Origin of the sequence: Mesorhizobium sp. M9A.F.Ca.ET.002.03.1.2, from assembly GCF_003952365.1 — a bacterium.
Lineage (GTDB): Bacteria > Pseudomonadota > Alphaproteobacteria > Rhizobiales > Rhizobiaceae > Mesorhizobium.
In genome coordinates this window covers 5,313,126-5,368,774 of record NZ_CP034443.1, presented here as the reverse complement: position 1 = coordinate 5,368,774, position 55,649 = coordinate 5,313,126, and the positions used below count along the sequence as shown (strand labels likewise).

Genomic DNA, 55,649 nt, shown 5'->3' with positions numbered 1-55,649 from the left:
TTCGAGGCACTGGGAGCGCTGGTCCGGCAATCGGGCCTGGCGGCGCTGATCGCCACCCACAATCACGAACTTGCCTCGCGCATGGACCGTCGCGTCACGCTGGCCGACGGCAAGGTGGTTCCGCTTTAGGCAGGTTCCGCAAAAGTGTCCCACGGTTTTGCGACAAGAACCTGCGACAAACAAAAGAATCTAAGCAGGTATTCGTGGGCCAGCCCACGAATACCTGCTTAGATGTATCGATATTCAGCTGGCCAGCGAATGGCAGGTTTCCTGCGCTTCTGGCCTTCGCCGGCCGAAGCACTCAGGAGCGGTTGTGGCAGTTCGGCTACGGCCGGGGTAGGCCGGTACTCACGGACCTAACGATACGCTCCGTTCCGTTCTCGCAACCCACCCCAGTCTGGTCGCCGCGCGCCCGTCTTCGACTCCGGCGCCCCACACGCAGCCAGCGCGGAAGCGGCGGAAATCCGCCGCTCAACCTTTCCTTAACCCTGCCGAGCTGATCGCCCGGAATTTCGCGGCACGCTCGGATTCCAGTCGTTGACATTCGAACAAAATTAGAACAAAATATGAACATACTGAAAACAGGAGAGAGTTATGACCGGTCTTGTTCAGGATGTCGTGTCACTGGTGTGCATGAGCACGTTTCTCATTTCCATGGCGATCTGGATCGGAGCGATGTGAGGCAGCGCTGAAGGACGCGGCTCAAACGCTGACGCCTCGTTCTTCACGGGGTGAGGGGTAGCGTCGGAGCTCGGTGCTTCGTCGCCTTTGCCGGCGGCCTTTTTTTGTCAGCCGGCCTTGCGGGCCGGTTCGACAAGCAAAGGTGCCGCGGGGCCGAAGACATCCTCGAAGGCGGATTTCAGCGCGAGGTCGAGGTCGGCCATCCCAAGGGGAAGGCCGAGATCGACGAGGCTGGTGACGCCGTGATCCTGCACGCCGCACGGCACGATGCCGCTGAAGTGGCTGAGATCCGGCTCGACATTGATGGCGATGCCGTGAAAGCTTACCCAGCGCCTCAGCCTGATGCCGATGGCGGCGATCTTGTCCTCGGCGAGCGATCCGTCGGCCAGGGCGGGGCGATCCGGCCGCACCACCCAGACGCCGACGCGGTCCTCGCGCCGTTCGCCGCGCACATTGAAAGCGGCGAGCGTGCCGATGATCCATTGTTCAAGTGCCGCGACGAAGGCGCGGACATCCTCGCGCCGCCGCTTCAGGTCGAGCATCACATAAGCGACCCGCTGGCCCGGCCCATGATAGGTGTATTCGCCGCCGCGTCCGGCCGCGAACACCGGGAAACGGTCCGGCTCGATCAGGTCCTCGATACGGGCGCTGGTGCCGGCCGTGTAAAGCGGCGGGTGCTCGACCAGCCAGACCATCTCGCCAGAGGCGCCGCTTCGGATCGCCTCGGCACGCGCCTCCATCACGGCAAGCGCATCCGGATAGGCGGTGAGGCCAGGTTCGATCCGCCATTCGACCGGCGCCGAACCGGGCAAGGGAAGGAACGACGTGGCGATCTGGCTGCGTTCTGTCATGGTGTGTCTCGTGTCACTTCACATATGGCGGCAATCGGCTGAAACGTCCAGTTCCGAGCGCGTTCCAACCCTTTGAATGGTTATGCCGAATCCGCGGGCAATTATTGCGCGACGCGCCCTTGTTTCGCCAGAAACGATTTGCTACACGCCGCGTGCCGGTTCGTTCCGGCTCCTACCACGTGCGGTCGTGGCGGAATTGGTAGACGCGCAGCGTTGAGGTCGCTGTGGGGCAACCCGTGGAAGTTCGAGTCTTCTCGACCGCACCAGTTTCGCGCCATAAGCGATTGATTTAATTCCATCGTTTCTTTCCGCCGGCAATTTCTCCGGAAGACTGCCGGACAAACTGGCGCACAGCGGTCGTCATCCAGCCACTCAAGGCGTCGCCTTCGTCACACGGTTTGTGAAAGCGAATGTCGAAATCTGAACGGGCCGCGCGTTGAGAGGCTGCTTTGGCCCCGCTAAGCATACGCCATGACGACGATGATCGAGGACATCGTCCGGCCGCTCGCGCTGACGGCCGGCCTTCTTGCCCGCTACTGGCCGCAACTCCTTCTCGTCGGCGCCATCGGGTACATCGCGCGCGACCTTCTGCTGGAGGCGGCGGTGACGGTGGGCCTTCAGCACCCGCTGGGCGGGATGCTCATGCTGTCGCTCGTGGTGCTGGCGAAGCTGCTGGTCGTGGTGACGATGTTCGCTGTGTTGCGGTCGGGCCTGCCTGCCCTGGCCGCGCTGCGGCGGGCGCCGACCAGCACGGCGAAGGGCGCGGGCTGGCTGAGGAGCGGGGATCATATGCTGGCGATCACGGCTGCGGTGATTCTGCCGTTCTTCGCCTACTACGCGGCGTGGGGCTTTCTCGGCGACACGGTGCGGGAGTATTCGCGGCTGGCGCTCGACCGCGTGGCATTCGGCGAGAAGCTGCAGATCTTCCAGCTCTTGCAGTCGCGCGGCCTGATCGCCTCGGTTGTCGCCTGCTGGGCGATCCGCTGGGCCGCCAAGCGTATGAACGACCGCTCGCAAGCGCCCTGGTGGCGTCTTGTGATCGTGGCGGCGGACGCAAGCTGGATATTCATCGGCCTCTACGCCCTCGACATCTGGAAGGACGACTTCATCAGGTGGCTCGGGGCGGGCTCGCTGCTGGAGGAACTGAGCATGGGCCTACAGTCGTTGTCGATGATGGCCCACGCGGCAGAAGGCTTCACCCCGGTCGAGTTCCGACAGCCGAGCGCCTTCGAGCAGGCGCAGAACCTCTTCTTTTACGCACTCCTGCCGATGATCTGGCTGGTCATGGCGGCGATCATCAACGGCTACGATCTGTCGCCCGCACCCGTGCCCGCACCCGCCGCGCCCTCGCGCGCTGCCACCTCGCGTGCTGGGACCTGGCGGAAATGGCTGCATGATTTCGCCGCCCATTTCCTTGGTAGTTACCGCGCGCGCTACCGGCCGGTCTGGACCTGCCTGACGCTGACGCTCAGCGCCGGACTTGCGACGCTCGTCACCTTCATCGTCGCCTATCGCGCGCTCAACTGGCTCGGCGCCTGGCTCTGGTACGGGGCGACGCGCACGCTCGGCCCCTACGATCTCTCCACCTGGCAGGTTGTTGTCGGCATCATGAGCGTGTTCATCGGCAGCCCGAGTGATCTCGATGGCGGCATCCTGCTCGACGCCGTGCGCATCGCCCTCCTGGCGGCGGTGCTCGAACACGCGGTGGCGACGCGAACGCGGCAGGACGGCCGGACGCAGGCTGTCTCTACCTGAAGAGCAGATAGGCGGGCAGGGCCCCGGAGAGGGATACGGAAAGCGCGAGGCTCTCCGCGCCTTCGGGAACGACGAAGCTCTCGGCCATCATGACCGTATCGCCAGGGCTGATCTTCTCGAACAGGCCGCAATGCGGTTTATCCGCGGCTGCCGGCTTGACCTTGCGCACCGCGCTCTCGGGCAGGAAGGCCGGCTCCCAGCGGCGGCCCCGATCGTCCGTCAGGGCGACCTGGCACCGATTTTCCGCAAGCTGCGGCGGATCGTCGACGGTCGCCTCGAATTCAGCGAGGACGATGGCCGTGTTGGGAAGGGACCCGGGGAGGCGGGCAAGCCCGGTCAGCCGCCAGTCCGCCCCGGCATAGCGCTGCAAGGCCCCGCTTTCGACGGTGATGGGATTGCGCATTTCGCGCAGCCGCTCCCGAATCGTATCCCCTGTGTGCACCAGGATCGCGACCGGCAGAACGACCGCCAGCGCCGCGATGCTGAACCAGTAGCGGCGGCGTTCGCCGGCATTCGCAGTGGTCGCCGTCATTCGGCCTCCAGCGTCCAGGGCTGGCTCCGGCTGCCCCGGCCGAGCGTGACGGCCGACCGGATGTCTTGCGCCCGCACGTCCGTCATCTCGATCCACGCTTCCTCCGCGAGCGGCGTCAGGGCGGAGCGGGCGATGAGCAGGGTGGCGCCGGAGAGCTGGCTTTCCGGGACCTCGAACGCCATCAGCATCGGCCTCGGGATGCCCGGCTCCAGCCGCTCCGATCCCAGCATGCCCGGCATGGCCGAGAAGAGCTGGCTGAGCGCATGGCGCACGCCGTTCGGGCCGAGCCATTTGGCGGATGTCAGGGAAAGGCTTTCCTGCTTGGCCGCGGCTGCGGCTTCGATGATCACCCAGACGCCGGAGGTGGTGTAGGTGCGGGTGCGGCCGAAGCTCGACGCCTTGATCTCCCGTGCCAGATGGACGTCGGCGACGCCGATGGCGAAGGCGCCGGTGTCCAGCCTTTCGCCCTGCCTGCCGGCCACGGGAACGGGCGAGATGATGTCGCTGTAGAGGGGCGTCGTACGCTGCATCCCGTAGAGCATCGCGGCGGCCAGCAGGACCGCCGCCAGCCGCTTGACGGAGCCGATCATCGCGCCGCCTCCGCTTTGGCCGGCGAAACGGACAGTTCGACGGCGGCAACCGGATCGCGGTCGAACCACCCGGAAGCGCCGTAGAGATTATCGCGGCGCTTGTAGATCTGACTTCCGATCAGAAGCCGCAGCGTGCGCGGCGGGGGGAGGGCGGGCGGCCATTCCCAGGCCGCAATCATCCGTTCCGGCACGCCGGGGTTGATGCCGCCCGCGACCCAGCCGTCCCGCGCCAGATAGACGACCGGGTCCGGCAGGTCCGGGATCGGCGGATCGATGGCGAGCAATCTCGCGAGGACGTTGCTGGTTTCCGCCGAGCGGTTGTCGGCGTCGAATTCGACCATCACGAAGGTCTTCGGCTCCAGCGGCTCGATGCCGGTTGGCGGGGTCGGGCCGGCCCGCGCCTCGCGAATGGTGACGATCCAGCGACCGGTGTCCACAGGCTCGCCGGCGGCAACGACGGCAACGCCCTCCGGGTTGGCCGCGTCGTAAACCGCCATCGCAAACGAGGCGGCCGCCGCCGCGGTGCCGCCAATGCCAGTGATGAGAATAGCCAACAGACGCTGCCGTACCGTCATCGCCTCTCGGTCGCCATGGTTCCTCCCCACGCACGATACGTCAGAAAGTACCGCGAATTAAAGCTTAGGAATTGGCGCCTCGTTCAAATTCCGTCACGTCGCCAAACACAGGCTTCGCGCATCGGCCCGCTCAACTGGAGCTCGTTCATGTAGTGGATGCAGGCCTTGGGGCGCGGAATCCGGGGAATGGCTTTGCTAAAGTGAGAATCCGGCTTTAACCTCCCGCAACGTATTTCCAGGTCGAGAACCCGGTTTGACCTGTCCAGGAGCGCCGCACAGAACGCCACAGGCAACGGAGCCATCTTCATGAGTGACAGCCAGGTAAGGACTGCGGGAGGGGACACCATTCGAAGCCTGCATGCCGACCTGCCAGTCAACGCCACGTTCCATATCTGGCTTAAGGCGACCAAGCCGGGCATCCAGGGCTCACTGTCTTTTTCCAATGTCCGTGGCAAGTTCGGCGAGGTGAGCGTTGCGAACGCCGAGGAATATGAATTCAGAATTTTTCACGTCTTCGGCGGTGGCAGTGTCGACCTGGATTACGACACGGATCAAACCTCGGTATCGGTTGCGTACTGGTTCGCATTGGCCGACGTGCTGGAGACCGGCATTACGGTTCTTCACACCAACCCGGGAAATGCCCCGCCGAACATCCCCGACAGCTATCATTTTCGTCCTCCGTTCGGCTGGATGAACGATCCAAACGGATTTGGCCGGTTTGGAGGGCGCCCGCATCTCTTTTATCAGCATTATTCGCATGGGCTTCGGTGGAACACGATGCATTGGGGGCACGCTGTATCTTCCGATTATTTGCGGTGGCGTCACATGCCGATCTTCCTGTTCCCATCGGAAGATCTTACCGCAAGGCCCGACAAACGGGGCGGGGCGTATTCCGGCTCAGCCATCCCGCTTGCCGATGGCCCGGGCATTCGCGTGTTTTTTACCGAGCAGGTACAGGACCGTATCCCGGAACAGCAAATTCAACTCACGGCCACCTCCAGCGACCTCATCATGGCGGGAAATGCGGACGTCATCCTGCCATACCGCCCACTCGACCAGGGATTGACGGCCGATTTTCGCGACCCGTACGTCTTCAGGGGGCCGGATGGCCTTTGGAAAATGCTGCTGGGCAGCCAGAGCGACGAAGGCGGCGTTGTCCTGCTTTACGAAACCCATGACCATACGGCCGCCACCGGCTGGACATATATCGGCAAGCTTCTGGTCGAGAAACACTATCGGACGACGGCGATCGAATGTCCCTGTTTGCTGCCGCTCGACGGGCCAGCGACCGATCCCGCGACGCGCTGGGTTCTCATTCTCGGGCTGATGAATAGCGAGGACCGACCCACCCGGCGCAAGAACCTGACAATGGCCATCGTCGGCTGGTTCGACGGCCGGACCTTTGCCAAGGAATTCGAACAGGAACTGGACTTCGGCACGGACAACTACGCCTTCCAGGCCTTCGTCGACGGTGACGCCATCGTCGGCATAGGGTGGCTTGCCAACTGGGCCGACACCGGACCGGCGATCGATTTCCCTACAGCCATGACATTGCCTCGAAATATCCACCTGTCCGCAGGCGAGTTGCATACCCCGCCCATCGGAGCTGCCGAGAGCCTGCGGAGCCATATTCTGGACCGAACACGCCTTGCGGCCGGGGAGCAGGTAACCTTTGTCAATGGCGCCGTCGAAATCCTGTTCGAGCTCGAAAAGCAGGGTGTCCATTTCCACCTGAAACTCCATCATCCAACCGTCCGCCTCGGTGTCATCGTTGACGACGAGGGACTTGCCATCTGTCATGGAGACGACGGCGCAGCGGAATCTCCTCACTACATCGCCAAGGGAGCCCGTCCAAAACGGCTGCGGATATTCCTCGATTACGGATCGATCGAGGTCTTCGCGGATCGCGGCCGTTGGGCCGGCACGAAGCGGATCAGCGGTTTTGAGCCGATACAATCAGCACGCCTCATTGCCGAAACGGGCGGCGTTCTGCATGCGACGGTATGGGCGCTCAAACCCTGACGAGGAGATCAGTACTTCCAGGTCAGGATCGGGCGTCCGCAAACACCGACCAATGAACGAGGCCTTCGACGACGCCAAGGGCAAACTGTTCCTTGGCGCTGTAAATCAGCGGGTTGTCCCGAGCCATGTCACGCAGTTCGGGAAGGGCATTGGCCACGACAATCCCACGCGCGCCCGGCAGGTCGAACATACTGCGATCGTTGTTGGTATCGCCGGCGACGACCACCTCATCCAGGCCGATGCCGAGTTCATTGCACAGCCAGGCCAGCGCCTGCCCCTTGTCTGCTGAACGCGGCAGGATGTCGAGATCGCGTCCGCTCGAATAGATCATCGTCACCGAGAGGCCGGCCTCGTCCAGAGCGCGCTCGATGCTGGCAAGGGCGTCCGGACTTGCGTCGTGCAGGTACCAACTCGATTTGAAGGCGTGTTGGTAGGTGTCGGGCTGCCGGACGGTGTCTTTGAGCGATCCGAGCACCGCATCGACCTTTTCAAGAGACCAGCCTTGCGAAAGCCTCTGGGTGAAGTGCTCCAGATGTGAGCTGTGCCGCGGACCGGCCAGCATCGTGCCGACACCGCCGATCACATAGTCCGGCGCTGGCAGGCCGACATCGTCGACGAAGTTCAAGATGTCGTCGGCCAGACGACCGCTGTTGTAGACGAGAACCGGTCGATGCTCGGGGTCGAGCGCTTCCCATTTGGAACGGAAACGTAACGTCGCCGGCGGATGACCTGCCAGGGTCCCGTCGAGATCGCTCGACAAAAGCGCGATCGGTCTCAATCGCCGTCGTTCCACGGCTCGTCCCAATCATGGTCGTCGACCGCCTTCAGCACCGGACGCCCTTCGACGAGGCTGACCAGCTGTTGCGCGATGCCTGTCCAGGTGAACAGGCTGCGCGCCTTGTGCGCACCCATGCGGCCCAGTCGGCCATAAAGGCGCGGGTGCTTCATAGGCTTGACGATCGTGATGCCGAGGTCTTCCTTGTCGAACGGATCGCCAAAAAGCGCGTGCCGGCCATAGCTGATCCCGCGATAGAGGCCACCATGGATCGTGACCACGGTGGGCGTTCCGCAGGCCATTGCCTCGATCGCGGTCATGCCGAACGGCTCGTAGCGGCTCGACAGGACGAACAAGTCCGCCGCCCGATAGGTGTCGGCCAGATCCTCGTCGGCAACATAACCCGAAAAGACGACACGATCCTGCAAGCCTAGCTGTTCAACCTGTTCCTTGAGCTGGTCGAGGATCTTCTGTTCATGCTCGTCCATGTTCTCGCCGCCGACAGCGAGCCTCAGGACGGCATCTGGCACACGCGGCGCCACTACGGAAAACGCATCGATCAGCAGGTCGTAGCCCTTGTTGGTGGCGAGCCGGCCGAGCGCCAGGATTGTTCGCCCCTCGAAGCCAAGCCGATGGCGGATCATCCGGCGCGAAGCCTCGCTGACCGGGAAAAACCGGTTGTCGTCGTAACCGGGCGGGATCATATGCACGCGGTCGCGCTCGAGACTGTAGTCCTCGACCAGCATATCCACCTGCTGCGGCGTCGTTGCAATCACCATGGCGCAGCTTCGATAGATAATCGTCTCGTGCTTTATGCGCTCGGTGAAGTTGAACTCGGCCTCGAATGTATCGGCCTTGTCCGGGTAGTCCGTCTTCATCTGGCGCTGCTTCCATATGCCGAGAGAATGCGGCGTATGGATGTGCGAGATATTAAGCGCTTCCGACAGTCGCTGCCCCGCCACGCCCGCATCCCAGTAGTGGCTGTTGATGAAGTCGTAGGAGAGGTTTTCCCTGCGAATCAGGCGCAGCGCGTTTTCACACCACTCGAGAAGGTGGCGGTGGAGATATTCCTTCGGAATAAAATCGGGTCCGCCACAGGCGACACGCAGGACACGAACGCCGTCCGCCACGTCATCGACGGCAGGCTGGTCTTCAAATCGCCGCGTCCAGACATCGACAGCATAACCCAATTGGGCCAGCTTCTTGGCAAGTTCCAGGACATAGACCACTTGTCCGCCCGTATCGGCCGCACCCAGTGGCGGGTTTGCTGCAACGTAGCCGTGGGTTGAAATGAGTGCAATTCTAGGTATCGCCGCATCCGAGTTGTCGTCCGGCATCTCTATCCTTCTCTTCGATTTGATCTTTGCACGTCCACGGTCGAGCATGCGCCAGTTCGGGTATATAGCGTTCCGATCTCCATCGGCAAACATTGAGGCACCCAATTTTTGCTGCCCCTGCTCCAACACACCATATGCTCTCGGTGCGGGCCGTCTTATGACGGCTGGACACTTGGTCCATTCGGCAGATCGACGGTAACGACGAGCCCGGTTGGCTGGTTGTCTTGCAATTCGATCTTGCCGCCGTGGCCCTGGATGATGTCCGCAACGATCGAGAGGCCCAGACCGAAGCCATGCTTCGACGCGATGCCGCGTGAGGTGTCCTCCTTGAAGAAGGGTTCGAAGACATCGGTGCGCGCCGCCACTGGAATCCCCGGCCCGTCGTCGCCGACCGCTATGCGCGCCACCGTGTCGGTCTGCGTCAATGCGACGGTGACATGGCTGGCGAATTTGACCCCGTTGTCGCAGAGATTGGTGATCGCACGCGCCAGCGCATTGGGCTTGCACCAGCCGAGAAGCCGGTCCGGTCCGGAGTACGAGACCGAAAACCCGACATCGGAGAATTCGGCGCAGACGGTTTGCAGCACGCTGGCAATGTCGGCGCGTTGCAACTTCTCCGTCGAGACGTCGTTGCGCAGGTAGGTCAAGGTCTCGTTGATCAGATCGTCGATGTGCTGAATATCGGACAGCATCGCGGTGCGGGTGACGTTGTCGTCCATGCGCTCGGTGCGAAGCCGCAGCCGCGTCAAAGGCGTGCGCAGATCGTGGCTGACACTGCGCAACATGCGAGTGCGGTTTTCGATCATCGCCCGGATACGTGTTCTCATCCGGTTCAATGCGCGCGCCAGGTCGACCATTTCGATGGAGCCGCGTTCGACGAAAAGCTCGTCGCCATTCTCAATCTCGGCCGAACCGACAGCCGTCGAGATGCGTTTCAATGGGTCCGTCACGGTCCATACCGCAAAGAGCCAGATCAAGGTGGGCAAGGCGATGAAAGCCATAAACTTGTAGAATAAGGAGCGGACGAGGTCTGATGTCAGTAAGGTATCGGGCACGCCGAAATGCGCCAGGATGGTCTGCTGATCCAGGCCGATGACAAACGCGGATTGACCATCGATGGTCAGCCATCGCCCCTCAATCGGCCTCTTCCCGAACCCGAGAAACCGTTCGATGTTTCGCCACTGCGTATAAGAATATGGAATACCGTCGATCTGTTCCTTCGAAAGTATCTTGAAATCCAGGCCCGCACGAGCTGTCGTTGCCAGAATCTCGTTACGAGCCTCCGCTGGTGCTTCGCGCAACAAGCCGGCAATCACGGTGGCTCGTATGACACTGTCGTCAATAGCGGGCAGGTCGATATTCCTCGTAAAACTTTCGATGACCGATCCGGTAGACATGATCATAATCACCGCGACGAAAATGATCGCCACGAGTTGTCCACGCACTGACTGCGGCAGGCTGCGGCGGATGAAATTCCTCATGCTTCCTCCACCGTCGCGGTGAAGATGTAGCCACCCAGCCGAACGGTTTTGAGAAGCACCGGATCGCGCGCATCCTTTTCGATCTTCTGGCGGATCCGGCTGACATGGACATCGACGCTTCGCTCGATCGGTCCGGCAAGCCCGGCATGGGTTACGCCGAGTAGTTCCTCGCGTGAGAGAACCCGGCCTGCATTGCGACAGAACGCAAGCAACAGGTCGAATTCATGCGTCGTGGTCGAAACACGCGCATTGCTCGGATCATGCAATTGCCGGCGTATGGGATCGAGGCACCAGCCGTTGAAGCGAAGCACCTTCGAGCGATCCCGCTCGTCGGGAGCATAGGCCGTGCGTCGCAGCAACGCCCGTATCCTGGCCGTCAACTCGCGCGCGCTGAACGGTTTCGTCATGTAGTCGTCAGCGCCGATCTCCAGTCCGAAGATACGGTCGATTTCTTCGCCAAGCGCGGTCAGCATCAGGATCGGAACGTTCGTTTGCGTGCGAAGACGGCGGCAGATGCTGTGGCCATTTTCACCGGGGAGCATGACATCGAGCACGATGAGATCGAATTTCTGGTTGCGAAGCGCGGCGTCCATCCGGACGCCGCTCTCGGCTATTTCCACGATCATGCTGTTTTCAGTGAGCGTCTCGCCCAGCATGCGCGCGATTTCGACATCGTCTTCGACAATGAGGATACGCCAAACTTGCCTTGTCGATTTGGACTCGGCGTTCAAATCGCTTTGATGTCGTGCGACGTTTGCCATTGCCTGGACTGGTACCTGTGTGGGCGGTCAGAACCGATATCCGACGAGAAGCATGCCTGAAGGCTGGATCTTGTCGATGACGATCGGACTGTCGGCCGCGTCACCCACGAGAACGCCGATTCCCGCTTCGCCGCGTACCATCCAGTTCTGGTTGAGCAGATATGTGGCGGAGATCGAAAAATCGGCGCGCTTCAACCCGGCGCCGGCATCGTAGCGGGCCAGCCCAGAGCGAGCCGATTGTTCCGGCGTGACGCCGAAATAGGCCTGCATGTGATTTTCGTCGGCGAAGACGGCGGAAGCGCTGGCGCTGATCATCAATGATTGGGACAGCGGCTGGCTGACCTCGATCCCGATCTCGCCCACCAGACCATCGCTGCCCCCGATGGTCTTGTCCACTTGCGCGAAGATTTCAGCTGGGCCGAAATTCACGGCGGCCTTCGCGCCGACGGTCGCGCCCATGCCGATGTCTCCCAGCCCGCGCAGGCGGTCGGCATCGTCTTCATCGCGGCCCATTTCATAACCAAGCCGCGCGCTGAATTCGAACCGGTCTTGTTTATAGATGGCGATGTTGGCGCCTGTCGGATCGATCGTCACCACGTCGAGAAATGTCGCCGTGACAAAGGGCATCGGCATGATCTTGAACTCGTCGCTGCCCTCGTACTTCGGAACGATGATCGCGCCGCCGCCCAAGACGACATGCCAGTCGGACAGTTTTTGTTCGAAACGCGCGAAACGAGAAGGTTCGGGCGGCGGCAGGGTGAAATCGTCTGAATTCACCGCAATGGCGTCGGCGGCAAGCGCTGCTCCCGGATGCGTTGAAAACAGGATGGCCATTGCTGCAAGAGAAGCCCTGCCAGCAAACATTCCAGAGTCCATTTTGGCGAACATGCGTGCTCCAGTATAGCGAGGCGATAAGCCCCCGATGCTTTCAACATTTCAGATGAAAGTGGCCGCATGCGTGAAATGATGTTAAGTTTTGTTGCGCAATCGTGGTTTCATCTTGGCGCCTCTACGAGAGAACGATGAGGGCAGATGATCGATCCGTTCCCGCTTCGGACGATCAAGAGTAAACGATCTGCCGTCCGGCAATCCAAATCGCATCAGCCTTCGCCTCCCTACAGGACAGGGCGCATTTTCGTCTGATATTTCCGCGCGTTGCGCCATGGGAGCAGCGGACTCCCAAGTCGGAATCATGCCGCCGCTCTATCTCTGTGCTTGGGCATCGGATTTTTGCCAAAACCGGTTTCCACTTTTGGGTCCGATGCTCTAGACCTGACGGGCACCTTTTCCGGAATTCTGATGGCGGGAGGCGCTGGTGGAAGGCCAGGACGAACAGACGACCGGCGCCAGGGCCGCTGAGGATAGCCACGCCGACATCTATGGCGAGGACGGCGCCATTCTGTCGTCGTTCCTTGCCCAGATCGGCGCGGCGATCGCCGATCGCGACACGCTGACGCTGAAGCGTGAAGTCGACGACCTGCATCAATCCGAACTCGGCGACCTGCTCGAGGCGCTTCATCCCGAACAGCGCCGCGCGCTGGTCGAACTGTTGGGCGCCGACTTCGACTTTTCCGCGCTGACCGAGGTCGACGAGGCGATCCGCCGCGACATCGTCGACAATCTGCCCAACGAGCAGATCGCCCAGGGGGTGCAGGACCTCGATTCCGACGACGCGGTCTACATTCTCGAGGATCTCGAAAAGGAAGACCAGGACGAGATCCTGTCGCAACTGCCGTTCACCGAGCGGATCAGGCTGCGCCGCTCGCTCGACTATCCCGAAGAGACCGCCGGCCGCCGCATGCAGACGGAGTTCGTCGCGGTGCCGCCGTTCTGGACGATCGGCCAGACCATCGACTACATGCGCGAGGACAACAATCTTCCCGACCGCTTCAGCCAGATTTTCGTCATCGATCCGAGCTTCAAGCTGCTCGGCGCCATCGACCTCGACCAGATCCTGCGCACCAAGCGCTCGGTCAAGGTCGAAGAGGTCATGCATGAGACAAGGCACGCCATTCCGGCCACGATGGACCAGGAAGAGGCGGCGCGCGAATTCGAGCAATACGACCTTCTCTCCGCCGCCGTCGTCGACGAGAACGAGCGGCTTGTCGGCGTGCTGACCATCGACGATGTGGTCGACGTCATCCAGCAGGAGGCAGAGGAAGATCTGCTGCGCATGGGCGGTGTCGGCGACGAAGAATTGTCGGACAGCATTTTCTCGACCTCGCGCTCGCGCGTTCCGTGGCTGCTGATCAATCTCGGGACGGCCTTCATCTCGGCCTCAGTGATCAGTATGTTCGGTGCGACGATCGAGGAAATGGTCGCACTTGCCGCACTGATGCCGATCGTTGCCTCGCTGGGCGGCAATGCCGGCACGCAGACGATGACAGTGACCGTGCGCGCGCTCGCCACACGTGACCTTGATATCTACAATGCCGGTCGCGTCATTCGCCGCGAGGTTGTGGTCGGCCTGCTGAACGGCATGGTCATTGCGACGATCCTCGGGCTGGTCGCCGGCTTGTGGTTTCACAATCCCGATCTCGGTTTCGTCATTGCCGCGGCCATGATCGTCAACATGCTGGCTGCGGCGCTCGGCGGCATTCTGATTCCGCTGTTCCTCGACAGGCTCGGCGCCGATCCGGCGATTTCGTCATCAATCTTCACGACGATGATTACCGACGTTATCGGTTTCCTCGCCTTCCTTAGCCTTGCCACCTGGTGGCTGCATCTGGGCGCGGGAACCTGACAAGGCGTTCAATTGACTTTTACGTAAGTTGCGTGCGAAGTTTCGGCGGAGAACTACCGGTCGATTCCGGCACGGGACGAGCCCCTTTTGTGAATGAAGGGCATCGCCGCATGACGGGCGATCGCGCCGCTTTCCGGGCATTTGGAGTGACGATGCGGGAATATTATTCGATCACCGAACTGACCCGCGAATTCGATGTTTCGACGCGGACGCTGCGCTTCTACGAGGACGAGGGGCTGGTGCAGCCGATACGACGCGGCCGCACGCGGCTGTTTCGCCCGTCGGACCGACATCTCATCCGCCAGATCATGCGGGGAAAACGGCTCGGCTTTTCGATCAACGAAATCCGTGAAATCATCCAGATGTACAAGGAGCCGCCCGGGGAGGTCGGTCAACTCAATCTGATGATCAAGCGCATCGAGGAAAAGCGCGAGGATCTGCGCCAGAAGCGCCGGGACCTCGAAGAGACCCTGGCCGAACTCGACCAGGCCGAGGAATCCTGCGTCGAGCGGCTGGTGGAGCTCGGCGTCAACACCTGACCGATCCCCGACGTCTCTTCGCCAGGCACTCTATCTCTTTATTTTGACGCAATTCCGGACGGAAAACCGTTCTAACTTTTCCTGGAATTGCTCTAAACCGGCGATCAATCAAATCATGTTTATCATTCTCGCTTGGCTGTTCGCTGCTGTGGTCGCTATCCACAATCTGGAGGAGGCCGTTTTTCTGCCTGCCTGGTCCGAGCGGGCAGGGCGTTGGCATCGTCCCGTTGGAGCCAAGGAATTCCGGTTCGCGGTGTTCGTACTCACTGTTCTTGCCGGCGTTGCCGCCTTGATCGCCACCGTGCAGGGACGGGAGAGTTTCGGCGCCTACGTCCTGACCGGTTATGCGCTGGCGATGCTGCTCAATGTGACCTTTCCGCATCTCCTCGTCACATTGGCCATGGGCCGCTATATGCCGGGCACCGCGACCGCTCTCGTCCTGAATCTGCCGGTTACCGCCGCCCTGCTGCATCAGGCGTTTCGCGAGGGCTATGTCTCGTCAGCGCGTTTCACCCTGGCGGGACCGGCCGTGGTCTTGGCTATCGTGCTATTGATCCCGACGCTGTTTTATGCCGGACGGAAACTGCTGCCGAATACGGGACGCGCGTCGGGGTAGGCTTCGGGCTGATTTCGCCGCCATCAGATCCAGCGCCGCACCCTTTTCGCATAGTCCCGGTATTTCTTGCCAAATTTCGCCGTCAGGACTTTTTCCTCGCCCTCGATCGCCATCTTCTGCGTTGCGAAGGCCGCGATAATCGCCAGCGGCAGGAACCATGGGATCCCCGAGACAAGGGCCACGCCGATCAGCAGCAGCGTGTTGGCCAGATATATCGGGTTGCGGCTGACGGCGAAGGGGCCTGATGTGACCAGATGGTTCGGCACGGCGTTTGGGTGGAGCGTCGTCTTTGCCCGGATCATGGTGCGGATCGCCGTGAACCAGAGTGCGACGACGCCGAGCAAGGCCACCCAGCCAGCCGCGAACAGGATGTCGCCCAAAAGGCCGCCGATCCATGGCAGCGGATAGAGCAGCCCAAGCGCGATGCTGACGGCGATGGCCACGAGGTAGATCAGCGGCGGCCACGGTATGAGCCCCGGTTTCGACTGCCCCGATTTCGGCTGCCCCGATTTCGGCTGATGGTCGGTCATTGTGCTCCTCCCTCCATCAAAGTGCTATCGGCTTTGGCAGTGCAGGCGCCGGCGAGTTCGCCGAGATGTGCCTTCCATTCCGCAGCCTGGTCGTTGCGGTAGAGCCGATCAAGCGCGGCCTCGCCTTCAAGCGTATCGAGCATGCACACACAATAGCTGGAGCAGAACTCCGTGTCGCGCGATTGCTCGCACGACATCTGGCAATCTTTCAGGAAGGTCACCTGCCTGGTTTCGACCGGCGCCGGCATGATTTGCGAAAACAGCCAGACCGAGGCGATCAGCACCGGCTGGTGGATCAGATAGAAGGCGAGGCTGTGCCGGCCGATAAAGACCAGCGGATTGGTCCAGCGGCCGGCCGTCAGGTTTGCCAGCCGCGTCAGCACGCCGGAGGCGGAGGCGAGCTTTGCCGCCGCCATGCCTGCAAGCACGGCGCCGAACCATGGCAACAGCGGGACATAGTCGTTGGAGCGCGGATTGGTTGCCGACAGGCCGACCCACCACAGGGCCGGATGGTCGAAGATCTCGGACCTGAGGTAGAGGGGTGCGATGATGACGAAAGCCGCAACAACAAGCGTCAGCAGCGCCGGCAGCCGCAGGAACGCCAGGCCGAGCAGGCTGGCCAGCGCGATCTCGTGCAGGATGCCGAAGAAGATGAAGCTGTCCGGGGTGGCAAGCCTTGTGGCGGCCGATATTGCGAGCGCCGACCCGGCGACCATCGCAAAACGTTTCCAGAAGCCGTTCCAGCGGATTTGTTTGCCATGGGCGAGGAACAGGCTGACGCCAACCAGGAACAGGAAAGTCGAGGCGATGCAGCGTGCGTAGAATTTCCACCAGCCGAAGGCGGTCAGGCCGGGATCGGCGTAGCCGAAGAATTCGAGATCCCAGGTGAAGTGGTAGCTCGCCATGGCAAGCAGGGCGACGCCGCGGGCCACGTCGATGGCGACGATTCGCTTCAGCTTCGGCGGATCCTGAACGGAGGCGGTCGGCATAGGAATGCTCATGGTCTCGCAATCTGATTCAGCACTGCAAGACGACTATCATGGTTGCCCCGGACAAAAGAAGGCGGGCCAAATCCCCTTGATGTTCACAGATTGGATGAAAGCGTTGTTTGCTGCTCGCGCACCCAGTTGTGGAAGCGGTGCAGTTCATATTCTTCGGGCATCAGCACGCCGGCCTTGTGGCGCCTCGAGCGCAGGCCGTTCTGATTGACCTCGCAGATATCAGCGTCCTCCTCCAGCACCTGCCTGCCGAAGGCGACGATGTTGTCGAGGTCCGCCGTTGGATCGGCGAGGGCTTCGGGCGAAAAAAGCCATTCGGCGGTCAGTTCGGTCTGCTCCGGTCCGAGCGGCACCAGCCGCACGGTCCTGACATAGTCGACATGGCCGACGATGAACGTAGACGGCAGGTTGGTGGCATAGGTCTGCCCGGCGGTACGCTCGGCGGGCGTCAGGCCGGAAAAGACCGGACCGTGGACGTGGCCGTCGCGCGACCATGTCTCGGCCCCGGCCCGCAGGCCGCCGGAAAACTCCGGCGCGTCATTGTCGGCGTGGCGTGCCCATTCCGGGTCGTCGTGCCGCCCCATCAGGCCGCGGCCATAGATCGGCACCAGCCGCGACAGGTCCTTGTGGACGCCCGGGCAATGCAGGCACTCGTTGAAGTTCTCCCAGAAGATCTTCCAGTTGCAGTTCATCACCTTGCGCAGCACATGGCCGGTGACCAGTGTTTCCAGCGGCCAGTTGGCGAGGCTGCCAGATGTGGGATCGAAGGACGTTTCAGCCAACCCGGCGGCGTCTTCCGCGAGATTGACGAAGACAAAACCGCGCCACACCGACAGCGCCACGCGGTAGAGCGGATGATCGGCCTTGTCGAAGCCTTCAGGCAGCGATTTCGACGGCACGCGCACGAGATCGCCGCGCAGCGAATAGGACCAGGCGTGATAGGGGCAGGTGATGAGCCGCGCCTTCAGCCGTCCTTCGCTTTCTCGGCAAAGCTGCGAGCCGCGATGCCGGCAGGTGTTGTGGAAGGCGCGAAGCGCGCCTGCCTCGTCGCGCAGCACGACGATCTCCTGCGTGCCGACACGGAACGTCTTGAACGCCAGCGGCTGAGCAAGGTCGGCCTCGCGGCAGAGGAGCAGCCAGTTTCGATACCAGATGGCGTCGAGATCGCGCTGATAGGCGTCCAGGTTCCAGTAGTCCGACGCCGGCAGCGTCGGTTCAGGTCGCGTCAAACCGTTATAGGCATCGTGGTCGCTGGGGCTGGGTTGCATGGCCGGCTTCCTATGATGTGCCAGCCGACACCCGGCCGCGAAAATTGTCAATCGCGACGGCATTGCGAGTCTCGATCGGGACGCATAATCATGCGGCAAGAAAAGGGATCTGGAACGTGGCCACACGACAGATGGCGCTTACGCCGGAGCTGGTCGCGCGCTGTTGGCGTGAGGTCCAGGATGCTGGACCTGACCCGGATGTCATGCATCTGGATGATGGCGACTATGACGCGATGCTGGACGAGTTACAGGCAGAACTCCCTGCCGCCGAACCGTTGTGGCTGTTTGGCTACGGTTCGCTGATCTGGAAACCCGAAATCGACCATGTCGACGAACGTGTCGCCGTGGTGCGTGGCTGGCACCGGTCTTTTTGCATGAACATGACGCGCTGGCGCGGCACCAAAGATCGCCCCGGCCTGATGATGGCTCTGGACCGCGGAGGGCAGTGCAAGGGCATCGCTTTTCGGCTAACCGATGGCGATCGGCGGCAGCAATTGGGCAGGCTTTTCCGACGCGAAATGACGCTGAAGCCGACAAGCTATAAGCCTCGTATTCTCAGGCTGGCGAGCAATGGCGGTCCGGTGAGGGCGCTGGCTTTCGTCATCAATCGCAGCGGCATCACCTATGCTGGTTCGCTCGATGAGCACGAGGTCGTCGAAAGACTGACGACGTCCTGTGGACACTGGGGATCAGGCGTCGACTACCTCTACAACACGGTGAAAAACCTAGAAGAGCGCGGCATTCACGACCGCCATCTTTGGCAGTTGCAGCAACTGGTCGCCAATCGGATCGTCTCGTTGGAAGGCTGAAGCCAAATGGCGCATTCCAGTTGGCGGCTGGCGGAATTTGGTTTGCCGGGCGCGACGATTCTGCCTATAGTCACAGCTGTCGTCGGTTCCGTTTGGAACCAAGAGGGAATGCGGTGAGGGTGAATTGTTTGCCCAATGCCGTGGCTGCCCCCGCAACTGTGTGCGGTAGTCCTCTCCATATGCCACTGAAGATTTGTCTTCGGGAAGGTGGGGAAGGGTGCTGATCCGCGAGCCAGGAGACCTGCCGGCGACAGGAGAACTGACTTCTATGCCCTCGGGTGGAGGGCGAAAGGACAAGACATGAATACCGCTTCCGTCTCCCTCGGCGCTTCCGTCTCCTCGCAGTCGCGCTTCATGCAGCTGGCGCTTGCTGCATGTCTCGGCATTTTCGTGATGGGCTTTGTCGGCTTCTCGCATATCGATGCGGTGCACAATGCCGCTCACGACTATCGCCACTCGATGGCATTTCCCTGCCACTGACGAGGGATTGACATCATGACACTGTTTCGCAACGTCGTGTTCATCGCGGCGGTCGCAGGGCTCGTGGCCGGCGTCGTTCTCGCCTGCATGCAAGCCTACGCCACCGTGCCGCTCATTCTCAAGGCGGAAGTCTACGAACAGGCCGGCGGCGGCCACACACATGACCATGCCGCGGCGCCCGCCGCGAACGCCACCGATACCGATGCCATGACCAGCGCGGCGCCAGCCGAAGCTGCCGCTCCGGAAGACGAAGGCTGGGCGCCGGCCGACGGTTTCGAGCGCTTCGCCTTCAACGTCGTTGCCAATGTCGTCACCGGCATCGGCTTTGCGCTGATCCTGGTCGCCGCTTCGGAGTTCGCCGGCGGCATCGGCAATTGGCGTCAGGGTCTGTTCTGGGGCCTCGCCGGCTTTGCGGTGTTCACGCTGGCTCCTAACCTTGGCCTGCCGCCCGAGCTGCCGGCGATGCCGGCGGCCGATCTCGCCCAGCGCCAGATCTGGTGGACGGCGACCGTGGTGGCGACGGCGGCCGGTCTCGGCCTGCTTGCTTTCCGCAAGTCGCTGCCACTGGCGATCTTGGCCGTGGCGCTGATCGTGGCGCCGCATATCGTCGGCGCGCCGCAGCCCGACAGTTTCGAGTCGCCGATCCCGGAAGGCCTGCACCACCAGTTCGTGGTGGCGGTGACGCTGACCAATCTGGTGTTCTGGCTGGTGCTCGGCGTCGTCGTCGGCGTGGTGCGCGGCCGCTTCACCGGCAGCGCGACCGGCCTGCGCGACAGCTTTGCCTGATCGCGTTGCTCCCGGCGGGACGCTGACCCTGGTCATCGGCGGTGCGCGCTCCGGTAAAAGCGCGCACGCCGAAGGACTGATAACGGCCTGTCCGGCGCCGTGGACCTATATCGCCACCGCCGAGGCTTACGACGACGAAATGCGCGAACGCATCGTGCTGCACCGGTCGCGGCGCGGCGAGGGCTGGACGACCATCGACGCGCCGCTCGATCTCGTCGGCGCGATCGAGGCTTTGCCCGACGGCCGGCCTGTCCTGATCGACTGCCTGACGCTGTGGCTGACCAACCATATGCTGGCCGAACGCGACATCGAGGCCGAATGCCTTGAGCTGGCGGATGTGCTGTCGCGGCCGCGCGGGCCATGGTTCGTGGTTTCCAACGAAGTCGGGCAAGGCATCGTGCCCGACAATGCGCTCGCCCGCCGGTTTCGCGACGCCGCCGGCCGGCTCAATCAGCAGGTCGCGGCAGTGGCTGATACGGTGCTGCTGATGGTGGCGGGGCTGCCGCTCAAGGTGAAATGACATGGCTGATACCAAGCACATCGAAGACAAGCCGCATATCGAAGACAAGCCGCATATCGAAGACGGGCCGCATATCGAAGACGGGCCGATTAACGACAGGGACGAGGAACGCCACCGCGCCAAGATGGCCAAGCGCAAAGCGGTGCAGGACGCCGAGGTCGCGGCAAAGACGGTCGAGAAGGGCCTGCTGATCGTCAACACCGGCCCCGGCAAGGGCAAGACCACCGCCGCCTTCGGGCTGGCGCTGAGGATGCTCGGCTACGGCAAGTGCGTCGGCGTCGTCCAGTTCATCAAGGGCAAATGGCACACCGGCGAGAAGGATGCCTTTGCCGTTTTCGGCGATCGGGTCGTCTGGCACACGATGGGCGAGGGTTTTACCTGGGAGACGCAGGACCTGAAGCGCGACATCGCCGCCGCCGAAGCCGCCTGGGCCAAGGCGCTGGAGCTGATGGCCGATCCATCGATCAGCCTTCTGGTGCTCGACGAGCTGAACATCGCGCTGCGCTATGACTATCTCGATCTCGATAAGGTGGTGGCGGCGCTGAAGGGGCGGCGCGAGGGGCTGCATGTCGTTGTCACCGGCCGCAACGCCAAGCCGGCGCTGGTCGATGCGGCCGATCTGGTCACCGAGATGGGCGTGACCAAGCATCACTTTTCCGCCGGCGTGAAGGCGCAGCAGGGGATAGAGTTTTGAGCGCTCGGCAAGCTGGAGATTGTTCGTGGAACAGGCGGTAATCGTCTATCTTCTTCTCAACGGCGGTCAGTTTGGGGCGCCGCAAGAACGCGAATCCATTTTCGTTTTGGAGGATAGGCTAGAACAAGTTATCAGGGATACTTCGGTCGGCGAGTTTGATGGCGACGAGTTTGGTGAAGGCAAATGTATCCTCTATCTGTACGGGCCAGACGCTGAACGACTTTTTGTTGCAATCGAGCCCGTGCTGAAATCTTCTCCCGTAGCTGCCGGCGGATATGCGATCAAAAGATTTGGCGAGGCCGCTGACTCAGGCGCAAAGGAAGTCCGTGTTACTTGGTAAGTGGGATTTTTGCGACCATCCTGACATTCACATCAAGACAACGATCACCGACAGCAACCCAAACAGGCCAATCAGCAGAAAGTCGGCGACCCGGTAGAGTTTCAGCGCTCGCCTGATATCGGCGCTTTCCGCTTCGCGGCGACCGCCTTCGCCCATGAAAGCATCATCGACCATGACGCCGCCATAAGAGCGCGGGCCGGCGAGCGCTAGGCCGAGCGCGCCGGCCATCGCTGCCTCAGGCCAGCCGGCATTGGGCGAGCGGTGCTTCTTCGCGTCGCGCCGCATGGTGCGCCAGGCGTTGTCGGCGTCGGCGCCTTTGACGAGGAAAGCGGCCAGCACGATGAGCAGCGCGGTCAGCCGCGACGCCGGCAGGTTGATCAGATCGTCGAAGCGCGCCGTCGCTCGGCCGAAGGCCTCGTGGCGCGGGGTGCGGTGGCCGATCATCGAATCGGCCGTGTTGGCGGCCTTGTAGGCAACGCCGCCGGCCAGCCCGCCGACGCCGATCCAGAAGACGGGCGCGACGACGCCGTCGGAAAAATTCTCGGCCAGGCTTTCGATCGCCGCGCGGCAGACCCCAGGCCTGTTGAGCTTTTTGGCATCGCGGCCGACGATCTGCGAGACGGCAAGACGGCCGATGTCGAGTCCGCCATTGTCGAGTCCGTCGGCCACAGCCTCGACATGCTCGGCCAGGCTCTTTTGCGACAGCAGCGATGTCGCCAGGATCGCCGTGAGGATCAATCCGGCGGGAATGCCCGAAAGCATGGTTTCCACCGCGAAAGCGATGATGGCCGGCACCAGCACGATGATCAGCAGGGCATCAACGCCGCGCCGACGACGGACAGCGTCGGAATCAGCGGCGCGGTTGAGCCTGCGGTCGAGAAAGGATATCAGCCTGCCGATCCAGGTGACGGGATGGCCGATAGCGCCAAACAGCCAGGCTGGGTAGCCGACAACGATTTCAACAACCAGTGACAGGAAAGCGATCAGGATCGACATGAAGCTTCTTGATGGCGCGGCGGCAGTGGTGGATCACGGAGGAAGCCTTGGACGGGCGAGGGGGCTTTTCCCCTATGCGCCACAACCCTTCGTCGACCTCTCGACCGGTATCAATCCGCACTCCTACCCTTTTTTCGAGCTGCCCGCCACCGCTCTGTCAAGATTGCCGGAAGCCGCGCGGGTCCGTGATCTGGCTGATGTCGCGGCGAGCGCCTATGGCGCGCCTTCGGCGGCGAATGTGGCGGCGGCGCCCGGCACGCAGATCCTGTTGCCGCGCGTCGCCTCGCTGGCGAGCCCTGGCAAGGCGTTGGTGCTCGGGCCGACCTATGCCGAACATCAGCGGGCAGCGGCGATCGCCGGCCATGCGGTGACGGAGGTCGACGATTTCGAAGTCTTGGCAGGAGCCGACCTCGCCATCGTCGTCAACCCCAACAATCCGGATGGGCGCATTGTCGAGCGTCAGAGGCTGCTTGAGCTTGCCGGAAAATTGCACGCCAGAGGCGGGTTGCTGGTCGTCGACGAGGCCTTCATGGATGCCGGCCCGCTTGGCGAAAGCCTGGCCGGCGATATCGACCAGGGCGGCATCGTCGTGCTGCGTTCCTTCGGCAAGTTCTTTGGGCTGGCCGGCCTGCGGCTTGGCTTTGCGATGGCCGACGCGCTGACGGTCGAACGGCTGGAGGCGCAATTCGGGCCATGGGCGGTCGCCGGACCGGCGCTCGAATACGGTATCCGCGCGCTTGCCGACACCGGTTGGCAGGTCGAGATGCGACGCCGTCTGGTTGGGGATGCGGCGCGGCTCGATGCGCTGTTCGGTCGCTTCGGCGTGCCTGTCGCCGGCGGCACCACGCTGTTCCGCTATATCAGGCTGGCGGACGCCGCCGGGCTGTTTTTGGCGCTCGGTGAGCGCGGCATCCTGCTTCGTCATTTCTCCGGCCGGCCGGATGTGCTGCGCGCCGGGCTGCCGGGCGAGGGCGAGGAATGGCAGCGGCTCGAATCGGCTCTTGCCGACTGGGCGCAGCGGCGCGACGATCAGGTAGAGGAAAAGATGCAATGATCCATGTCTGTTCGCTGTCGAAGGTCGAGGAAACGGTCGCGAAGACCGGCGCCGAGCGGCTGCTTTCCCTGCTGGCCGCCGGCACCGAGGTGACGCGTCCGGCGTCGATCATCAGGGAAAACCATCTGCATCTGGTCATGCACGATATTGCGGTGGCGCATGAGGGCATGACCATGCCGGGCGAGACGCATGTCCGCAACCTGCTCGATTTCGCGCGGCAATGGGATCGTGCGAGACCGCTGGTCGTGCATTGCTATGCCGGCATCAGCCGTTCGACCGCCTCGGCCTACATCATTGCGGCCGCACTGGCGCCAAAGCGTGACGAGGTCGAGTTGGCCGAGACGCTGCGCGCGCTGTCGCCGACGGCGACACCCAATCCGCGACTGATTGCGGTCGCCGATACGCTGCTCGACCGCAACGGCCGCATGACCCGTGCGATCCAGGCGATCGGGCGCGGAGCGGACGCCTTCGAAGGCGCGCCGTTCGTGCTGAAGATCGACGGCTGATAAGAGTCTACGCCAGCCAGTCGGCCAGTTTCGCCTTGCGCACATCCTTCAACAGGCTGATGAAACCGTCGGCCTGATGGCTGGCGGTTAGCCTGCCCTTTTCGGCCGTTGCAATGCTGGCGTCGCCGACCACGCCGTTCGGGTTGAGGTCGGTGGCGATCCAGGCGAAGGCGTGCGTCCCGGTGTGGCGCAGCAGCGAAAATTCGTTTTCGGCGCGGGCCACGTTGGACACGAAATTGTCGGCCTTTGCCATGTCGACAAGATCCGGCCGGAAATGCAGCATCAGCGACGTCTCGACATCGCCGCCATGGATGCCCTGGCGGTCTTCAAGCTCGGTATACATGCCGGCCGGCCGGCCAAAGCGCTGCCAGCTCGTCTTCACCGCCAGCATCTTTGCGCGCACCCGCAATTCGCGCGTGACAATGCCCATGATCTCCTCATTGCCGCCATGCGAGTTGACGACGATCAGTTTCCTCAACCCGGCCCGCGCGATCGACAGGCCAAGCTCGGTCCACGCCTCGATCAAAATCGCCGCCGGCAGAGTGAGGGTTCCCGGCGCATGCAGGTGCTCGTTCGACTTGCCCACCGCCTGGACGGGAAGAATGCGGACGTCGAGATCGTAGGGCAGGCGGGCGATCACCGTCTCAAGCATGCCGTTCATGATCGAGGTGTCGGTCGAAACCGGCAGATGTGGGCCGTGCTGTTCGATCGCCGCCACCGGCAGCACGGCGATCGTCGCTTCCGGATCGATGGTCGCGTATTCGGTGGTCCGGTAGTCGCCCCACCATACGCGTTTGTTTGCAACGGTCATGTCATGCCTCTTCGATGCAGACCTAGCGCGGGAAGGATCGCCTGTCGATCACCCTGCCGCGATGACCTCGATCTCGACCTTGAACTCAGGTCGCGCGAACCCGGAAACGATCATCAGCGTCGAGGCCGGCGCCGGGCTGGTGAACAGGCGGTCGCGGACGTCCATATAGGGCCTGAGGTAAGCGCGATCGGTGACATAGGCGTTGATGCGGACGATATCGGAGAGTTCAAGCCCGGCCTCATCGAGAATCACGGCGATGTTGCGAAAACAGAGCTCGGCCTGCGCGCCGGCATCCTCCGGGATCTGATCATCGGGGGTGATCGCAACCTGGCCCGAACACAGCACCAGCCTCTTGCCGGGCGGCACCTCGACGCCATGGCTGTAGCGGGCGAAAGGCGGCTTGATCGACTTCGGCGTCAGGAATTTGAACATGAAAATCTCCAGTCTGCCGTCAGCCTATCGCATCGGATCGAAAAATCGGGATCGATTTTTGCTACGCTGCCCTTCGGTTCGGAAAGCACGATGCGATGCTTCAAAGTTTTAGAGCGTACTTTTGTGCGTCCAAGTGGACGCTCTTAGGGCCGGGTTAGGCAAGCCTTCAAGATGCAGTGCATGTTATCAGGGCGATTATGGACAGGCGTTCAAAAAATAGGCACGATGCCCTCGGTACAGCATGACCCGCCCGGCTTTCGCATGCGGCTCTTGCGCAGGCGGGCGGCTGCGGCGGTGGCATGTGTCTTGCTTCTTGAATCGATGGTGTCGAGCCCGGCGCGTGGCGCGCCGGAGCCAACAGAGGGTGGTGTGGATGGACGAAAAACTTAAGGTCTCGGCAGGCGCGATCGTGCTGATTGCCGCAAGCACGCTGAGCGCGGCGGCGAACGAGAAAGTCACCTTCGGCACCAACTGGCTCGCCCAGGCCGAGCATGGCGGCTACTATCAGGCCGTGGCGGACGGCACCTATGCGGCGTGCGGCATCGACGTGACGATCATGCAGGGCGGCCCGCAGGTCAGCGGCCGGCCGTTGCTGCTCGCCGGCAAGATCGACTTCTACATGGGCGGCAACTTGCTGCAGGCCTTCGACGCCGTCCAGCAGGACATTCCGCTGCGCGTGGTCGCCGCCTCCTTCCAGAAAGAGCCGCAGGTGATCATGGCCCATCCAGGTCAGGGGCTCGACAAATGGGAGGATTTGAAGAACGCGGACCAGTACATACTGGGCGACGAGGGTGCGCAGAGCTACTTCCAGTGGATGATCACCGAGTTCGGCTTCGACCCGGCCAAACGCGTGCCCTATACGTTCAACCCCGCACCTTTCATCGCCAATCCGAAGTCGATCCAGCAAGGCTACGTGACCTCGGAGCCCTATGCGGTCGCCAAGGAAGGTGGCTTCCAGCCCAATTTGTTCCTGCTCGCCGACTACGGCTTCGACACCTATGCGACGACGATCGAAACCATGCAGACCACGATCGACAAACGGCCGGAGGTGGTTCAGTGTTTCGTCGATGGTTCGGCCAAGGGATGGTACAACTATCTCTACGGCGACAACGCCGCCGCCAACGCGGCGATCAAGAAGGACAACCCCGACATCAGCGACGAGCAGATCGCGTTTTCGATCGAGCAGATGAAGAAATTCGGCATCGTCGATTCCGGTGATACCGAAAAACTCGGCATCGGCGCGATGACCGACACGCGCATCCAGAGCTTCTACGACAAGATGGTCAAGGCCAAGGTCGTGCCGGACGGCGTCGATATCAAGAAGTCCTACACGCTGGCCTTCGTCAACAAGGGCGTCGGGATCGACCTGAAGAAATAGCACCCAGGCATGATGCAGGAGAAAGTGGCGCAAGCGCCGGCAAGCGCATCGGGCAAAAATCCGATGCTGCTGGCGCTGCGCGGCGTCGGCAAGGTCTTTTCCAACGGCGTGACAGCGCTCAGCGACGTCGACCTGACGATCAGGGACGGCGACTTCCTCAGCCTTCTCGGCCCGTCCGGCTGCGGCAAGTCGACGGCCTTGCGCCTCATCGCCGGTCTGGCGACGCCGACCTCCGGCCTGCTCGACTGGCGCGGCGGCAGCACCTTCGACCGCTCGAATATTGGTTTCGTCTTCCAGGAGCCGACGCTGCTGCCCTGGGCCGATGTCTTTGACAATGTCTGGCTGCCGCTGCGCTTGAAGGGCGTGTCGCGGGCCATGGCGGCGCCGGCGGTCATGGAGATGCTGGCGCGGGTTCACCTGACCGGCTTCGAGAATGCCGTGCCGCGCGAGCTCTCCGGCGGCATGAAGATGCGCGTCTCGATCGCCCGCGCCATGGTGACCAAGCCGCGGATTCTCTTGATGGATGAGCCGTTCGCGGCGCTCGACGAGATCACCCGCTTCAAGCTCAACAACGATCTTCTGGAACTATGGCAGGACGAGCGGTTCACCGTCGTCTTCGTCACCCACAGCGTCTTCGAAAGCGTTTTCCTGTCCAACCGCGTCGTCGTCATGGCGGCGCGACCGGGCCGGGTGTTCAGGGAATTCGCCGTCGATGCGCCCTATCCGCGCAACGAGACCTTCCGCACCTCGCCCGATTATGCCGCGCTCTGCCGCCAGGCGTCCGATGTGCTGATCGGCGCCATCAACTCAACAGCCGGACCCCATCATGACGGCCATTGAAGAACACGCACTGACGCTCGACCCCGAAGAGGCGCGTCGCGTGCGCCAGGAGCGGCTCGAACGGATCGGCCGATGGCTGCTGCCGCTGGCGATCATGATCCTGGCCATCTGGCTGTGGGATAGCATCTGCGTCTGGAACGACATCCCGAAATACATCCTGCCGCGCCCCGGCGTGGTGCTTCAAACGCTTTATGACGATGCCGGGCTGCTGTTCTCCTCGCTGCTGGTGACGCTCAAGATCACCTTCCTCAGCTTGGCTTTGGCCGTCATCGGCGGGGTTGGGCTGGCGGTGCTGTTCGCGCAATCAAAATGGGTGGAGATGTCGTTCTTCCCGTTTGCCATCGTCCTGCAGGTGACGCCGATCGTCGCGATCTTCCCGCTGATCAACATCTATGTCGACAACCAGACGACGAAGCTCCTGCTGTGTGCCTGGATCGTTGCCTTCTTCCCGATCCTGTCCAACACCACGCTCGGCCTCAACTCCGTCGATCGCAATCTGCGCGACATGTTCAAGCTCAACGGCGCGACCCGCTGGCAGCAATTGCGCTATCTGCGCCTGCCGGCGGCGATGCCGTATTTCCTCGGCGGGCTGAAGATCGCCGGCGGCCTGTCGCTGATCGGCGCGGTTGTAGCGGAGTTCGTCGCAGGCGCCACCGGCCAGTCGTCGGGCCTTGCCTCGCGCATCATCGAGGCCGGCTACCGGCTCAACGCACCGCGGCTGTTCGCGGCGCTGATCCTGATCTCGTTCACCGGCATCCTGATCTTCCTGGTGCTGTCGCTGATCTCGCATCTCATCCTGCGGCGCTGGCACGAGAGTGCGCTGAAGCAGGAGCGATGATGATGTTGGAGGACTCGATACCGGCCTCCGGTTCTTATCATCTTACCAACGTCCGTGTTCATCGGTCGCTGACGCCCGGCCTTGTCGCGGCCTTCGATGCCGATGGCTTTGCACTCGCCGACATTGCTGTCGCCGACGGCAGGATTTCCACTATTACCGCGCATCGCCAGTCCAATTCGCCGGCAGGCGCCGTCGACCTCGGCGGCCGTATCGTCATGCCGTGCTTCGTCGACTGTCACACTCATATCGACAAGGGCCATATCTGGCCTCGAAAGCCCAATCCCGACGGCACGTTCATGGGCGCGCTGAACGCCACCGGCGCCGACCGCGCTTCGCGCTGGAGCGCCGACGACGTCGCCCGCCGCATGGATTTTTCGCTGCGCTCAGCCTATGCGTATGGCACCAAAGCCCTGCGCACCCATCTCGACAGCGTCGCGCCGCAGGAGGAAATCTCCTGGCCGGTGTTCGAGACGATGCGGGAGACATGGCGCGGCCGCATTGAGCTGCAGGCCGCCTGCCTGCTCGGCATCGAAGGCGTGCGCGACAAGAAATGGTTCGAGAGGCTGGCCAAACGCGTGGCTGCGGCCAAGGGCGTGCTCGGCGTCGTTACCTACATGGTGCCGGATCTGGAAGAGCTTCTCGACCAGGTGTTCGCGCAGGCGACCAGGCACGGCCTCGACCTCGATTTCCATGCCGACGAGACCGACGCCGTTTCGGCGATTTCGCTGAAGAAGATCGCCGAGGCGGCCCTATGGAACGGTTTTGAGGGAAACATCCTCGTCGGCCACTGCTGCTCGCTGGCACGCCAGCCCGATCTCGACGTGCTCGACACGCTGGACAAGGTGGCGAAGGCGGGGCTTGCCGTGGTGTCGCTGCCGATGTGCAATCTCTATCTGCAGGACCGGCGCAGCGACAACACCACGCCGCTCTGGCGCGGCGTGACGCTGCTGCATGAGATGAAGGCGCGCGGCATTTCCGTCGCCGTCGCCTCCGACAACACGCGCGACCCGTTCTACGCCTATGGCGATCTCGACATGCTGGAGGTCTATCGCATGGCGACGCGCATCCTGCATTTCGATCACCCGGTCGGCGACTGGCCGCAGGCGGTGACCGCGACGCCGGCCAAGGTGATGCGGCTAGAAGGTTTTGGCACGCTTGCCGTCGGCGCCGCCGCCGATTTCGTCGTCTTCAGGGGACGGAGCTGGACGGAATTGCTGTCGCGTCCCGAATCGGATCGCATCGTCGTGCGCGATGGCCGCGCCATCGAGCGCCAATTGCCCGATTATGCCGAACTCGATGATCTGATGGTGGGATGATGGACATTTCGGCACTGAAGCGCGGCCTCGACGGTGTGAAGATCGACGACCATCCGGCGATAGTCCAGCAGAAGAGCCGCGACTTCTACTGGTACAGCCCGGTGCTGAAGCAACAGCTCGACCATGTGACCGGCGACCTGATCGTCACGCCGAAGACGGAAGCCGAGGTAATCCGCGTGCTCGCCGCCTGCCACCGACATGGCGTTCCGGTGACGCCGCGCGGCAGCGGCACCGGCAATTATGGGCAGGCGATGCCTTTGTCCGGCGGCGTCGTGCTCAACCTCGCCGAGATGAACACAGTCAAGGCGATCGCGCCCGGCCGGGTGGTGACCGGACCGGGTGCCGTGCTGGCCGACATCGACAGAGCGACGCGCGCGCATTCCGGCCAGGAACTGCGGATGTCGCCATCGACCTACAACACGGCATCGATCGGCGGTTTCGTCGCCGGCGGCTCCGGTGGCGTCGGTTCGATCCGCTGGGGTGGTCTGCGCGACCTCGGTAACGTCATCCGGCTGCGGACCGTTACGATGGAGGCGGAGCCGCGCGTGATGGACCTTACCGGCGAGGAGGTGCTGAAGGTGATGCATGCCTACGGCACCAACGGCATCATCACGGAGGTCGAGATGCCGCTGACCGCGGCTTACGACTGGATCGATGTCATCGTCGGCTTCGATGATTTCATGGATGCGGCCGGCTTCGGCAACGATCTCGCCGTGCAGGACGGCATCCTGGCGAAACTGATCACGCCGATCGCGGCACCCATTCCCTATGACTACTTCAAGCGCCACCAGAGGTTTTTCCGGCGCGAGCAAAGCATCGTCGTCTTGATGATCGCGCCGCATGCGATGGACGCCTTTGTCGCCTTCACCCAGCGCAGCAAGGGCGAGATCGTCTTCCGCGCCGACAAGGAGGCCGATCTCAAGGGGCTGCCACCGGCGTACGAGCTGACCTGGAACCACACGACACTGCGCGCCATCAGGGTCGATCCCACGATCACCTATCTGCAGACCCGCTATCCCTCGCCGGGTCACCTCGCTCACGTCAAGGCGATGATCGACCGCTTCGGCGACGAGGTGCCGGTGCATCTCGAATTCATCCGCTTCGACGGCGCCATTGGCGTCGCCGGCCTGCCGCTGGTCCGCTTCACGACGGCGGGGCGGCTCGACGAGATCATCCGCATCCATGAGGACAATGGCTGCTGGGTCTTCAATCCGCACCGCTACACGCTGGAAGAGGGCGGCATGAAGCAGACGGACGAGGTGCAGCTTGCCTTCAAGCGCGAGACCGATCCGCAAGGGCTGCTCAACCCCGGCAAGATGATCGCCTGGGAAAACCCGGATTACGATTATCGCTCGGGCAAGTCGTTCCTGTTCAAGGGGTTGCAGAAGGCGGGATGATGAACGTCCTCGTCCTTTACGCCCATCCGGTCGAGACCAGCTTCAATGCCGGTTTGCACCGGATGATCGTCGAGCGGCTGACAGCCGCCGGCCACGCCGTCGACGACTGCGACCTCTATGCCGAGGATTTCGATCCGCGGCTGACGCGGGCGGAGCGGCTCGGCTATCACGATGAGCGCGGCGAGGGTGATGCGGCAGCGCCTTATGTCTCAAGATTGCAAAAGGCCGAGGCACTGGTGCTGTCGTTTCCGGTGTGGAACTTCGGCTATCCGGCGATCCTGAAAGGCTTCTTCGACCGCGTCTTCCTGCCCGGCGTGTCGTTCAAGCTGGTCGACGGCAAGGTGCAGCCGTCGCTGCACAACATTCGCAAACTGGCGGCGGTCACCACTTATGGCGGCAGCCGGTTCCGCGCCATGCTGATGGGCGACCCGCCGCGCAGGCTGGTCAACCGTGTGTTGCGCGCCACGGTCAAGCCGGGTGCCTCCGTGTCCTATCTCGCGCATTATTCGATGAATCTGTCGACCGATAAAACGCGGGAGAGATTCATGGCCAAGGTCGCCGCCAACATGGATGCCTTTTGATGCGGGTTCTGGTGGTCTACTGCCATCCGGTCCCCGAGAGCTTTTGCGCCTCGATCCGAGACTGCGCCATCGAGGTGATGAAGGCGAGGGGCTGGGAGGTGCGGCTGCTCGACCTCTATGCGGAGAATTTCGATCCGGTCATGGGCTGCGGAGAGCGACGCTCCTACAATGAGCGTGCCCCGCAGGACCCGGCGCTCAAGCCGCACATCGATCACCTCAACTGGGCCCAGGCAATCCTCTTCATCTATCCGACCTGGTGGTACGGGCTGCCGGCAATGCTGAAGGGCTGGCTCGACCGGGTCTGGGCGACCGACGTCGCCTTCCGGCTGCCCGCGGGCAAGGGACGGATCGAGTCGCTGATGAGGCATGTGACGAAGATAGGAGTGATCACGACCTGCGGCGCGCCGACCTGGTGGAGCGTCGTCGTCGGCCAGCCTGGGCGCAAGACAATCCTGCGCGGCATGCGGGCACTGTGCGCAACCCGCTGCAGGACGTTCTTCCTGGCGCACTATCTCATGGACGCATCGACGCCCCGGAGCCGAGCTGCTTTCCTTGCGAAAGTGCGGGCGAAACTGGAGCGGTTTTGAGCTGCGAGATTGGCGTCCTTCTCCCCGTTTACGGGGAGAAGATGCCGGCAGGCAGATGAGGGGCGACGCAAACATTACAGAAGCTGGCGCCGCCCCTCATCCGGCCCTTCGGGCCACCTTCTCCCCGTGAACGGGGCGAAGGAAGAAGCCCTACATCCTCACCCGGTCCGCCTTCGGATCGTACATCGGCTTCAGCGACACTTCCGCGGCGAAGCGCTCGCCGGCGATCTCGATCTCGTAGGACGACGACAGCACATCCGCCTCGCTCTCGCCCTGGCACGGCACGTAGCCAAGGCCGACGGCGCCGCCGAGATGGTGGCCGTAATTGCCCGAGGTGATCGGGCCGACGATCTTGCCATCGCGCAGGATCGCCTCATTGTGAAAGAGCAACGGCTCCGGGTCCTTCAGGCGGAACTGGACCAGCCGGCGTGACAGGCCGGCCTCCTTCTTTTTCAGCACCGCATCGCGGCCGAGAAAATTGCCCTTCGCGGTCTTCACAGCAAAACTGAGCCCGGCTTCCAGCACATTGTCCTCGTCGGTGATGTCGTGGCCGAAATGGCGGAAGGCCTTTTCGATGCGGCAGGAATCCAGCGTGTGCAGGCCGCAAAGTTTCAGGCCGACATTCGCGCCGGCCTCGGCGATCGCTTCGAAGACATGGGCTGCCTGGTCAGTCGAGACATAGAGCTCCCAGCCGAGCTCGCCGACATAGGTGACGCGGTGGGCGCGGGCCAGTCCCATGCCGATTTCTACCTCCTGAAACGTCCCGAACGGATTGGTTTCGTTGGAGAAATCGTTCGGGCTCAGCTTCTGAATCAGCTTCCTCGAATCCGGTCCCATCAGGCAGAGCACGGCTTCGGCCGCCGTCACATCGGTGATGACGACGAATTCATCGGCGAGATGTTTTCTTAGCCAAGCGAGGTCGCGCTGCAGCGTGGCGCCCGGCACGACAAGAAAGTAGGCCGTTTCAGACAGACGCGAGACGGTGAGGTCGCTCTCGATGCCGCCGCGCTGGTTGAGCATCTGGGTGTAGACGATCTTGCCCGGCGCCACGTCCATGTCGTTGGCGCAAAGCCTCTGCAGGAAGCGCTGAGCGTCGCGGCCCTCGACGCGGATCTTGCCGAACGAGGTCATGTCGAACAGGCCGACGCCGTTCCGGACCGTCAGATGTTCGTCGCGTTGGTTATCGAACCAGTTCTGCCGCTTCCATGAATAGCGGTATTCGCGCTCCTCGCCGGGCCTAGCGAACCAGTTGGCGCGCTCCCAGCCGGCCACCTCGCCGAACACCGCGCCGCGCGCCTTCAGATGTTCGTGGAGTGGGGAACGTCTTATGTTCCGCGAGGTCGCCATCTGGCGATACGGAAAATGATCGGCGTAGAGCAGGCCGAGCGTCTCGGAGACGCGCTCCTTGAGGTAGCGGCGGTTCTTCTGGAATGGCTGGGCGCGGCGGATATCGACCTCCCAGAGGTCGAAAGGCGCCTCGCCATCGTTGATCCATTGCGCAAGGGCCATGCCGGCGCCGCCGGAGGAAACGATGCCGATCGAATTGTAGCCGGTCGCCATCCAGTAGCCGGAAAACTCCGGCGCCTCGCCGAGATAGTAGCGATCATCAGGCGTAAAACTCTCGGGACCGTTGAAGAAGGTGTGAATGCCGGCACTGGCCAGCATCGGCATACGGTTGACGCCCATTTCGAGAATCGGCTCGAAATGCTCGAAATCCTCGGGCAACTGGTCGAAGCAGAAATCTTCAGGAATGCCGTCCATGCCCCAGGGTTTCGCCACCGGCTCGAAGGCGCCGAGCATCATCTTGCCGGCGTCCTCCTTGTAGTAGGCACATTCGTCCGGCACGCGCAGCACCGGCAGCCGGGAAAGGCCGGGGATCGGCTCGGTGACGAGATAGAAATGCTCGCAGGCGTGCAGCGGGATGGTGACGCCGTTCTGGCGCCCGAGCTCGCGTGCCCACATGCCGGCGCAGTTGACGACGATGTCGGCCTCGATGGTGCCTTGTTCCTCGCCTTGCGCCCAGGATACGCCGGTCACGCGGCCATCCTTGGCGTGGACCTTGGTGACCTTCACGTTCTCGGCGATCGTCGCACCGCGCTGGCGCGCGCCCTTGGCCAGCGCCATGGCGATGTTGGCCGGGTCGCACTGGCCGTCGAGTGGCAGATGCACGGCGCCGACCACATCGGAAACATTCAGATGCGGGTACATCTGCTTGACTTCGCTTGGGGAAATCTCGCGTACATCGATATCGAACGCGCGGGCGAGCGACGCCTGCCTGTAAATCTCGTGCTTGCGCTCCTCGGTCAGCGCCACGGTGATCGAGCCGACCTGGCGCATGCCGGTGCCGACATCGGTCTCGGCCTCCAGCTTGACGTAGAGGTCGGCCGAATATTTCGCCAGCCGCGTCATGTTCTGCGAACCGCGCAACTGGCCGATCAGGCCGGCGGCATGCCAAGTCGTGCCTGATGTCAGCTGCTTGCGTTCGAGCAGCACGATGTCGGTCCAGCCGAGCTCGGCCAGGTGATAGGCGACCGAACAGCCGGAGACGCCGCCGCCAATGATGACGGCCCTTGCCTTGCTGGGAATGGCCTTGGCAGGAATGGCCCTGGTCGGAAGGGTCTTTTGGGGCAGGGCGGTCATGCGGCCTCACGGCGATAGCTGGACGCGAAGCGGCGCAGGCGAAGGGCGGCTTCCAAAAGTACCGCCTCCGGCTGGCAGAGGCTGACGCGGATGTGGCCGGCGGCGGCCTCGCCGAAGCTCGAGCCCGGCATCACGCCGACCTTTTCCTTGTCGAGGAGCGCCCAGGCGAATTTCTCGTCGTCAGGCTCGAGAGCCGATATGTCGAGCATGACATACATGCCGCCTTCGGAGCCGCGCACGGTGACGTCGTTCATGCCGCGCATGGCATCGAGGACGACGGTGCGCCTTGCGGCATAGCGATCGGCAATCTCCTTGACGCCGTAGCCGTTTTCGAGCGCCTCGGCGCAAGCGAGGCTGATGAAGGCCGGCAGGCCGTAGGTCGTCACCAGATTGAGGTTGGTCAGCAGCGAGATCATCTCTTCGGGTCCGGTCAGCCAGCCCATGCGCCAGCCGGTCATGCCGTGGCTCTTGGACATGGAATTGATGATCAGCGTGCGTTCCGCCATGCCGGGCAGCGAACGCGGCGAGATGTGCTCGCCGCCGCCAAGCGTCCAATAGACCTCGTCCGACAACAGCCAGAGGTCATGCTCCCGGCAGATCCGCGCCAGCTCCTCCAGCCGCTCTCGCGAATAGACCGCACCCGTCGGGTTGTTCGGCGTGTTGATGAGGATGGCGCGCGTGTTCGGCCGAAGGGCTGCGCGGATATCGGCAGCCCGCGGCTGAAAACCGTCCTCGGCAGGCGTTTCGACCACAGTGAAATCGGCGCCCGCCGCACTGAACGTGTTGGGATAGGTCGCGTAATAGGGCGCGACCACGATGGCATGGTCGCCCTGGTCGAGAACGGCTTGCACCGCCGCATACAGCGCTGCCTGTCCGCCTGGCGTGGCGATGACCTGGTCGGGGTTGGTGGCAACGCCGGTGCAGAGGGTTGAGGCCGCCGCCATTGCGTTGCGCAGGCGCGGAATGCCCGGCAGGGGGGTGTAGTGGTGATTGCTGGCGCGAACCGCCATCACGCAAGCTTCGATCGTCTGCGCCGGCGTATCGAAATCATGGTCGCCGACCGACAGCACGATGATGTCCTCGCCAGCCTCCCTGCGCGTCCAGGCGGCGAAATGAACCTCCCAGCCGTCCTTGCCGGAAGGCACGATGCCGGAAATGCGCGATGATGGTCTGGGCATTATGCTACTCCCGAAATTTCGTAGCCGGCCTGTTCGAGCCGGTCGCGCAGGGCTGCGATATGGGGTGGTCCGACTTCGCAGCAGCCGCCGACGATGTCGGCGCCGGTCTCGACCCAGCCGACCGCCTGGCCGGCATAGGCATCAGGATCGAGGTCGTGGCGGGCGTGCAGCACGTCCACGGTGCCGCCATGCTTGAGCGCCTCCACCGAGGTGAAGCCGTTGGCATAGGCGCCGACCGGGCCGCCGAGACCGATCATTTCAGGCAGCGCTGCAGCGATCGCTTCGGGCCGGCAGCAATTGATCAACCTGGCTGCAACCGGCAGGCCGTCGAGAGCGCCCGCCGCCGCCGCAATGGCTTCGCCGCTGCGCAGGCGCGGCGTGCCGTGATCGGCGAGCGTCCACGACACCCACACCGGCTTGCCGCTTTCCGACGCCGCGGTAACGGCCGCGCGCGCCTCCTCGGCCGACGCCATGGTCTCGCACAGGAACAGATCGACGCCGGCAGCCTGTTCGGCAACGATGCGGCGATAAATGTCGAGCGTATCCTGGAAGGAAATGGTCAGCGTCGGTGCGTAGCTGCCGAACAGGGGAGACAGGCAGCCCGCGATCGCCGCGTCGCCGGCCTGATCGCGAGCTTGCCTTGCCAGTTCTATGCCGCGCTTTTGCAGCGGCTTGAACAGCTCTTCCGCGCCCTCCCGTGCCAGCCGCTCGGGCGTTGCGGAATAGGTATTGATGGTGATGACGCGGGCACCGGCCCGGATGAATTCCGCATGCAGGTCGCGCACCAGATCAGGCTCGTCGATCAGCACCCTGGCCGACCACAGCGGCGTCGGCTCGGAGCTGCTGCGGCGTACCAGTTCCTGGCCCATGCCACCGTCTGTGAGGATAACGGACTTCATGCACGCAGCCTCTCGTTCTTCGGATCCCACAACGGTTCGTCCTTCTGCACGACCGCCTTGAAGCGCTCGCCGAAGATCTCGACATCGACCGTGGTTCCCGGTTCGGCCAGGTCGGCGCGCAGCATGCCGAGGGCGATCGACTTGTCGATGCGATGACCCCAGCCGCCGGACGTCGTCTCGCCGACGATCCGGTCGTCATGCCAGAGTGTCGACATGTAAGGGGCGTCACAGTCGCCTGGGTTTTCGATGACCAGCGTGACGAAACGCTTCTTCACGCCCTGCTGCTTCTCGTTTTGCAGCGCCGCCTTGCCGCGGAAATCGGGCTTGTCCCATTTGACGAAGCGCTCCAACCCACCCTGCAGGATCGAATAATCGGTCGACAGGTCGCCCTTCCAGGCGCGATAGGCTTTTTCGAGCCGCAGCGAATCGAGCGCGTACATGCCGAACGGCTTCAAGCCATGCTTCTGCCCGGCTGCCCAGACGGCGTCGAAGACGGTAGCGGTGTCGTCAACCTTGGTGTGGATTTCCCAGCCGAGTTCGCCGGCGAAGGACACGCGTACCAACCTTGCCCAACGGCCGGCGATTGTCGTCTCCTGGTGCGTCAGCCAGGGCAGTGCAAGGTCGGCGATGCAGACATCGGCGAGGATTTTTCGCGAATTGGGCCCGGCGAGGATCTGCGTGGAGTATTCCTCGGTCCGGTCGATCAGCGTGAATGAAGCGTTCTTCGGCATGCGCGATTCCAGCCACGCGAAATCATGCCACTGCGCCACGGCGGCGGTGATCAGCGTCATCAAGTTCTCGTCGTGGCGCACGACCGACATTTCGGTAACGATGCGGCCCTCATCGTCGGCAAAATAGACGAGGCCGATGCGGCCGGGTTTCGGCACCAGGCCGGTGACCTGCCGGCTCAGCCATTCGGCAGCACCCGGGCCGTCGAGGTTGAAGCGGGAAAAACCAGGCAGGTCGAGGATGCCGGCAGCGTCGCGCACGGCGAGGCATTCCTCCCGGACGCGATGCTGCCACGGCCCGTCGCGGCGGAAGGTCAAAGTGGCTTCTTCCGAAATGTCGTCGTCGGCTTGCGCGTACCAGGTGGCGCGCTCCCAGCCATTATAGGCGTCGAAGCAGGCGCCGAGCGCCTTGATGCGATCGTGGATCGGCGACAGTTTGCGGTCGCGCCCGGCCGGCCAGGCATGGCGCGGGAACTGGATGGCGTATTCGTTGCCATAGATCTCCATGCCCTTGTCGACGCAGTAATCCGGCGCCGCGGCAAAGGCGGTGAAACGGCGCGGATCGCAGGACCACATGTCCCATTCGGTCTGGCCCTCAGTCACCCATTCGGCCAGCACCTTGCCGGCGCCGCCGCCCTGGGCGATGCCGAAGGTGAAGACGCAGGCCTCGAAGGCGTTCGGCACGCCGGGCATCGGACCGATCAGCGGGTTGCCGTCCGGCGCGTAGGGGATCGGGCCGTTGATGACCTTGGACAGGCCGGCGGTGCCGAGAATCGGCACGCGGGCGACGGCATCGGCCAGATAGTCTTCCAGCCGGTCGAGATCGTCGGGAAACAGCTGGAACGAGAAATCATCCGGCATCGGGTCATTGTGGCCGACCCAATGCGCACGGCAGTTGCGCTCATAGGGGCCGAGATTCATGCCGTTCTTTTCCTGGCGCAGATAGTAGGAGGTGTCGACATCGCGTAGCAGCGGCAGCTTCCTACCCTGTTCCTTGGTCCAGGCGGCGAGTTCGGGGATCTCCTCGAACAGGATGTATTGATGGCTCATCACCATCATCGGTACGTCGCGGCCGAACATCCTGCCGACTTCGGCCGCGCGGTAGCCGGCGGCGTTGACGACGATCTCGCAGCGGATCTCGCCTTGCGCCGTCTCGACCACCCACTCGTCCTTGTCGCGGCGCACGCCGCTGACCGGGCAGAAGCGGATGATCTTCGCACCCATGTCGCGGGCGCCCTTGGCCAGCGCCTGGGTCAACTGCGCCGGGTCGATATCGCCGTCGCTCGGATCGTAGAGCGCGCCTTTCAATTCATGCGTTTCGATGAACGGGTAGCGGCGCTTGATCTCATCGAGCCCGACCACATCGATGTCCATGCCCTGGTAGCGGCCCATGCCCTTGGCGCGCTGGAACTCCTGCATGCGCTCGGCCGTATGGGCGAGCCTGAGCGAGCCGGTGACATGGTAGTTCATGGGATAGCCGACCGCGTCGGCCAGCCCGCGATAGAGCTCCGTCGAATAGCGCTGCATGTTCATCAGCGACCACGAGGAGGAGAAGGTCGGCACGTTGCCGGCGGCATGCCAGGTCGAGCCGGAGGTCAGCTCGTTCTTTTCCAGAAGCAGGCAATCGGTCCAGCCCGCCTTGGCGAGATGATAGAGCGAGGAGGCGCCGACGACACCGCCTCCGATGATCACCACACGTGCCGTGGTCGGCAAACCGGCCATGTTTTTCTCCAGACCTATATTCAGTAGACAGGTGGCGAAACCACCCAGATGACTACCGCCGGCTCCGCGCCAGGATTGCGCCAGCGGAACGGCTTGCCGTCGAAGCGAAAGGAGTCGCCCTCACCAAGCCGGTGCCAGACGCCTGATATCTCGATGTCGAAGCTGCCGGAAGCGACATAGCCGGCTTCCTCCGTCGGCCGGCGCGCCTCGGTCTTCATCTCCGCACCCGGCGCGAAGACCGAACGCAGCATCTCGAAGCTACCGCCGAGATCGGGCGACAGAAGCTCCTCCACCAGGCCGGAATCGCTTGTGCCAAGCGTTCGGCGGCTGCCGGCGCGCACGACCACGCCGCGCTCGTTCTCGACCGGCACGTCATGGCTGAAGAACAGGCTGACCGGCACGCCGAACAATTCCGCGAAGGCCCTGAGATCACCGAGCGACGGTATCGACAGACCGCGCTCGACCTGACTGACCCAGCCGACGGAGCGGCCGAGCTTCAGGCCGATCTCGGCAAGCGTCAGTCCGCGCGCCCTGCGCAGCGCCCTGATGTCGCCGGCCAGCAGTCGGTCGACGTTTTCCCGTTCCGATCTGACGGCTAGAGGCAAAGCCATTTCCTTTATGAAAAATATTAGCCGATTTTCACGAGAGCCCACCTCTGTGAAAAAATCAAGTTGATTTTCATGGATCACAAGATTTGCTTGCGCCATTTTGACGGTTCATGCAAAGGCTCGGCCGCGAACGGCGAGGGGGGCGTCCGGTCGAGATCCCCGATAGAGCGATTCCGGTTTCCGGGGTCATGCGCTAAGGACGGCCCATGCTGGAAAACAACACGCGGATTGCCAAGGCGATCGTCGACGAGGCGATCACGTCGCGCCGTTCGGTGCGCGCCTTTCTGCCCGACATGGTCGACGATGAGACGATCCGTGCCATTCTCTCCGTTGCGGCGCGTGCACCTTCGGGCACCAACATGCAGCCCTGGCGGGTCTACGTGACCAAGGGCGAGGTCAAGCAGCGGATCACCGACGCAATCTTGAGTTCCGGTATCCGCGCCGAAAAGGCCGATTGGGACGAGTATCGCTACTACCCGGACCAATTCTTCGAACCGTATCTCAGCCGCCGGCGGGCCAACGGCTTCGGCCTCTACGGCGTCCTCGGCATCGGCCGGCGCGAGGTGGACAGGATGCGCGCGCAGCACGACCGCAACTTCGTTTTCTTCGACGCGCCGGTCGGCATGATCTTCACCATCGACCGGCGGCTGAACAAGGGCTCGTGGATCGACTACGGCATGTTCCTGCAGAATATCATGGTGGCGGCACGGGGCAGGGGCCTGCACACCTGTCCGCAGGCCGCCTTTGCGCCCTATCACCGGCAAATCAGGCCAGTGCTCAACATTCCCGACGAGGAGATCGTCGTCTGCGGCATGGCGCTCGGCCATGAGGACACGTCGAAGCCTGAAAATGAATTCCGCACCGACCGCGCGCCGCTGGAAGAGTGGGTTACCTTCACCAAGTGAGGTGACGCCAAGTGAGGTGACGATGCGCCGCCTCGGTCTACTGCACTTCGTAGCCGACTTCCTCGCTGGCGTGACAGAGCGCCTTCCAGAACGAGCGCGCAAATGAGCGGAACACGTAGATGTCGAACTGGTCGGCGCCGGTGCGCTGGATCTGCGCGAAGACGTCGTGATGCACGGTCGAGCGACCGGCACCGACCGGGAAGGCCGGCAGCGCGAAGTCGATGGCGAAGAATTTCGCCAGCACCCATTCGGCCTTCGGTCCGGCGATGCGGATCGCGGTGCGGCCGTGCGACAGGTCGGTCACCGTGCCGATGGCCGGGGTAACGACGTTGGCAAAGGCCGGCACCAGGCCCTCGGCCTCGTCGACCACGGTGAATTTTCCCGGCGCGAAGCCGAACACCGACCTTACGCCGTCGGTGCTGCCGGCGCCGGCGCCATCGGGCAGGGCAAGGCCGGTAACGGTGCGGATAGCGGCGATCAGCTTCTTCTCCTGGCCCGGCCAGGCAGCGAGCTGCAGGATCGATCCCGGCCTGGTTTCGGAGAGGATGACGTCGATGCCGTGCTCAAAATCGCCGTGCGAGCCGGTGCGCAATTCCAGCTCAAGCGGTGATTGACGCTCAACCATGCATGCGGCTCCCGTCCGGATCGAAGAAGTGATTGGAGACGATCTCGACCGGGCCGAACCGGCCGCGCAGGGGATCGGAGATATGGGCGCGCCTGCCAAGCCGTGCCTTACCGTCCTTGACCAAAGCGAGCGCGATGTATTTGCCGAGCGCCGGTGAATAGCAGCAAGCGGTGATGTGGCCGATGGAATCGTGCGGGTTGGCTTCGTCAAGCGTCTCGACGATGTGAGCGCCGCCGTTGAGCGGCTGGTTGTCCAGCGAAATCAAACCGACGAGTTCCAGGCGGTCGGGCGCTATCAGCCCCTCGCGATCCATCATCGCCGAACCGATGAAGGGCTTTTTCTTGGACAGCATCCAGTCGAGATGCAGGTCGCGTGCCGTGGTGCGGCCGTCGATCTCGGCGCCGGTGACGTGGCCTTTCTCGATGCGCATCGTGCCCAGCGCCTCAAGCCCGTAAGTCACCAATCCGAACGGCTTGCCGGCTTCGATCAACGCTTCCCAGACATGGGTGCCGTATCCGGCCCCGGAGTAAACTTCGAAGGCCATTTCGCCGGAGAAGGACAGCCGGCAGATCATCACTGGCACGCCTGATATCTTGCCGCGCACGATACCCATGAAGGGCAGGGTGGCGTTATCGACGGCAGTGCCGGTGACGCAAGCGGCAAGAATTGCCCTGGCCTTCGGCCCACCGATCGCCGCTCCCGCCCATTCGTCGGTCACCGAGGTGACATGGACCTTCAGCTCCGGCCAGACGACGTCGAGGAAATATTCCAGATGCTGCATCACCTTGCCGGCATTGGCGGTGGTGGTGGTCATCAAAAAGTCCTGTTCGGCGAGCCGCCATGTCGTGCCGTCGTCGAAGGCGAAGCCGTCCTCGCGCAGCATCAGCCCGTAGCGAGCCTTGCCGACGGCCAGCGTCGAGAACATGTTGGTGTAGACCCGGTCGAGGAATTCCGCCGCGTCCGGACCCTGTACGGCGATCTTGCCCAGCGTCGAGACATCGACGATGCCTGCGCTCTCTCGGGTTGCCTTGGCTTCGCGCACATAGGCCTGCTCGATCGTTTCGCCTGAAAGCCCGTAGATCATCGGGCGATACCAGAGGCCGGCCGAGTACATGGTCGCACCGTTGGCGACGTGCCAGTCATGCATCGGCGTCAGCCGTTCGGGCTTCAGGTCGCCGAAACGCTCCGCGGCCAGCGAGCCGATCGACACCGCCGAAAAAGGCGGGCGAAAGCGCGTCGTGCCGACCTTCGGGATCGGCTTGCCCAATGCTTCGGCCATGATGGCGAGGCCGGGTATGTTGGAGCTCTTGCCCTGGTCGGTCGCCATGCCGAGCGTGGTGTAGCGCTTCAGGTGCTCGACCGAAACGAAGCCTTCGCGATGCGCCAGCCGAACATCCTCCGCCGTCACGTCGTGCTGGAAATCGACGAAGCTTTTTCCATTGGCCTTGATCTCGAACACCGGCGCCGGATCGGGATCGCCGGGTGCGGCTTCCACGGCGGGCAAGGCTACCGGCGCGCCCGTTCCGCCCGCTGCGGCAAGGCCGGCGGCGCGGCCTTCGGCGATTGCCTCGGCGGTGGAAAAGCTGCCGGTGAAGGCGCCGGCGCCAATCCATTGCTGTGTTGGCTTCGGCGGCAGGAAGGCCTGTCTTGCAGCATTCCACTGCGCGTTGGCGCCGGCCTGGCTGGCCAGATGGATGGTCGGCGACCAGCCTCCCGACATCAGCAGGCAGTCGGCTTGAATGCTGCGCGCGTCGCCTGTCAGCGCGCCATTGGCCATGTCGAAGCGCTGCACCTTGATGCCGGACAGCGCCTTGCCGCCTTCGGTGGCAACCACTGCGTGACCGGAGAGGCTCTTGGCCTCTGCTTCTTCGGCGAGCTTGTGCGTCTCGCTCGAAAGCTCCGGCCGCACGTCGACGATGGCGACGATCGCCGCGCCGGCCTTCTTCAGCGCAAGCGCTGCCCGATAGGCGCTGTCATTGTTGGTGAAGAGCGCGATCCTGCTGCCCGGCAGCACGCCATACTCATTGGCATAGCGCTCGGCGGCATGCGCCAGCATCACGCCTGGCCGGTCGTTGCCCGGAAACACCAGCGGCCGCTCGAAGGAGCCGGTGGCCAGCACCACCGATTTGGCGCGGATTGCCCAATAGCGATGGCGCGGTTCGCCTTTGCCGGGCCTCTCCTTGTGGTCGGTAACACGTTCGAGCGCAGCGAGCGTGTTGCCGTCGTAATAGCCCCAGACCGTGGTGCGCGGCAGCAGCCGGACGTTGTCATAGCCTTCGAGCTGGCCGGCGGTTCGAGCCGCCCAATCGGCGGCCGGCATGCCGTCGATCGTCTCGCCCGACCAGTTGGCCGAGCCGCCAAAATGCGGTTCGAGCTCGCTGAGGATGACACGGGCGCCCTGATCGGCGGCGGCTTTGGCGGCCATCAGCCCGGCCGGGCCGGAGCCGACCACCAGCACATCGCAGAAAGCGTTCATGCGCTCATAGCGCGCCGTATCGGCAGCGATCCCGGCGCGGCCAAGGCCGGCGGCGCGGCGGATGAAATGCTCGCAGAACATCCAGAAACGCGTGCCCTTCAGCGGGCCGATCACGGGTCCCATGAAGGTCTTGTAATAGAAGCCGGCGGACAGAAGCTTGCCGCCGAGCTGGTTGGCGGCGCTGACATCCCAGGACAGCGATGGAAAGCGGTTCTGGCTGACGGCGGTCAGCCCGTCATAGATCTCGATCATAGTGGCGGCGATGTTGGGCTCGCGAACCTCGCCCCGCAACACCGTCACCAAGGCATTCGGCTCCTCGACGCCTGATGTCAGCACGCCTCGCGGACGGTGATATTTGAACGAGCGCCCGAACAGGGTGACGCCATTGGCCAGCAGCGCTGAGGCAAGCGTGTCGCCGGCATGGCCGGTGTAGGGCGCGCCGTCGAAGGTGAACCGAATGGTTCGCAGCCGGTCGATCCGGCCGCCGGTATCGATGCGGCGCGGGCTCACGACTTGCCCTCCGCCTTGTGGCGCATAGCGGCTTTGTGGTCGCCGCGCGCGAAGGCGACGCTGGAGATCTCGTGTGTCAGCGTGTTGCGCACGACCCTGAGATGGACGCGGCAACCGCCGGAATGCTGCCAGATCTCGTTGTGGTCACCTGCCGGGTTCAGCCGGTCGTAGACGTAGGCGTTCCAGGCGTCGAGGTCCTGCGAGGCAGGTTGAGGGCGCTGGCGGTTGCCATCGCCCTGATAGGTGAACTCGATGACGTCGCGCGGGCCGCAATAGGGGCAGGTGATCAGCATGGGATTGTGTCTTTTTGTTTGACCATGATCTTGTCCGAAAACCGGTTTCCACTTTTAGGGATCATGGTCTAATGCAGCCGCGGCGTCGCGCCCTGGCCCTTGTCGTCGATCACCAGGCCGCGATGGAAGCGATCGAGCGTGAAGGGCGCGTTGAAGTCGTGCGGCTCATCCTTGGCGATGGTCCAGGCAAAGCACCAGCCGGAGGCCGGCGTCGCCTTGAAGCCGCCGTAGCACCAGCCGCAGTTGAGATACATGCCCGGCAGCGGGCCGGTGGTGATGATCGGCGAACCGTCCATCGACATATCGCAGACGCCGCCCCAGGAGCGCAGCATGCGGACGCGGGCGAGACCTGGAAACAGCGCCAGCATCTCGCTCATCACTTCGTCGACAATAGGCAAACTGCCGCGCTGGGCGTAGCTGTTGTAGCCGTCGAGGTCGCCGCCATAGACGAGGCCGCCCTTGTCGGATTGCGACATGTAGAAATGGCCCATGCCGAAGGTGAGGACGGTATCGACGAACGGCTTCAGCGATTCCGTCACGAAGGCTTGCAGCACATGGCTCTCGATCGGCATCGTCTCGATGCCGGCAAGCTGCATGACGCGTCCGGTGCTGCCGGCCACCGCGACCGCCACCTTCTTGGCGTGGATATCGCCGCGCGAGGTCGACACGCCGGTGACACGGTCGCCATCGCGCAGGAAGCCGGTGACCTCGCAATTCTCGATGATGTCGACGCCGCGACGGTCGGCGCCGCGCGCATAGCCCCAGGCGACGGCATCGTGACGGGCGGTGCCGGCGCGAGGTTGCATAAGTCCGCCGACGATCGGGAAGCGCGCCGTGCCTGATACGTCCAGCGCCGGCACCAGACGTGCGATCTCAGCAGTGGTCATCAGCTCGGCGTCGACACCGAGATGACGCATGGCGTTGCCGCGCCGCGCAAGATCGTCGAGCTGGGCAGGCGTGTGCGCCAGGTTCAGGCAGCCGCGCTGCGAGAACATGACGTTGTAGTTGAGGTCGTGCGAAAGATTCTCCCACAGCTTCATCGAATGTTCGTAGAAGCGCGTGTTGGCAGGCAGCAGGTAGTTGGAGCGGACAGCCGTCGTGTTGCGGCCGACATTACCTGAACCGAGCCAGCCCTTTTCCAGCACCGCGACATTGGTGATGCCGTGCTCCTTGGCGAGATAATAGGCGGTCGACAGGCCATGGCCGCCACCGCCGATGACGATCACGTCATAGGACGCCTTCGGGTCCGGCTTGCGCCAGGCCGGCTTCCAGTCCTTGTTACCGGTCAGTGCATTTTTGAGAAGCGAAAAGGCCGAATATTCCGCCATTCTTTTTGTCATCCGTTTTGGGCGATGCGGCACACTATAGAGCAGGCCTCCGCCGCAAAGCCAATATTGCGCCATCGCTTTTCGACTGGCCGACTCCGAAAGGACCGGCGCAATGGGATGGCTTGCTCCGTGGTATGAGCGTCTTTATCAAGGACGAGCTTTAGAACACCTTGCCGTCCGTGAGTCGCCAGACAATCATGCTTTTCCGACTGCTCCGCCTAGTCCTGATCCTTGCGCTTATCGTCTCGGCGCCGCAGTCGCTGGACGTGGTGGCGCAGGAGCTTGGCCAGGCTCCCTCCGAGCTGATCGCCGACCAGCAGAAAATCCTGCAGGACCTGACGACAAAGACCGACAATTTCGAAAAGAAAATCCAAGAGGACGGCGAAGACGACGCCAGCCTCGTCGATATCCGCCTGCAGCTCGAGGAAATGTCGCGAGGTGCGCTGAACAGCGCGCTTGCCTTCCGCCCGCGCCTTACGGAGATCAACGCAAGGCTCGAGCAGCTCGGGGCGCCGCCGGCCGAGGGCCAGCCGCCCGAGCCCGACATCGTGACCAGTGAACGTCAGGCGCTGGCGTCCGAAAAGGCCGAGATCAATGCGGTCATCGCCGCGGCGCAAAACCTGTCAATCCGTATCAGCGGCCTCATTGACAAGATCGCTAATGTGCGCAGCGAGCTATTTCGCAACCTGCTCACCAAGCGCTACGTGCTGTCCGATGCACTAAGCCCTGAGGTCATTTCCGATGCCAACGATGAATTTACCGGCTTCTACAAGGCGGTGTCATCATGGCTGACCTTCGTCTTCAAGTTCAAGTTCCAGGCCGTGCTGGCCGCGACCTTGACGGCACTTTCATTGGCGGCCGTGCTTTTTATCGGTGGGCGGCGCCTGTTCGGGCGTGTGTTCGAAGCGGACCCTTCCGTCGAAGATCCTTCCTATCTCAGCCGGCTGTCGGTGGCGTTCTGGTCGACATTGCTGCCGACGCTGGCGGTGGGCGTTTTCCTGGTCTCGACCGTTTTCTTTTTCAATTATTACAATGTGTTGCGCGGCGATATTGGCGTTTTCCTGAATGCGCTGGTCGGGGTTCTCGCGGTGGTGTTCTGCGTCAACCGGCTGACCAATGCGGCGCTGGAGCCACGACTGCCGAACTGGCGCCTGATACCGGTTGAAACCGAGCCGGCGCGCTGGCTGGTGCGGTTGACGACCGCCATGGCGGTCGTCATCGGCATCAACAATTTCCTGTCGGTCGTCAACGACAAGATGGGCTCGCCGCTGTCGCTGACCATCGCCAGAAGTTTTGTCGCCACCATCATCGTCGGCGTCATCCTGATCCTGATGGGGCTGCTGAAACCGTTCAAGACTGCCGACGGGACCTGGCGTCCTTGGCCGGCGTGGTTGCGCTACATCGCCGTCGCGCTCGGCCTCTCCACCATCGCCGCGGCGCTGCTCGGCTATATCGGCCTTGCCATCTTTGTCTCCCTGCAGGTCGTGGTCACCGGCACCATTCTGGTCACCGCCTATATCGGCTTCCTGTCGGCGCGGGCGATCGGCGAGGAAGGCGGTTTCGCCAACACGTCGATCGGGCGCTGGCTATCGGCCCATTCCAGTTACGAGGAGTCCGCACTCGACCAGCTCGGCCTGGTCGTCAGCGTCGCCATCAACCTGATGATCGTACTGGTGTTCCTGCCGCTGATCCTGTTGACCTGGGGCTTTCAGCCCGGCGACATCGAGGCCTGGGGCTACAAGCTGGCGACGGGCCTCACCATCGGCTCGGTGACGATCTCGGTGACCGGCATCCTGACCGGCATCGTTGTCTTCATCATCGGCTACTTCCTGACGCGCTGGTTCCAGGGCTGGCTCGACGGCTCGGTGATGGCGCGTGGCAAGGTCGATACCGGCGTGCGCAACTCGATCAGGCTGGCGGTCGGTTATGCCGGCGTCGCGCTCGCAGCACTCGTCGGCATTTCGGCGGCGGGCATCGATCTCTCCAACCTGGCGCTTGTCGCCGGCGCCCTGTCCCTCGGTATCGGCTTTGGCCTGCAGAATGTCGTCTCCAACTTCGTCTCCGGTCTGATCCTTTTGGCCGAGCGGCCGTTCAAGGTCGGCGACTGGATCGTCGCTGGTGACATCAGCGGCACGGTCAAGAAGATCAGTGTGCGCGCCACCGAGATCGAGACGTTCCAGCGGCAGTCGGTGATCCTGCCCAATTCAAACCTGATCAATAATGCCGTCGGCAACTGGACGCACCGCAACAAACTCGGTCGCATCGACGTCAAGGTCGGCGTCGCCTATGGCAGCGACGTCAAGCAGGTCCATGCTGTCCTTTTGGAGATCGCGCGCGGCCATCCGCTGGTGCTGAAAAATCCGGAACCCTTCGTGCTGTTCACCAATTTCGGGCCAGCCGCTCTGGAATTCGAAATCCGTGTGTTCCTGGCCGACGTGATGAACGGCAACATCGTGCAGAACGACATCCGGTTTGCCGTCCTCGATCTGTTTGCCGACCAGCATATCGAAATTCCATCGGCGCCGCGCGCCGTCGTCGAGACCAAGAAGCATGAGGCGTGGCCGATCGACGACGACAAGATCGAGGCTGATTTCGCCGAGCAGGAGCGCGCGGCCGCTGAAGCTGCGGCCGAGACGAAACGCCTGGCCAAATCAGGGCGAAAGACCCGCAAGCCGGATCCCGATTAGGCCCTGTCGAGCTTCAGGTGATGCCGGCCCGGCCCGGCTCTCGACACAGCGAAAGCAATTGCGGCATGAATGCGGCATTCAGTTGCCGTTCAGCTTCCATGTCATATAAGCTCACATGCAAAGGGCGAGAATGCCTTGCGAAATGCAACAGAGGCGGTGGAAACACCGATATTGCAATGTGGAAGTCTCTCGTCGCCGCCATCGCTCTTCTTGCCGTGGACGGTTCGGCCTTCGCCGCCAGCGCGGTCAACAAGGACGCCGAGACCCGCACGCTGGTCGTGACCGAAGGCGGTGGCAAGACGGAGTTGGCGCTGGCCGCCGGCGAAACCGCGGAATTTTGCCCGAACGGGTGTTTCGTTACCATGCCGAATGGCGACCTCGAGGCGCTGACTGGTTCGGAGACGATCGAAATCTCGGGTGGCGTCGCCCGCATCAAATAACCCGCATCAAGCAACGTTGACGTGTCGTTTTTCGAGGCCGGGCAAATGCCCGGCCTTTTATCGTTTTGGGTCATCCAACCTTAACGATGAAGAAGGAAATACCGTCACGCTGACCAGGCCAGGCTGGGCGTTTTAACGTTCGCTGCGCTGTTCCCCGTTATATCGGGCCGAAGACGCCGAGGCACGGCGCGGCGGGTTTAAGCAGGGCAAAGAAAATGGACGTGCGGTCGGACAGGAACGCAATCCCGCTTGCGGTCGATCTCGACGGCACGCTGATCGCGACGGACCTGTTGTGGGAAGGGCTGTTCGTCCTTCTCAAGAAGAATCCGCTCTACATTTTCCTCGTGCCGTTCTGGTTTGCTGGCGGGCCGGCGCGGTTGAAGCAGGCCATCGCCCAGCGCGTCGACATCGATCCCGCATCGCTGCCTTACCGCGAGGCGCTGCTTCAGCGCCTTCGCACCGAACACGGCGAGGGCCGCCAGATCGTGCTGGCAACCGGCACGCCGCGTAAATTCGCCGAGGCGATCGCCGCGCATCTCGGTATCTTCGATCGCGTCCTGGCGACCGATGGTCCCCACAACATGACTTCAGGCAGAAAGCGCGCTTCGCTTGTCGCCGCCTATGGTGATGGTGGCTTCGACTATGCCGGCAACAGCCGGCACGACCTTAGGGTATTCGACGCCGCACGCACGGCAATCGTTGTCGCGCCTGACCGCTCCGCCGCGCGCTGGCAGGCCGCGCATGGTGCCGAGATGATGCCGGCACCGAAGCCGACATTCAGAACCATCGTCAAGATGCTGCGCGTTCATCAATGGCTGAAGAACTCGCTCATCGCGGTGCCGATGGTGCTGTCGCACGAATACTTCAACGCCGACATGATCTGGAAATGCCTGCTGGCATTCGCCTCGTTCAGCGCGGTGGCTTCGGCCATCTACATCCTCAACGATTTCTTCGATCTCGCGCTCGACCGCAAACACCTGACCAAGCGCAACCGGCCATTCGCCAGCGGCGCCCTGTCGATCCCTTTCGGCCTGGGTTCGATGGTGGTGCTGGTTGCAACAGGTGCTGGCGCAGGGCTTCTGCTGCCGATCGAATTCCTCGGCGTGCTCTTCGGCTACATGATCATCACCACCGCCTATTCGCTGTCGTTCAAGCGCATGCTCCTGATCGACGTGCTGACGCTGGCCGGTCTCTACACGATCCGCGTTCTGGCGGGCGCCGCGGCGACCGGCGTCGACGTTTCGTTCTGGCTGCTGGCCTTCTCGATCTTCTTTTTCCTGTCGCTGGCGCTGGTGAAGCGTTTTGTCGAGTTGCGCACGACCGCCATTCCCGCGGGCGAGCGCATCGCCGGCCGCGGCTACCGCACTGAAGACCAGGAGATTGTCGCCCAGGCGGGCATGGCCTCGGCCTTCTCCTCGGCATTGGTGCTGGCTCTCTATATGGACAGCGTTGCGGTGCGCGAACTTTATCCGCACCCCTGGCTGGTCTGGCCGCTGGCCCCGATCGTGCTTTACCTGACCATGCGCGTCTGGATACTCGCCCGCCGCGACGAGATGCACGACGACCCGGTCGTCTTCATCATTCGCGACTGGCGCAGCCAGATCGTTGTGCTCATCGGCGCCGTGTTTCTGGTCGCCGGAGGCTGGTAGGTATGGCGGAAGAGCGGTTCCAGAGCTTCGGCCTTGCCACGCCGCCGGCACTCGATGTGATCCCGGCGGATGATGCTGTCGCATTGCTGAAGAGCGGCAAGGCGACGAGAGACGCCTTGCTCGCCTACGGCAATGGCCGCTCCTATGGCGATTCCTGCCAGAACGAGACCGGCATGATCGCCGACATGCGGCCGCTGAACCGCATCCGCGCCTTCAATGCCGAGACCGGCGTGATCGAGGCCGAGGCCGGCGTGCTTCTGTCCGACATCATCGCCCATGCGGCGCCATACGGCTTCTTTCCGGCGGTCGTTCCGGGCACGCAGTTCGTCACGCTCGGCGGCGCTATCGCCAATGACGTTCACGGCAAGAACCATCACCGGCGAGGCACCTTCGGCTGCCATATCGAATCCTTCACGCTGCTCAGATCGGACGGACGGACCCATCACTGCTCCGCCGCCGACAATGCGCACCTGTTTGCGGCGACGATCGGCGGCATGGGGTTGACCGGACTGATCCTGTCCGCATCGATCCGGCTGATGCGGGTGCCATCGCTCGATATCGTCGAGAAGACGACGCTCTTCCGCGATCTCGGCGAATTCTTCGAACTTGCCGAAGCGGCCGACCAGGCCAACGAATATGCCGTCGCCTGGATCGACCAGCTTGCCGGTGGCCACGGCCAGGGGCGCGGGTTGCTGTTCACCGGCAATCACGCCGAGCATGGTTCGCATGCGGCCTTGCGTGCCGGCGGAAATCTTTCGGTGCCGTTCCAGCCGCCGTTCAACGTGCTCAACCGGCCGTTCCTGACTGCCTTCAACTCTGCCTACAGGTGGAAGAAAGGTTGGTCCAAGGCACCGCGCAATGTCGGCTATCAAGGCTTTTTCTTTCCGCTCGACGGCGTCGGCAACTGGAACCGGCTCTACGGACCGAACGGGCTTTTCCAGCACCAGAGCGTGGTGCCGGAAGACGTCGCGCGTCAGGCGGTGCCGGCCTTGCTTGCTGCGGCCAAGCGGGCCGGGCAGGGATCGTTTCTGACGGTTCTGAAGCGCTTCGGTTCGATCCGCTCGCCGGCACTGCTGTCGTTCCCGCGGCCTGGTTTCACGCTGACGCTGGATTTCCCCAACCGCGGCCGGGCGACGCTGGCGCTGTTGAAGGAACTCGACCACATCACGGTCGAGGCTGGTGGCGCGGTCAATCCTTACAAGGACGCCCGCATGGGCGCCGATATTTTCGCCTCCTCCTTTCCGGGATGGCGGCGCCTCGAGACCATCCGCGATCCAGCTTTCATGTCGAGCTTCTGGGCGCGAACGGCGAAAAAGCTCGCGGTGCGGCGCGGAACCGTCGAAGCCGCGGAATAGATAACATTCGAACGGTTCGTGGTTAAAGAATCGATAACGTTAAGCTTTACTCAAAAATTCTTGGTGCTTCACGAAATGTTTGCAGGTTTGTAATAGGACGGCTGAAAGGTTTGGTGGGAAAATATGAAGTACATCGTCTTCATTCTGTTCACGGTCATGACCAATGCCGCCGCGCAGCTCATGCTGAAGCAGGGTATGATTTCGCTTGGCCCGATTTCCTTCGAAGGCACCAATCCGTTGCTGAAGCTGTTGCAGATCGTCTTCAGCCCGTGGATTTTCCTCGGCCTGTCCACCTTCGTCATCTCGATGGCGTCGCACCTCTATGTGCTGTCCAAGGTCGAGCTCAGCTTCGCCTATCCGTTCCTAAGCCTCGCCTATGTCGCCGTTGCGATCTTCGCCTATTTCATCTTCCGCGAAGACCTCAATGCCTGGCGCGTCGCCGGCATCGCCTTCATCTGCGTCGGTACGGTGCTGATCGCCCAAAGCGGCCGGGATTTGAGCGGCCGGGGGCATGAGGACCAGACGGCAGGCCTTTCCCCCGACAAGATAAACACCAGCGGGATGGTTCGATGAGACATGTGATTTTCGGCGGCGACGGTTTCGTCGGCCGCCACCTTGCCCCGAAACTTCTGGCCGATGGCGAGGAGGTGGTTGTCGCCGATATCGCCAGGAGCGATCTGCCGCACTACCGCTCGGTCCGCCATGTCAGCTGTGACGTCACCGATCCGGTCTCGGTCGCCTCGGTGGGGCTGAAGGCCGACGACATGGTCTACAATCTGTCGGCGAAAATGCTGTCGCCAATCCAGGTGCGCGCCAAGCGCCACGAGTTCTTCTTCCCGGTGAATTTCCACGGTACCGAACATATCCTGGAGGCGATGGACAAAGCCGGCGCGCCAAGGCTCGTCCACTATACGACCGACATGATCTACGGCCATACCGTCACACAACCGATGACCGAGGAGCATCCGGTCTCGCCGCTCGGCGAATATGGCTGGTCGAAGCAGAAGACCGAGGAACTGGCCGCCGAATGGCGCAAGCGCGGCATGTCGATCTCGCTGTTTCGGCCACGCCTCATCATCGGCCCCGGCCGCCTCGGCATCCTCGAAAAACTGTTCAAGCTGATCGACTGGAACCTTCCGGTGCCGATGATCGGCTCGGGCAAGAACCCCTATCAGTTCATCTCGGTGTTCGACTGCGCCGAGGCCGCGCGCGCCGCCTGGAAGGCCGGGGTGCCTGATGAGGCCTATAATCTCGGTTCACTCAACCCGCCGCCGGTCAGGAAACTGCTCGGCGACCTGATCAGGCATGCCGGTTCGAAATCGATCCTGATCCCGACACCTGGCTGGGCGGTCAAGCGCACGCTCGACCTGCTCGATCTCTTGAACATGCCGATCATGGATCCGGAGCAGTATCTGATCGCCGATGAGGACTGCGTGCTCGACGTGTCGAAGGCCGAACGCCAGCTCGGCTGGGTGCCGCAATATCGCGACGAGGACATGCTGATCGCCGCCTACAGCGAGTACCGGGCCAAGAAGGGCGGCCATGCCGTCACCGCCAAACATGTGCCCGCGGAATAGCAAGCCCGCCGACTAACGGGTCTATAGGAGATTTCTTGAGATGACCGTCATGACCAAGCCGAACCACACGACTGCGCGTGCCACGGTCAGCGCGCCAGCACTTTCGCCCACCACCACGGCCAAGCCCGACCTGATCAGCGTCGAGCAGGCCAAGGCGATGGACGTGGCGCGCATGACCGACCTGTTCAAGGCGCATCTCAACCCCGGCCAGCTGCATTTCATGAAGCTGCTCGGCTTCCACAAGATCAAGATCGAACGTGCCGAAGACATGTTCTACATCGACCAGAGCGGCCGCAAGATCCTGGATTTCTTCGGCGGCTTTGGGTCGCTGGCCTTCGGGCACAATCATCCGCGCCTTCTCGAAGCGCGCAAAAAGTTCCAGGAGGAGAAGCGGCAGGAGATCGCCATCGCCTTCATGTCGCAATATGCGGCGGCCCTGGCGCACAATCTCGCCATATGCTCGCCCGGCGACCTCGACATGGTGTTTCTGGGCTCGTCCGGCTCGGAAGCCATGGAGGCGGCGGTGAAGCTTGCCGAGCGCGCCGCCGGCCCGAGGCGGCCGAAGGTCGTCTATGCCGAGAATTCCTTCCATGGCAAGACCAAGGGTGTGCTGGCCATCACCGACGGCTCGCTCTACCGCGCTGACTTCAAGGTGGCCGACAATGTCGTGCGCATCCCGTTCGCCGACATCGAAGCGGTCGAGCGCGCGTTCCGCTCCGACCCGGAGATCGGCGTCATCGTGCTCGAAACCATCCAGGGTGGCGGCGGCATCATCCAGGCGCCCGCCGAATACTGGCAGAAGCTGCGCGCGCTCTGCGACCAGTATGGCGTGCTGTGGGTCGCCGACGAAGTGCAGTGCGGCTATGGCCGCTCCGGCCGTTTCTATGCCTTCGAGCATTACGGCGTCATTCCTGACGTGACGGCGCTGGCAAAGTCGCTCGGCGGCGGCAAGGCGGCCGTCGGCGCGATGATCGCCAGGCGCGAGGTCTACATGAAGGCCTACGGCACGCCGAAGACGGCGATGATCCACGCCATGGCCACGTTCGGGGGCATGGGCGAAGCCTGCGTTACCTCGATCGAGGCGCTCAACGTGCTTTACGACGAAGGGCTGATCGACAACGCAGCCGTGACCGGCGACTACCTGCTGCAACGCCTGCAGGCGCTCAAGGAGAAATATCCCAAGATCATCAAGGACGTGCGCGGCAAGGGTCTTATGGTCGGGCTGGAATTCCACGACTTTTCGCAGACGCTGCCGATGGTGCTGCGGCCCGTGGTCAGCGTGCTTGACGAGAAGCTGAAGGGGTCGCTGTCGGGCTTTGTTGGTGCCTTGCTGCTGCGCGACTATGACGTGCTCGTCGCCTTCACCGAATACAACCGCAATGTCATCCGTCTCGAACCGCCGCTGATCTGCCAGCGCGAACATGTCGACCGCTTTGTCGCGGCGCTCGACAGCCTGCTGTCGCGCGGCATCGTGTCGATCGTGAAGGATTTTGTCAAAAGCCAGGTCCGCTGAGTCCTAGGTCCGCTGAATCAAAGTCCGCCGAGCGAAAACCATGCTGACCAGGTCTCCTGCCCCGACAAACCCGCTCGACCGGCTCACCGAGGCCGGC

Annotated in this window: 54 protein-coding genes, 1 tRNA gene and 1 riboswitch (2 of these 56 cut by a window edge); of the genes, 31 read left to right on the top strand and 24 right to left on the bottom strand. The window is 62.9% G+C overall.

All coding sequences use genetic code 11. From position 1 onward, the window contains the following. Positions 1–129, top strand: the final stretch of a protein-coding gene (locus tag EJ066_RS26020) for an ABC transporter ATP-binding protein (protein WP_126042808.1). The gene continues 555 nt to the left of window position 1, outside the view; only the last 129 of its 684 coding nucleotides appear in the window; its start codon lies beyond the left edge, outside the window; its stop codon occupies positions 127–129. 659 nt (positions 130–788) lie between these two features. Here the strand turns inward: EJ066_RS26020 and lipB are convergent. Further along, on the bottom strand, positions 789–1,532 hold the full coding sequence (lipB, locus tag EJ066_RS26015) for a lipoyl(octanoyl) transferase LipB (protein ID WP_126042807.1): 744 nt from the start codon (positions 1,530–1,532) through the stop codon (positions 789–791). 181 nt (positions 1,533–1,713) lie between these two features. Between lipB and EJ066_RS26010 the strand changes: the two genes are divergently transcribed. After that, positions 1,714–1,798: transfer RNA gene (locus tag EJ066_RS26010), tRNA-Leu, on the top strand. 214 nt (positions 1,799–2,012) lie between these two features. Continuing rightward, a complete protein-coding gene (locus EJ066_RS26005; RefSeq protein ID WP_245455237.1) occupies positions 2,013–3,287 on the top strand; it encodes a hypothetical protein in 1,275 nt (424 codons plus the stop codon). Here the strand turns inward: EJ066_RS26005 and EJ066_RS26000 are convergent. From EJ066_RS26000 to EJ066_RS25990, 3 genes are read right to left on the bottom strand one after another with little or no spacing between them, the layout of a single operon-like run. After that, positions 3,280–3,819 carry a hypothetical protein gene (locus tag EJ066_RS26000; protein ID WP_126042805.1) on the bottom strand — a complete coding sequence of 180 codons (540 nt, stop codon included), beginning with the start codon at positions 3,817–3,819 and terminating at the stop codon, positions 3,280–3,282. The two genes, EJ066_RS26005 and EJ066_RS26000, sit on opposite strands and share 8 nt — an antisense overlap. Continuing rightward, on the bottom strand, positions 3,816–4,409 hold the full coding sequence (locus EJ066_RS25995; protein ID WP_126042804.1) for a hypothetical protein: 594 nt from the start codon (positions 4,407–4,409) through the stop codon (positions 3,816–3,818). Before EJ066_RS25995 ends, EJ066_RS26000 begins: the two co-directional genes overlap by 4 nt. Then, positions 4,406–4,984 carry a hypothetical protein gene (locus EJ066_RS25990; RefSeq protein WP_126042803.1) on the bottom strand — a complete coding sequence of 193 codons (579 nt, stop codon included), beginning with the start codon at positions 4,982–4,984 and terminating at the stop codon, positions 4,406–4,408. Before EJ066_RS25990 ends, EJ066_RS25995 begins: the two co-directional genes overlap by 4 nt. A gap of 306 nt (positions 4,985–5,290) precedes the next feature. On the opposite strand from EJ066_RS25990, the gene EJ066_RS25985 reads away from it, so the two are divergent. Beyond that, a complete protein-coding gene (locus EJ066_RS25985; RefSeq protein WP_126042802.1) occupies positions 5,291–7,006 on the top strand; it encodes a GH32 C-terminal domain-containing protein in 1,716 nt (571 codons plus the stop codon). Positions 7,007–7,028: 22 nt separating this feature from the next. Here EJ066_RS25985 and EJ066_RS25980 read toward each other — a convergent pair whose 3' ends face one another. From EJ066_RS25980 to EJ066_RS25960, 5 genes are all read right to left on the bottom strand, one after another. Beyond that, positions 7,029–7,766, bottom strand: coding sequence for an HAD-IIB family hydrolase (locus tag EJ066_RS25980; RefSeq protein ID WP_245454980.1), 738 nt, complete (start codon positions 7,764–7,766; stop codon positions 7,029–7,031). Between the two features lie 14 nt (positions 7,767–7,780). Further along, positions 7,781–9,118: a glycosyltransferase family 1 protein gene (locus EJ066_RS25975; RefSeq protein ID WP_126042800.1), complete on the bottom strand. Its 1,338-nt coding sequence runs from the start codon at positions 9,116–9,118 to the stop codon at positions 7,781–7,783. Positions 9,119–9,273: 155 nt separating this feature from the next. After that, positions 9,274–10,599 carry an ATP-binding protein gene (locus EJ066_RS25970; RefSeq protein WP_126042799.1) on the bottom strand — a complete coding sequence of 442 codons (1,326 nt, stop codon included), beginning with the start codon at positions 10,597–10,599 and terminating at the stop codon, positions 9,274–9,276. Further along, positions 10,596–11,360, bottom strand: a complete 765-nt coding sequence (locus EJ066_RS25965; protein ID WP_189644366.1) for a response regulator transcription factor — start codon at positions 11,358–11,360, stop codon at positions 10,596–10,598. The genes EJ066_RS25970 and EJ066_RS25965 overlap by 4 nt, the downstream gene beginning before the upstream one ends. A gap of 27 nt (positions 11,361–11,387) precedes the next feature. After that, entirely contained in the window at positions 11,388–12,248 is an 861-nt protein-coding gene (locus EJ066_RS25960; protein WP_126042797.1) for a MipA/OmpV family protein, read from the bottom strand. A 427-nt stretch (positions 12,249–12,675) separates the two neighbouring features. On the opposite strand from EJ066_RS25960, the gene mgtE reads away from it, so the two are divergent. From mgtE to EJ066_RS25945, 3 genes are all read left to right on the top strand, one after another. Continuing rightward, positions 12,676–14,103 carry a magnesium transporter gene (gene mgtE / locus EJ066_RS25955; RefSeq protein ID WP_126042796.1) on the top strand — a complete coding sequence of 476 codons (1,428 nt, stop codon included), beginning with the start codon at positions 12,676–12,678 and terminating at the stop codon, positions 14,101–14,103. 152 nt (positions 14,104–14,255) lie between these two features. After that, positions 14,256–14,642 carry a MerR family DNA-binding transcriptional regulator gene (locus EJ066_RS25950; RefSeq protein WP_126044048.1) on the top strand — a complete coding sequence of 129 codons (387 nt, stop codon included), beginning with the start codon at positions 14,256–14,258 and terminating at the stop codon, positions 14,640–14,642. Positions 14,643–14,685: 43 nt separating this feature from the next. Then, complete coding sequence (locus EJ066_RS25945; RefSeq protein WP_126042795.1) at positions 14,686–15,258, top strand: HXXEE domain-containing protein; 573 nt, start codon at positions 14,686–14,688, stop codon at positions 15,256–15,258. A gap of 23 nt (positions 15,259–15,281) precedes the next feature. On the opposite strand, the gene EJ066_RS25940 is transcribed toward EJ066_RS25945, so the two are convergent. From EJ066_RS25940 to EJ066_RS25930, 3 genes are all read right to left on the bottom strand, one after another. Then, positions 15,282–15,788, bottom strand: a complete 507-nt coding sequence (locus tag EJ066_RS25940; protein ID WP_126042794.1) for an isoprenylcysteine carboxylmethyltransferase family protein — start codon at positions 15,786–15,788, stop codon at positions 15,282–15,284. Beyond that, positions 15,785–16,789, bottom strand: a complete 1,005-nt coding sequence (locus tag EJ066_RS25935; protein ID WP_126042793.1) for a DUF1624 domain-containing protein — start codon at positions 16,787–16,789, stop codon at positions 15,785–15,787. The genes EJ066_RS25940 and EJ066_RS25935 overlap by 4 nt, the downstream gene beginning before the upstream one ends. 83 nt (positions 16,790–16,872) lie before the next feature. Beyond that, positions 16,873–18,054, bottom strand: coding sequence for an aromatic ring-hydroxylating dioxygenase subunit alpha (locus EJ066_RS25930; RefSeq protein ID WP_126042792.1), 1,182 nt, complete (start codon positions 18,052–18,054; stop codon positions 16,873–16,875). A gap of 116 nt (positions 18,055–18,170) precedes the next feature. On the opposite strand from EJ066_RS25930, the gene EJ066_RS25925 reads away from it, so the two are divergent. The 6 genes from EJ066_RS25925 (at position 18,171) to EJ066_RS25900 (ending at position 21,683) form a co-directional block, all read left to right on the top strand. After that, positions 18,171–18,863, top strand: a complete 693-nt coding sequence (locus EJ066_RS25925) for a gamma-glutamylcyclotransferase (RefSeq protein ID WP_126042791.1) — start codon at positions 18,171–18,173, stop codon at positions 18,861–18,863. A 66-nt stretch (positions 18,864–18,929) separates the two neighbouring features. After that, positions 18,930–19,127, top strand: a riboswitch (cobalamin riboswitch). Positions 19,128–19,163: 36 nt separating this feature from the next. Next, positions 19,164–19,343 (top strand): CbtB domain-containing protein, encoded by a 180-nt coding sequence (locus tag EJ066_RS25920; RefSeq protein WP_126042790.1) that lies wholly within the window; start codon positions 19,164–19,166, stop codon positions 19,341–19,343. Between the two features lie 15 nt (positions 19,344–19,358). Further along, positions 19,359–20,129 (top strand): CbtA family protein, encoded by a 771-nt coding sequence (locus tag EJ066_RS25915; RefSeq protein WP_126042789.1) that lies wholly within the window; start codon positions 19,359–19,361, stop codon positions 20,127–20,129. Then, the gene (gene cobU, locus EJ066_RS25910; RefSeq protein ID WP_126042788.1) at positions 20,122–20,649 is read left to right on the top strand and encodes a bifunctional adenosylcobinamide kinase/adenosylcobinamide-phosphate guanylyltransferase; all 528 of its coding nucleotides are present in this window, start codon (positions 20,122–20,124) and stop codon (positions 20,647–20,649) included. Before EJ066_RS25915 ends, cobU begins: the two co-directional genes overlap by 8 nt. Before the next feature lie 124 nt (positions 20,650–20,773). Continuing rightward, entirely contained in the window at positions 20,774–21,343 is a 570-nt protein-coding gene (gene cobO / locus EJ066_RS25905) for a cob(I)yrinic acid a,c-diamide adenosyltransferase (RefSeq protein WP_245455236.1), read from the top strand. Between the two features lie 25 nt (positions 21,344–21,368). Then, entirely contained in the window at positions 21,369–21,683 is a 315-nt protein-coding gene (locus EJ066_RS25900) for a hypothetical protein (RefSeq protein ID WP_126042787.1), read from the top strand. 27 nt (positions 21,684–21,710) lie between these two features. Here EJ066_RS25900 and cbiB read toward each other — a convergent pair whose 3' ends face one another. Beyond that, a complete protein-coding gene (gene cbiB / locus EJ066_RS25895; RefSeq protein ID WP_126042786.1) occupies positions 21,711–22,679 on the bottom strand; it encodes an adenosylcobinamide-phosphate synthase CbiB in 969 nt (322 codons plus the stop codon). On the opposite strand from cbiB, the gene cobD reads away from it, so the two are divergent. Together cobD and EJ066_RS25885 are read left to right on the top strand one after the other, a co-directional pair. Beyond that, on the top strand, positions 22,678–23,733 hold the full coding sequence (cobD, locus tag EJ066_RS25890; protein WP_126042785.1) for a threonine-phosphate decarboxylase CobD: 1,056 nt from the start codon (positions 22,678–22,680) through the stop codon (positions 23,731–23,733). The two genes, cbiB and cobD, sit on opposite strands and share 2 nt — an antisense overlap. Then, positions 23,730–24,239 (top strand): tyrosine phosphatase family protein, encoded by a 510-nt coding sequence (locus EJ066_RS25885; protein ID WP_126042784.1) that lies wholly within the window; start codon positions 23,730–23,732, stop codon positions 24,237–24,239. The genes cobD and EJ066_RS25885 overlap by 4 nt, the downstream gene beginning before the upstream one ends. A 7-nt stretch (positions 24,240–24,246) precedes the next feature. On the opposite strand, the gene EJ066_RS25880 is transcribed toward EJ066_RS25885, so the two are convergent. Together EJ066_RS25880 and EJ066_RS25875 are read right to left on the bottom strand one after the other, a co-directional pair. After that, positions 24,247–25,050 (bottom strand): creatininase family protein, encoded by an 804-nt coding sequence (locus tag EJ066_RS25880; RefSeq protein ID WP_126042783.1) that lies wholly within the window; start codon positions 25,048–25,050, stop codon positions 24,247–24,249. Between the two features lie 48 nt (positions 25,051–25,098). After that, the gene (locus EJ066_RS25875) at positions 25,099–25,482 is read right to left on the bottom strand and encodes a RidA family protein (RefSeq protein ID WP_126042782.1); all 384 of its coding nucleotides are present in this window, start codon (positions 25,480–25,482) and stop codon (positions 25,099–25,101) included. Between the two features lie 373 nt (positions 25,483–25,855). On the opposite strand from EJ066_RS25875, the gene EJ066_RS25870 reads away from it, so the two are divergent. Genes EJ066_RS25870 through EJ066_RS25840 form a run of 7 tightly spaced genes read left to right on the top strand, consistent with a single transcriptional unit; the run spans position 25,856 to position 32,419 of the window. Continuing rightward, positions 25,856–26,860 carry an ABC transporter substrate-binding protein gene (locus EJ066_RS25870; protein ID WP_126042781.1) on the top strand — a complete coding sequence of 335 codons (1,005 nt, stop codon included), beginning with the start codon at positions 25,856–25,858 and terminating at the stop codon, positions 26,858–26,860. Between the two features lie 9 nt (positions 26,861–26,869). Further along, complete coding sequence (locus EJ066_RS25865; RefSeq protein ID WP_126042780.1) at positions 26,870–27,700, top strand: ABC transporter ATP-binding protein; 831 nt, start codon at positions 26,870–26,872, stop codon at positions 27,698–27,700. Then, positions 27,687–28,538 (top strand): ABC transporter permease, encoded by an 852-nt coding sequence (locus tag EJ066_RS25860; RefSeq protein WP_126042779.1) that lies wholly within the window; start codon positions 27,687–27,689, stop codon positions 28,536–28,538. Before EJ066_RS25865 ends, EJ066_RS25860 begins: the two co-directional genes overlap by 14 nt. Next, positions 28,538–29,854 (top strand): cytosine deaminase, encoded by a 1,317-nt coding sequence (locus EJ066_RS25855; protein ID WP_189644365.1) that lies wholly within the window; start codon positions 28,538–28,540, stop codon positions 29,852–29,854. Before EJ066_RS25860 ends, EJ066_RS25855 begins: the two co-directional genes overlap by 1 nt. Further along, entirely contained in the window at positions 29,854–31,251 is a 1,398-nt protein-coding gene (locus EJ066_RS25850) for an FAD-binding oxidoreductase (protein ID WP_126044046.1), read from the top strand. Before EJ066_RS25855 ends, EJ066_RS25850 begins: the two co-directional genes overlap by 1 nt. After that, positions 31,251–31,832 carry an NAD(P)H-dependent oxidoreductase gene (locus EJ066_RS25845; RefSeq protein WP_189644364.1) on the top strand — a complete coding sequence of 194 codons (582 nt, stop codon included), beginning with the start codon at positions 31,251–31,253 and terminating at the stop codon, positions 31,830–31,832. The genes EJ066_RS25850 and EJ066_RS25845 overlap by 1 nt, the downstream gene beginning before the upstream one ends. Continuing rightward, the gene (locus EJ066_RS25840; RefSeq protein ID WP_126042776.1) at positions 31,832–32,419 is read left to right on the top strand and encodes an NAD(P)H-dependent oxidoreductase; all 588 of its coding nucleotides are present in this window, start codon (positions 31,832–31,834) and stop codon (positions 32,417–32,419) included. Before EJ066_RS25845 ends, EJ066_RS25840 begins: the two co-directional genes overlap by 1 nt. Before the next feature lie 150 nt (positions 32,420–32,569). Here EJ066_RS25840 and EJ066_RS25835 read toward each other — a convergent pair whose 3' ends face one another. From EJ066_RS25835 to EJ066_RS25815, 5 genes are read right to left on the bottom strand one after another with little or no spacing between them, the layout of a single operon-like run. After that, complete coding sequence (locus EJ066_RS25835) at positions 32,570–35,059, bottom strand: FAD-dependent oxidoreductase (protein WP_189644363.1); 2,490 nt, start codon at positions 35,057–35,059, stop codon at positions 32,570–32,572. Next, entirely contained in the window at positions 35,056–36,237 is a 1,182-nt protein-coding gene (locus EJ066_RS25830) for a pyridoxal phosphate-dependent aminotransferase (protein ID WP_126042775.1), read from the bottom strand. The genes EJ066_RS25835 and EJ066_RS25830 overlap by 4 nt, the downstream gene beginning before the upstream one ends. After that, complete coding sequence (locus EJ066_RS25825; protein ID WP_126042774.1) at positions 36,237–37,136, bottom strand: homocysteine S-methyltransferase family protein; 900 nt, start codon at positions 37,134–37,136, stop codon at positions 36,237–36,239. The genes EJ066_RS25830 and EJ066_RS25825 overlap by 1 nt, the downstream gene beginning before the upstream one ends. Next, entirely contained in the window at positions 37,133–39,586 is a 2,454-nt protein-coding gene (locus tag EJ066_RS25820; protein ID WP_126042773.1) for an FAD-dependent oxidoreductase, read from the bottom strand. Before EJ066_RS25820 ends, EJ066_RS25825 begins: the two co-directional genes overlap by 4 nt. 20 nt (positions 39,587–39,606) lie before the next feature. Continuing rightward, positions 39,607–40,197: an XRE family transcriptional regulator gene (locus EJ066_RS25815; protein WP_126042772.1), complete on the bottom strand. Its 591-nt coding sequence runs from the start codon at positions 40,195–40,197 to the stop codon at positions 39,607–39,609. A 203-nt stretch (positions 40,198–40,400) separates the two neighbouring features. Between EJ066_RS25815 and EJ066_RS25810 the strand changes: the two genes are divergently transcribed. After that, on the top strand, positions 40,401–41,099 hold the full coding sequence (locus EJ066_RS25810) for a nitroreductase (protein ID WP_126042771.1): 699 nt from the start codon (positions 40,401–40,403) through the stop codon (positions 41,097–41,099). 37 nt (positions 41,100–41,136) lie between these two features. Here EJ066_RS25810 and EJ066_RS25805 read toward each other — a convergent pair whose 3' ends face one another. The 4 genes from EJ066_RS25805 to EJ066_RS25790 form a co-directional block, all read right to left on the bottom strand. Next, positions 41,137–41,724 carry a sarcosine oxidase subunit gamma gene (locus EJ066_RS25805; RefSeq protein WP_126042770.1) on the bottom strand — a complete coding sequence of 196 codons (588 nt, stop codon included), beginning with the start codon at positions 41,722–41,724 and terminating at the stop codon, positions 41,137–41,139. Beyond that, on the bottom strand, positions 41,717–44,710 hold the full coding sequence (locus EJ066_RS25800; RefSeq protein ID WP_126042769.1) for a sarcosine oxidase subunit alpha: 2,994 nt from the start codon (positions 44,708–44,710) through the stop codon (positions 41,717–41,719). The genes EJ066_RS25805 and EJ066_RS25800 overlap by 8 nt, the downstream gene beginning before the upstream one ends. Beyond that, positions 44,707–45,003, bottom strand: coding sequence for a sarcosine oxidase subunit delta (locus EJ066_RS25795; protein ID WP_126042768.1), 297 nt, complete (start codon positions 45,001–45,003; stop codon positions 44,707–44,709). The genes EJ066_RS25800 and EJ066_RS25795 overlap by 4 nt, the downstream gene beginning before the upstream one ends. Before the next feature lie 68 nt (positions 45,004–45,071). After that, positions 45,072–46,331 carry a sarcosine oxidase subunit beta gene (locus EJ066_RS25790; protein WP_126042767.1) on the bottom strand — a complete coding sequence of 420 codons (1,260 nt, stop codon included), beginning with the start codon at positions 46,329–46,331 and terminating at the stop codon, positions 45,072–45,074. Between the two features lie 197 nt (positions 46,332–46,528). Here EJ066_RS25790 and EJ066_RS25785 point away from each other — a divergent pair, with 197 nt between their 5' ends. The 8 genes from EJ066_RS25785 to EJ066_RS25750 all read left to right on the top strand — a co-directional run. Beyond that, a complete protein-coding gene (locus EJ066_RS25785; protein ID WP_126042766.1) occupies positions 46,529–49,018 on the top strand; it encodes a mechanosensitive ion channel family protein in 2,490 nt (829 codons plus the stop codon). A gap of 176 nt (positions 49,019–49,194) precedes the next feature. Beyond that, a complete protein-coding gene (locus EJ066_RS25780) occupies positions 49,195–49,458 on the top strand; it encodes a hypothetical protein (RefSeq protein WP_126042765.1) in 264 nt (87 codons plus the stop codon). A gap of 215 nt (positions 49,459–49,673) precedes the next feature. Continuing rightward, a complete protein-coding gene (locus tag EJ066_RS25775) occupies positions 49,674–51,107 on the top strand; it encodes a UbiA family prenyltransferase (RefSeq protein ID WP_126042764.1) in 1,434 nt (477 codons plus the stop codon). A gap of 2 nt (positions 51,108–51,109) precedes the next feature. Then, positions 51,110–52,462, top strand: a complete 1,353-nt coding sequence (locus tag EJ066_RS25770; protein WP_126042763.1) for an FAD-binding oxidoreductase — start codon at positions 51,110–51,112, stop codon at positions 52,460–52,462. A 123-nt stretch (positions 52,463–52,585) separates the two neighbouring features. Then, positions 52,586–53,035: an EamA family transporter gene (locus EJ066_RS25765; RefSeq protein ID WP_126042762.1), complete on the top strand. Its 450-nt coding sequence runs from the start codon at positions 52,586–52,588 to the stop codon at positions 53,033–53,035. Continuing rightward, positions 53,032–54,039, top strand: coding sequence for an NAD(P)-dependent oxidoreductase (locus EJ066_RS25760; RefSeq protein WP_126042761.1), 1,008 nt, complete (start codon positions 53,032–53,034; stop codon positions 54,037–54,039). The genes EJ066_RS25765 and EJ066_RS25760 overlap by 4 nt, the downstream gene beginning before the upstream one ends. A gap of 40 nt (positions 54,040–54,079) precedes the next feature. Further along, positions 54,080–55,552 carry an aspartate aminotransferase family protein gene (locus EJ066_RS25755; protein WP_126042760.1) on the top strand — a complete coding sequence of 491 codons (1,473 nt, stop codon included), beginning with the start codon at positions 54,080–54,082 and terminating at the stop codon, positions 55,550–55,552. Positions 55,553–55,592: 40 nt separating this feature from the next. Then, positions 55,593–55,649, top strand: partial view of a hypothetical protein gene (locus tag EJ066_RS25750; RefSeq protein ID WP_126042759.1) — the 5' portion only. It continues 1,179 nt past the right edge of the window; the window shows 57 of its 1,236 coding nt (coding positions 1–57); the start codon lies at positions 55,593–55,595; its stop codon lies off the right edge, out of view.

What these genes read in the sequence shown, in the direction of transcription:
- EJ066_RS25780 (WP_126042765.1), top strand. Translation starts at nt 49,195, where the DNA reads ATGTGGAAGTCTCTCGTCGCCGCCATCGCTCTTCTTGCCGTGGACGGT.
- EJ066_RS25985 (WP_126042802.1), top strand. Translation starts at nt 5,291, where the DNA reads ATGAGTGACAGCCAGGTAAGGACTGCGGGAGGGGACACCATTCGAAGC.
- cbiB (WP_126042786.1), bottom strand. Translation starts at nt 22,679, where the DNA reads ATGTCGATCCTGATCGCTTTCCTGTCACTGGTTGTTGAAATCGTTGTC.
- EJ066_RS25765 (WP_126042762.1), top strand. Translation starts at nt 52,586, where the DNA reads ATGAAGTACATCGTCTTCATTCTGTTCACGGTCATGACCAATGCCGCC.
- EJ066_RS25870 (WP_126042781.1), top strand. Translation starts at nt 25,856, where the DNA reads ATGGACGAAAAACTTAAGGTCTCGGCAGGCGCGATCGTGCTGATTGCC.
- EJ066_RS25995 (WP_126042804.1), bottom strand. Translation starts at nt 4,409, where the DNA reads ATGATCGGCTCCGTCAAGCGGCTGGCGGCGGTCCTGCTGGCCGCCGCG.
- EJ066_RS25935 (WP_126042793.1), bottom strand. Translation starts at nt 16,789, where the DNA reads ATGAGCATTCCTATGCCGACCGCCTCCGTTCAGGATCCGCCGAAGCTG.
- EJ066_RS25820 (WP_126042773.1), bottom strand. Translation starts at nt 39,586, where the DNA reads ATGGCCGGTTTGCCGACCACGGCACGTGTGGTGATCATCGGAGGCGGT.
- EJ066_RS25805 (WP_126042770.1), bottom strand. Translation starts at nt 41,724, where the DNA reads ATGGTTGAGCGTCAATCACCGCTTGAGCTGGAATTGCGCACCGGCTCG.
- EJ066_RS25840 (WP_126042776.1), top strand. Translation starts at nt 31,832, where the DNA reads ATGCGGGTTCTGGTGGTCTACTGCCATCCGGTCCCCGAGAGCTTTTGC.
- EJ066_RS25960 (WP_126042797.1), bottom strand. Translation starts at nt 12,248, where the DNA reads ATGTTCGCCAAAATGGACTCTGGAATGTTTGCTGGCAGGGCTTCTCTT.
- EJ066_RS25940 (WP_126042794.1), bottom strand. Translation starts at nt 15,788, where the DNA reads ATGACCGACCATCAGCCGAAATCGGGGCAGCCGAAATCGGGGCAGTCG.
- EJ066_RS26005 (WP_245455237.1), top strand. Translation starts at nt 2,013, where the DNA reads ATGATCGAGGACATCGTCCGGCCGCTCGCGCTGACGGCCGGCCTTCTT.
- EJ066_RS26000 (WP_126042805.1), bottom strand. Translation starts at nt 3,819, where the DNA reads ATGACGGCGACCACTGCGAATGCCGGCGAACGCCGCCGCTACTGGTTC.
- EJ066_RS25865 (WP_126042780.1), top strand. Translation starts at nt 26,870, where the DNA reads ATGATGCAGGAGAAAGTGGCGCAAGCGCCGGCAAGCGCATCGGGCAAA.
- EJ066_RS25755 (WP_126042760.1), top strand. Translation starts at nt 54,080, where the DNA reads ATGACCGTCATGACCAAGCCGAACCACACGACTGCGCGTGCCACGGTC.
- EJ066_RS25770 (WP_126042763.1), top strand. Translation starts at nt 51,110, where the DNA reads ATGGCGGAAGAGCGGTTCCAGAGCTTCGGCCTTGCCACGCCGCCGGCA.
- EJ066_RS25795 (WP_126042768.1), bottom strand. Translation starts at nt 45,003, where the DNA reads ATGCTGATCACCTGCCCCTATTGCGGCCCGCGCGACGTCATCGAGTTC.
- cobD (WP_126042785.1), top strand. Translation starts at nt 22,678, where the DNA reads ATGAAGCTTCTTGATGGCGCGGCGGCAGTGGTGGATCACGGAGGAAGC.
- EJ066_RS25855 (WP_189644365.1), top strand. Translation starts at nt 28,538, where the DNA reads ATGATGTTGGAGGACTCGATACCGGCCTCCGGTTCTTATCATCTTACC.
- cobO (WP_245455236.1), top strand. Translation starts at nt 20,774, where the DNA reads ATGGCCAAGCGCAAAGCGGTGCAGGACGCCGAGGTCGCGGCAAAGACG.
- EJ066_RS25930 (WP_126042792.1), bottom strand. Translation starts at nt 18,054, where the DNA reads ATGCAACCCAGCCCCAGCGACCACGATGCCTATAACGGTTTGACGCGA.
- EJ066_RS25810 (WP_126042771.1), top strand. Translation starts at nt 40,401, where the DNA reads ATGCTGGAAAACAACACGCGGATTGCCAAGGCGATCGTCGACGAGGCG.
- EJ066_RS25830 (WP_126042775.1), bottom strand. Translation starts at nt 36,237, where the DNA reads ATGCCCAGACCATCATCGCGCATTTCCGGCATCGTGCCTTCCGGCAAG.
- EJ066_RS25970 (WP_126042799.1), bottom strand. Translation starts at nt 10,599, where the DNA reads ATGAGGAATTTCATCCGCCGCAGCCTGCCGCAGTCAGTGCGTGGACAA.
- lipB (WP_126042807.1), bottom strand. Translation starts at nt 1,532, where the DNA reads ATGACAGAACGCAGCCAGATCGCCACGTCGTTCCTTCCCTTGCCCGGT.
- EJ066_RS25875 (WP_126042782.1), bottom strand. Translation starts at nt 25,482, where the DNA reads ATGTTCAAATTCCTGACGCCGAAGTCGATCAAGCCGCCTTTCGCCCGC.
- EJ066_RS25990 (WP_126042803.1), bottom strand. Translation starts at nt 4,984, where the DNA reads ATGACGGTACGGCAGCGTCTGTTGGCTATTCTCATCACTGGCATTGGC.
- EJ066_RS25760 (WP_126042761.1), top strand. Translation starts at nt 53,032, where the DNA reads ATGAGACATGTGATTTTCGGCGGCGACGGTTTCGTCGGCCGCCACCTT.
- EJ066_RS25790 (WP_126042767.1), bottom strand. Translation starts at nt 46,331, where the DNA reads ATGGCGGAATATTCGGCCTTTTCGCTTCTCAAAAATGCACTGACCGGT.
- EJ066_RS25815 (WP_126042772.1), bottom strand. Translation starts at nt 40,197, where the DNA reads ATGGCTTTGCCTCTAGCCGTCAGATCGGAACGGGAAAACGTCGACCGA.
- EJ066_RS25785 (WP_126042766.1), top strand. Translation starts at nt 46,529, where the DNA reads ATGCTTTTCCGACTGCTCCGCCTAGTCCTGATCCTTGCGCTTATCGTC.
- EJ066_RS25825 (WP_126042774.1), bottom strand. Translation starts at nt 37,136, where the DNA reads ATGAAGTCCGTTATCCTCACAGACGGTGGCATGGGCCAGGAACTGGTA.
- EJ066_RS25885 (WP_126042784.1), top strand. Translation starts at nt 23,730, where the DNA reads ATGATCCATGTCTGTTCGCTGTCGAAGGTCGAGGAAACGGTCGCGAAG.
- EJ066_RS25880 (WP_126042783.1), bottom strand. Translation starts at nt 25,050, where the DNA reads ATGACCGTTGCAAACAAACGCGTATGGTGGGGCGACTACCGGACCACC.
- EJ066_RS25850 (WP_126044046.1), top strand. Translation starts at nt 29,854, where the DNA reads ATGGACATTTCGGCACTGAAGCGCGGCCTCGACGGTGTGAAGATCGAC.
- EJ066_RS25950 (WP_126044048.1), top strand. Translation starts at nt 14,256, where the DNA reads ATGCGGGAATATTATTCGATCACCGAACTGACCCGCGAATTCGATGTT.
- EJ066_RS25920 (WP_126042790.1), top strand. Translation starts at nt 19,164, where the DNA reads ATGAATACCGCTTCCGTCTCCCTCGGCGCTTCCGTCTCCTCGCAGTCG.
- EJ066_RS25860 (WP_126042779.1), top strand. Translation starts at nt 27,687, where the DNA reads ATGACGGCCATTGAAGAACACGCACTGACGCTCGACCCCGAAGAGGCG.
- EJ066_RS25975 (WP_126042800.1), bottom strand. Translation starts at nt 9,118, where the DNA reads ATGCCGGACGACAACTCGGATGCGGCGATACCTAGAATTGCACTCATT.
- EJ066_RS25835 (WP_189644363.1), bottom strand. Translation starts at nt 35,059, where the DNA reads ATGACCGCCCTGCCCCAAAAGACCCTTCCGACCAGGGCCATTCCTGCC.
- EJ066_RS25845 (WP_189644364.1), top strand. Translation starts at nt 31,251, where the DNA reads ATGAACGTCCTCGTCCTTTACGCCCATCCGGTCGAGACCAGCTTCAAT.
- EJ066_RS25775 (WP_126042764.1), top strand. Translation starts at nt 49,674, where the DNA reads ATGGACGTGCGGTCGGACAGGAACGCAATCCCGCTTGCGGTCGATCTC.
- EJ066_RS25965 (WP_189644366.1), bottom strand. Translation starts at nt 11,360, where the DNA reads ATGGCAAACGTCGCACGACATCAAAGCGATTTGAACGCCGAGTCCAAA.
- EJ066_RS25915 (WP_126042789.1), top strand. Translation starts at nt 19,359, where the DNA reads ATGACACTGTTTCGCAACGTCGTGTTCATCGCGGCGGTCGCAGGGCTC.